The organism is Rossellomorea oryzaecorticis, from assembly GCF_045897515.1.
GTDB classification, from domain to species: Bacteria; Bacillota; Bacilli; order Bacillales; family Bacillaceae_B; genus Rossellomorea; species Rossellomorea enclensis.
Genome location: NZ_JBJOSA010000005.1, coordinates 171686 through 228969, shown reverse-complemented (window position 1 = coordinate 228969; position 57284 = coordinate 171686). Strand labels below are relative to the sequence as shown.

General features: G+C 40.9%; 66 protein-coding genes (2 of these 66 running past the window's edge). 43 read left to right on the top strand and 23 right to left on the bottom strand.

All coding sequences use genetic code 11. The annotated features are described in order from the left end of the window. Positions 1–1015, top strand: partial view of a methionine synthase gene (gene metH, locus ACKA06_RS08715; protein ID WP_411159436.1) — the 3' portion only. It extends 2432 nt beyond the left edge of the window; 1015 of the gene's 3447 nt are visible here — the last part of the coding sequence; the start codon falls outside the window, past its left edge; its stop codon occupies positions 1013–1015. Here the strand turns inward: metH and ACKA06_RS08710 are convergent. After that, positions 1002–1205 (bottom strand): hypothetical protein, encoded by a 204-nt coding sequence (locus tag ACKA06_RS08710; protein WP_411159452.1) that lies wholly within the window; start codon positions 1203–1205, stop codon positions 1002–1004. The two genes, metH and ACKA06_RS08710, sit on opposite strands and share 14 nt — an antisense overlap. A gap of 285 nt (positions 1206–1490) precedes the next feature. Next, positions 1491–1700: a hypothetical protein gene (locus ACKA06_RS08705; RefSeq protein ID WP_141687703.1), complete on the bottom strand. Its 210-nt coding sequence runs from the start codon at positions 1698–1700 to the stop codon at positions 1491–1493. A gap of 411 nt (positions 1701–2111) precedes the next feature. Between ACKA06_RS08705 and ACKA06_RS08700 the strand changes: the two genes are divergently transcribed. The 3 genes from ACKA06_RS08700 to ACKA06_RS08690 all read left to right on the top strand — a co-directional run bounded on the left by ACKA06_RS08700 (position 2112) and on the right by ACKA06_RS08690 (position 4710). Next, positions 2112–2957 carry an STAS domain-containing protein gene (locus ACKA06_RS08700; RefSeq protein ID WP_032088667.1) on the top strand — a complete coding sequence of 282 codons (846 nt, stop codon included), beginning with the start codon at positions 2112–2114 and terminating at the stop codon, positions 2955–2957. A gap of 141 nt (positions 2958–3098) precedes the next feature. After that, positions 3099–4079, top strand: a complete 981-nt coding sequence (locus ACKA06_RS08695) for a ring-cleaving dioxygenase (RefSeq protein WP_064565764.1) — start codon at positions 3099–3101, stop codon at positions 4077–4079. A 16-nt stretch (positions 4080–4095) separates the two neighbouring features. Next, a complete protein-coding gene (locus ACKA06_RS08690) occupies positions 4096–4710 on the top strand; it encodes an alpha/beta hydrolase (RefSeq protein ID WP_214874077.1) in 615 nt (204 codons plus the stop codon). 36 nt (positions 4711–4746) lie between these two features. Here the strand turns inward: ACKA06_RS08690 and ACKA06_RS08685 are convergent, their stop codons facing one another. After that, positions 4747–5664, bottom strand: a complete 918-nt coding sequence (locus ACKA06_RS08685) for a hypothetical protein (RefSeq protein WP_411159435.1) — start codon at positions 5662–5664, stop codon at positions 4747–4749. 201 nt (positions 5665–5865) lie between these two features. Here ACKA06_RS08685 and ACKA06_RS08680 point away from each other — a divergent pair, with 201 nt between their 5' ends. After that, complete coding sequence (locus ACKA06_RS08680; protein ID WP_198257676.1) at positions 5866–6495, top strand: YitT family protein; 630 nt, start codon at positions 5866–5868, stop codon at positions 6493–6495. 18 nt (positions 6496–6513) lie between these two features. Here the strand turns inward: ACKA06_RS08680 and ACKA06_RS08675 are convergent, their stop codons facing one another. Both ACKA06_RS08675 and ACKA06_RS08670 read right to left on the bottom strand, forming a co-directional pair. Next, positions 6514–7287, bottom strand: coding sequence for an MBL fold metallo-hydrolase (locus tag ACKA06_RS08675; RefSeq protein WP_411159434.1), 774 nt, complete (start codon positions 7285–7287; stop codon positions 6514–6516). 132 nt (positions 7288–7419) lie between these two features. Next, positions 7420–8493, bottom strand: a complete 1074-nt coding sequence (locus ACKA06_RS08670) for a TDT family transporter (protein WP_411159433.1) — start codon at positions 8491–8493, stop codon at positions 7420–7422. Between the two features lie 171 nt (positions 8494–8664). Between ACKA06_RS08670 and ACKA06_RS08665 the strand changes: the two genes are divergently transcribed. The 6 genes from ACKA06_RS08665 (at position 8665) to ACKA06_RS08640 (ending at position 15467) form a co-directional block, all read left to right on the top strand. Beyond that, positions 8665–8958, top strand: a complete 294-nt coding sequence (locus ACKA06_RS08665) for a TIGR04104 family putative zinc finger protein (RefSeq protein ID WP_058298499.1) — start codon at positions 8665–8667, stop codon at positions 8956–8958. 400 nt (positions 8959–9358) lie between these two features. Beyond that, positions 9359–10156 (top strand): alpha/beta fold hydrolase, encoded by a 798-nt coding sequence (locus ACKA06_RS08660; RefSeq protein WP_032088662.1) that lies wholly within the window; start codon positions 9359–9361, stop codon positions 10154–10156. Positions 10157–10560: 404 nt separating this feature from the next. Then, positions 10561–11277, top strand: a complete 717-nt coding sequence (locus ACKA06_RS08655; protein WP_058298501.1) for a YwaF family protein — start codon at positions 10561–10563, stop codon at positions 11275–11277. Between the two features lie 104 nt (positions 11278–11381). Beyond that, positions 11382–11939, top strand: a complete 558-nt coding sequence (locus ACKA06_RS08650; protein WP_052011621.1) for a glycerol-3-phosphate acyltransferase — start codon at positions 11382–11384, stop codon at positions 11937–11939. A gap of 63 nt (positions 11940–12002) precedes the next feature. Beyond that, on the top strand, positions 12003–13616 hold the full coding sequence (locus ACKA06_RS08645; protein WP_032088661.1) for an aminotransferase class V-fold PLP-dependent enzyme: 1614 nt from the start codon (positions 12003–12005) through the stop codon (positions 13614–13616). Then, on the top strand, positions 13617–15467 hold the full coding sequence (locus ACKA06_RS08640) for an LTA synthase family protein (protein ID WP_232353650.1): 1851 nt from the start codon (positions 13617–13619) through the stop codon (positions 15465–15467). A 580-nt stretch (positions 15468–16047) separates the two neighbouring features. Here ACKA06_RS08640 and ACKA06_RS08635 read toward each other — a convergent pair. From ACKA06_RS08635 to ACKA06_RS08610, 6 genes are all read right to left on the bottom strand, one after another. Continuing rightward, positions 16048–17307, bottom strand: a complete 1260-nt coding sequence (locus tag ACKA06_RS08635) for an ATP-binding protein (protein ID WP_032088660.1) — start codon at positions 17305–17307, stop codon at positions 16048–16050. Between the two features lie 138 nt (positions 17308–17445). Further along, positions 17446–18453, bottom strand: coding sequence for a DMT family transporter (locus tag ACKA06_RS08630; RefSeq protein ID WP_058298504.1), 1008 nt, complete (start codon positions 18451–18453; stop codon positions 17446–17448). A gap of 151 nt (positions 18454–18604) precedes the next feature. Continuing rightward, complete coding sequence (locus tag ACKA06_RS08625; protein WP_214874079.1) at positions 18605–19252, bottom strand: YdcF family protein; 648 nt, start codon at positions 19250–19252, stop codon at positions 18605–18607. After that, positions 19249–19578 carry an NIPSNAP family protein gene (locus ACKA06_RS08620; RefSeq protein WP_052011620.1) on the bottom strand — a complete coding sequence of 110 codons (330 nt, stop codon included), beginning with the start codon at positions 19576–19578 and terminating at the stop codon, positions 19249–19251. Before ACKA06_RS08620 ends, ACKA06_RS08625 begins: the two co-directional genes overlap by 4 nt. Before the next feature lie 154 nt (positions 19579–19732). Next, entirely contained in the window at positions 19733–19957 is a 225-nt protein-coding gene (locus tag ACKA06_RS08615) for a hypothetical protein (protein WP_032088658.1), read from the bottom strand. A 110-nt stretch (positions 19958–20067) separates the two neighbouring features. After that, positions 20068–20541 carry a DUF2062 domain-containing protein gene (locus ACKA06_RS08610; RefSeq protein WP_032088657.1) on the bottom strand — a complete coding sequence of 158 codons (474 nt, stop codon included), beginning with the start codon at positions 20539–20541 and terminating at the stop codon, positions 20068–20070. A gap of 194 nt (positions 20542–20735) precedes the next feature. Here ACKA06_RS08610 and pssA point away from each other — a divergent pair, with 194 nt between their 5' ends. Beyond that, the gene (gene pssA, locus ACKA06_RS08605) at positions 20736–21422 is read left to right on the top strand and encodes a CDP-diacylglycerol--serine O-phosphatidyltransferase (protein ID WP_032088656.1); all 687 of its coding nucleotides are present in this window, start codon (positions 20736–20738) and stop codon (positions 21420–21422) included. A gap of 27 nt (positions 21423–21449) precedes the next feature. Here the strand turns inward: pssA and ACKA06_RS08600 are convergent, their stop codons facing one another. Continuing rightward, positions 21450–21917 (bottom strand): hypothetical protein, encoded by a 468-nt coding sequence (locus ACKA06_RS08600; RefSeq protein ID WP_214874080.1) that lies wholly within the window; start codon positions 21915–21917, stop codon positions 21450–21452. A 209-nt stretch (positions 21918–22126) separates the two neighbouring features. Between ACKA06_RS08600 and ACKA06_RS08595 the strand changes: the two genes are divergently transcribed. The 3 genes from ACKA06_RS08595 (at position 22127) to ACKA06_RS08585 (ending at position 25724) form a co-directional block, all read left to right on the top strand. Continuing rightward, positions 22127–23626 (top strand): esterase/lipase family protein, encoded by a 1500-nt coding sequence (locus ACKA06_RS08595; RefSeq protein WP_411159432.1) that lies wholly within the window; start codon positions 22127–22129, stop codon positions 23624–23626. A gap of 301 nt (positions 23627–23927) precedes the next feature. Then, a complete protein-coding gene (locus tag ACKA06_RS08590; protein ID WP_058298508.1) occupies positions 23928–24977 on the top strand; it encodes a M14 family metallopeptidase in 1050 nt (349 codons plus the stop codon). 279 nt (positions 24978–25256) lie between these two features. Then, on the top strand, positions 25257–25724 hold the full coding sequence (locus ACKA06_RS08585; protein ID WP_318293684.1) for an alpha/beta hydrolase: 468 nt from the start codon (positions 25257–25259) through the stop codon (positions 25722–25724). Positions 25725–25899: 175 nt separating this feature from the next. On the opposite strand, the gene ACKA06_RS08580 is transcribed toward ACKA06_RS08585, so the two are convergent. Next, positions 25900–26316, bottom strand: coding sequence for a universal stress protein (locus tag ACKA06_RS08580; RefSeq protein WP_214874082.1), 417 nt, complete (start codon positions 26314–26316; stop codon positions 25900–25902). 263 nt (positions 26317–26579) lie between these two features. Between ACKA06_RS08580 and ACKA06_RS08575 the strand changes: the two genes are divergently transcribed. Beyond that, entirely contained in the window at positions 26580–28061 is a 1482-nt protein-coding gene (locus ACKA06_RS08575; protein WP_214874083.1) for a SulP family inorganic anion transporter, read from the top strand. A gap of 46 nt (positions 28062–28107) precedes the next feature. On the opposite strand, the gene ACKA06_RS08570 is transcribed toward ACKA06_RS08575, so the two are convergent. Beyond that, complete coding sequence (locus ACKA06_RS08570) at positions 28108–29730, bottom strand: M4 family metallopeptidase (RefSeq protein ID WP_032088650.1); 1623 nt, start codon at positions 29728–29730, stop codon at positions 28108–28110. Between the two features lie 69 nt (positions 29731–29799). After that, positions 29800–31014, bottom strand: a complete 1215-nt coding sequence (locus ACKA06_RS08565) for a S8 family peptidase (protein WP_032088649.1) — start codon at positions 31012–31014, stop codon at positions 29800–29802. A gap of 425 nt (positions 31015–31439) precedes the next feature. On the opposite strand from ACKA06_RS08565, the gene ACKA06_RS08560 reads away from it, so the two are divergent. From ACKA06_RS08560 to ACKA06_RS08545, 4 genes are read left to right on the top strand one after another with little or no spacing between them, the layout of a single operon-like run. Beyond that, a complete protein-coding gene (locus tag ACKA06_RS08560; protein WP_052011619.1) occupies positions 31440–32123 on the top strand; it encodes a Type 1 glutamine amidotransferase-like domain-containing protein in 684 nt (227 codons plus the stop codon). A gap of 43 nt (positions 32124–32166) precedes the next feature. Beyond that, positions 32167–32511: a hypothetical protein gene (locus ACKA06_RS08555; protein WP_032088648.1), complete on the top strand. Its 345-nt coding sequence runs from the start codon at positions 32167–32169 to the stop codon at positions 32509–32511. Between the two features lie 31 nt (positions 32512–32542). Continuing rightward, a complete protein-coding gene (locus ACKA06_RS08550; RefSeq protein ID WP_032088647.1) occupies positions 32543–32797 on the top strand; it encodes a hypothetical protein in 255 nt (84 codons plus the stop codon). Positions 32798–32813: 16 nt separating this feature from the next. Further along, the gene (locus ACKA06_RS08545) at positions 32814–33383 is read left to right on the top strand and encodes a GNAT family N-acetyltransferase (RefSeq protein ID WP_411159431.1); all 570 of its coding nucleotides are present in this window, start codon (positions 32814–32816) and stop codon (positions 33381–33383) included. A 113-nt stretch (positions 33384–33496) separates the two neighbouring features. Here the strand turns inward: ACKA06_RS08545 and ACKA06_RS08540 are convergent, their stop codons facing one another. Continuing rightward, positions 33497–34054 carry a GNAT family N-acetyltransferase gene (locus ACKA06_RS08540; RefSeq protein ID WP_032088646.1) on the bottom strand — a complete coding sequence of 186 codons (558 nt, stop codon included), beginning with the start codon at positions 34052–34054 and terminating at the stop codon, positions 33497–33499. 288 nt (positions 34055–34342) lie between these two features. Between ACKA06_RS08540 and ACKA06_RS08535 the strand changes: the two genes are divergently transcribed. The 10 genes from ACKA06_RS08535 to ACKA06_RS08490 all read left to right on the top strand — a co-directional run bounded on the left by ACKA06_RS08535 (position 34343) and on the right by ACKA06_RS08490 (position 40876). Then, entirely contained in the window at positions 34343–34606 is a 264-nt protein-coding gene (locus ACKA06_RS08535) for a CD3324 family protein (RefSeq protein ID WP_032088645.1), read from the top strand. 164 nt (positions 34607–34770) lie between these two features. Continuing rightward, complete coding sequence (locus ACKA06_RS08530) at positions 34771–35409, top strand: FusB/FusC family EF-G-binding protein (protein WP_411159430.1); 639 nt, start codon at positions 34771–34773, stop codon at positions 35407–35409. Positions 35410–35586: 177 nt separating this feature from the next. Beyond that, positions 35587–36663 carry a 23S rRNA (adenine(2503)-C(2))-methyltransferase RlmN gene (gene rlmN, locus ACKA06_RS08525; RefSeq protein ID WP_032088643.1) on the top strand — a complete coding sequence of 359 codons (1077 nt, stop codon included), beginning with the start codon at positions 35587–35589 and terminating at the stop codon, positions 36661–36663. Between the two features lie 165 nt (positions 36664–36828). Further along, a complete protein-coding gene (locus ACKA06_RS08520; RefSeq protein ID WP_318293685.1) occupies positions 36829–36963 on the top strand; it encodes a hypothetical protein in 135 nt (44 codons plus the stop codon). After that, positions 36936–37304, top strand: coding sequence for a DUF2975 domain-containing protein (locus ACKA06_RS08515; protein WP_214874085.1), 369 nt, complete (start codon positions 36936–36938; stop codon positions 37302–37304). Before ACKA06_RS08520 ends, ACKA06_RS08515 begins: the two co-directional genes overlap by 28 nt. Before the next feature lie 9 nt (positions 37305–37313). Next, the gene (locus ACKA06_RS08510) at positions 37314–37994 is read left to right on the top strand and encodes an HAD hydrolase-like protein (protein ID WP_411159429.1); all 681 of its coding nucleotides are present in this window, start codon (positions 37314–37316) and stop codon (positions 37992–37994) included. Between the two features lie 19 nt (positions 37995–38013). Next, complete coding sequence (locus tag ACKA06_RS08505; protein WP_198257663.1) at positions 38014–38508, top strand: hypothetical protein; 495 nt, start codon at positions 38014–38016, stop codon at positions 38506–38508. 130 nt (positions 38509–38638) lie between these two features. After that, a complete protein-coding gene (locus ACKA06_RS08500) occupies positions 38639–39994 on the top strand; it encodes an NAD(FAD)-utilizing dehydrogenase (RefSeq protein ID WP_411159451.1) in 1356 nt (451 codons plus the stop codon). Between the two features lie 25 nt (positions 39995–40019). After that, positions 40020–40604, top strand: coding sequence for a kinase (locus ACKA06_RS08495; RefSeq protein ID WP_214874204.1), 585 nt, complete (start codon positions 40020–40022; stop codon positions 40602–40604). A 20-nt stretch (positions 40605–40624) separates the two neighbouring features. Continuing rightward, positions 40625–40876 (top strand): hypothetical protein, encoded by a 252-nt coding sequence (locus ACKA06_RS08490; RefSeq protein WP_064565737.1) that lies wholly within the window; start codon positions 40625–40627, stop codon positions 40874–40876. Between the two features lie 61 nt (positions 40877–40937). Here the strand turns inward: ACKA06_RS08490 and ACKA06_RS08485 are convergent, their stop codons facing one another. Next, a complete protein-coding gene (locus ACKA06_RS08485) occupies positions 40938–41366 on the bottom strand; it encodes a GNAT family N-acetyltransferase (RefSeq protein ID WP_064565735.1) in 429 nt (142 codons plus the stop codon). A gap of 39 nt (positions 41367–41405) precedes the next feature. Next, positions 41406–41822 carry a VOC family protein gene (locus tag ACKA06_RS08480; protein ID WP_214874088.1) on the bottom strand — a complete coding sequence of 139 codons (417 nt, stop codon included), beginning with the start codon at positions 41820–41822 and terminating at the stop codon, positions 41406–41408. A 91-nt stretch (positions 41823–41913) separates the two neighbouring features. Between ACKA06_RS08480 and ACKA06_RS08475 the strand changes: the two genes are divergently transcribed. The 5 genes from ACKA06_RS08475 (at position 41914) to ACKA06_RS08455 (ending at position 46034) form a co-directional block, all read left to right on the top strand. Beyond that, entirely contained in the window at positions 41914–42564 is a 651-nt protein-coding gene (locus ACKA06_RS08475; RefSeq protein WP_214874089.1) for an RNA polymerase sigma factor, read from the top strand. 145 nt (positions 42565–42709) lie between these two features. Next, on the top strand, positions 42710–43363 hold the full coding sequence (locus ACKA06_RS08470; RefSeq protein ID WP_269751500.1) for an ABC transporter permease: 654 nt from the start codon (positions 42710–42712) through the stop codon (positions 43361–43363). A 58-nt stretch (positions 43364–43421) separates the two neighbouring features. Continuing rightward, positions 43422–44366, top strand: coding sequence for an ABC transporter ATP-binding protein (locus tag ACKA06_RS08465; protein WP_411159428.1), 945 nt, complete (start codon positions 43422–43424; stop codon positions 44364–44366). A gap of 4 nt (positions 44367–44370) precedes the next feature. Further along, positions 44371–45108, top strand: a complete 738-nt coding sequence (locus ACKA06_RS08460) for an ABC transporter permease (RefSeq protein WP_411159427.1) — start codon at positions 44371–44373, stop codon at positions 45106–45108. A gap of 20 nt (positions 45109–45128) precedes the next feature. After that, a complete protein-coding gene (locus ACKA06_RS08455; RefSeq protein WP_032088633.1) occupies positions 45129–46034 on the top strand; it encodes a glycine betaine ABC transporter substrate-binding protein in 906 nt (301 codons plus the stop codon). A 62-nt stretch (positions 46035–46096) separates the two neighbouring features. Here ACKA06_RS08455 and ACKA06_RS08450 read toward each other — a convergent pair whose 3' ends face one another. Further along, complete coding sequence (locus tag ACKA06_RS08450; RefSeq protein ID WP_032088632.1) at positions 46097–46360, bottom strand: hypothetical protein; 264 nt, start codon at positions 46358–46360, stop codon at positions 46097–46099. A 164-nt stretch (positions 46361–46524) separates the two neighbouring features. Here ACKA06_RS08450 and ACKA06_RS08445 point away from each other — a divergent pair, with 164 nt between their 5' ends. From ACKA06_RS08445 to ACKA06_RS08435, 3 genes are all read left to right on the top strand, one after another. Then, complete coding sequence (locus ACKA06_RS08445; RefSeq protein WP_214874091.1) at positions 46525–47406, top strand: diacylglycerol/lipid kinase family protein; 882 nt, start codon at positions 46525–46527, stop codon at positions 47404–47406. 115 nt (positions 47407–47521) lie between these two features. Beyond that, positions 47522–47710, top strand: coding sequence for a hypothetical protein (locus ACKA06_RS08440; RefSeq protein ID WP_214874092.1), 189 nt, complete (start codon positions 47522–47524; stop codon positions 47708–47710). 62 nt (positions 47711–47772) lie between these two features. Further along, on the top strand, positions 47773–48345 hold the full coding sequence (locus ACKA06_RS08435) for a sugar O-acetyltransferase (RefSeq protein ID WP_214874093.1): 573 nt from the start codon (positions 47773–47775) through the stop codon (positions 48343–48345). 242 nt (positions 48346–48587) lie between these two features. Here ACKA06_RS08435 and ACKA06_RS08430 read toward each other — a convergent pair whose 3' ends face one another. Beyond that, positions 48588–49220 carry a glycosyltransferase gene (locus ACKA06_RS08430; protein ID WP_214874094.1) on the bottom strand — a complete coding sequence of 211 codons (633 nt, stop codon included), beginning with the start codon at positions 49218–49220 and terminating at the stop codon, positions 48588–48590. A 512-nt stretch (positions 49221–49732) separates the two neighbouring features. Here ACKA06_RS08430 and mgtE point away from each other — a divergent pair. Further along, positions 49733–51091 carry a magnesium transporter gene (gene mgtE, locus ACKA06_RS08425; protein ID WP_214874095.1) on the top strand — a complete coding sequence of 453 codons (1359 nt, stop codon included), beginning with the start codon at positions 49733–49735 and terminating at the stop codon, positions 51089–51091. Between the two features lie 42 nt (positions 51092–51133). On the opposite strand, the gene ACKA06_RS08420 is transcribed toward mgtE, so the two are convergent. Beyond that, positions 51134–51379, bottom strand: coding sequence for a hypothetical protein (locus ACKA06_RS08420; protein WP_411159426.1), 246 nt, complete (start codon positions 51377–51379; stop codon positions 51134–51136). Between the two features lie 247 nt (positions 51380–51626). Here ACKA06_RS08420 and spoIIP point away from each other — a divergent pair, with 247 nt between their 5' ends. The 4 genes from spoIIP to ACKA06_RS08400 all read left to right on the top strand — a co-directional run bounded on the left by spoIIP (position 51627) and on the right by ACKA06_RS08400 (position 55757). Further along, a complete protein-coding gene (gene spoIIP, locus ACKA06_RS08415; RefSeq protein ID WP_032088626.1) occupies positions 51627–52787 on the top strand; it encodes a stage II sporulation protein P in 1161 nt (386 codons plus the stop codon). A 454-nt stretch (positions 52788–53241) separates the two neighbouring features. Then, entirely contained in the window at positions 53242–53568 is a 327-nt protein-coding gene (locus ACKA06_RS08410; protein ID WP_032088625.1) for a four-helix bundle copper-binding protein, read from the top strand. A 196-nt stretch (positions 53569–53764) separates the two neighbouring features. Beyond that, positions 53765–55156 carry a protoporphyrinogen oxidase gene (locus tag ACKA06_RS08405; protein WP_411159425.1) on the top strand — a complete coding sequence of 464 codons (1392 nt, stop codon included), beginning with the start codon at positions 53765–53767 and terminating at the stop codon, positions 55154–55156. Positions 55157–55286: 130 nt separating this feature from the next. Beyond that, positions 55287–55757 (top strand): YndM family protein, encoded by a 471-nt coding sequence (locus ACKA06_RS08400; protein ID WP_198257653.1) that lies wholly within the window; start codon positions 55287–55289, stop codon positions 55755–55757. Between the two features lie 83 nt (positions 55758–55840). Here the strand turns inward: ACKA06_RS08400 and ACKA06_RS08395 are convergent, their stop codons facing one another. Together ACKA06_RS08395 and ACKA06_RS08390 are read right to left on the bottom strand one after the other, a co-directional pair. Continuing rightward, positions 55841–56680, bottom strand: a complete 840-nt coding sequence (locus tag ACKA06_RS08395; protein WP_032088622.1) for a dimethylarginine dimethylaminohydrolase family protein — start codon at positions 56678–56680, stop codon at positions 55841–55843. 86 nt (positions 56681–56766) lie between these two features. Beyond that, on the bottom strand, positions 56767–57284 hold the 3' end of the coding sequence (locus tag ACKA06_RS08390) for an amino acid permease (RefSeq protein WP_411159424.1). Its footprint extends 847 nt past the window's final position; 518 of the gene's 1365 nt are visible here — the last part of the coding sequence; the start codon falls outside the window, past its right edge; it ends in the stop codon at positions 56767–56769.

The window sequence follows — 57284 nt, the reverse complement described above, 5'->3', positions numbered from 1 at the left end:
AATAGCGAAGGAATATGGCGGGCTGGTAGTATATGCAAAAGACGCAATGGATGGATTAAGTATCATCAATGGAATGCAGGATAGAGGGACGAGAAAGAAGTGGGAAGAAGAAAGCCGGCAGAAGTTAATGGAATTAGAAAGCAGACCTGCACCTGAACCACGTAGTGATTCACCTGTTGCTGTAAAGGTGCGTTCAGAAGTAGCCAGGGATGTCCAGGTTTATACTCCGCCGGATCTGGAACCGCATATCATCAAGGATTTTTCCCTTAATCAGATCCAGCCATATATCAATCAGCAGATGCTCCTTGGACACCATCTGGGAATCAAGGGGAAAGTATCCCGGCTATTGGTAGAAAAAGATGAAAGGACAATCAGAATAAAACAATTGACGGATGGATTATTCAAAAGGGCAGCAAAAGAAGATATTATTCATGCATCCGCACTCTATCAATTTTTCCCGGCTCAGTCAGAAGGGGACGATGTCATCATTTACGATCCGAATGATTCATCAAAAGAAATTGAGCGGTTTCATTTTCCGCGTCAGAATCAAAACGACCATCTTTGTTTAGCCGATTATCTTCGGCCGGCAGGAAGCGGTGAGATGGATTATGTCGGTTTCTTTGCAGTCACGGCCGGCCGGCAAATCAGAGAATGGGCTGCATTATTAAAGGGTGAGGGGAAATTCCTTGAAAGTCATGCTATTCAGGCGTTGGCACTGGAGACGGCTGAAGGACTTGCTGAAAGGGTGCATGAAATGATGCGAAGCAGATGGGGATTTCCTGATCCGGTCGACTTCACGATGCAGGAGCGTTTCCGGACGAAGTATCAGGGTCAGCGATATTCCTTTGGATATCCTGCATGTCCTGACCTTGAGGATCAGAAAAAACTTTTCAATCTCCTCAAACCCGAGAGAATAGGCATTGAATTGACAGATGGTTGTATGATGGAACCGGAAGCATCTGTAACAGCGATGGTGTTTGCACATCCTGAAGCCAGATATTTCAATGTACTTTAGAAATAATAAAAAAATGGGGGTAGGACAAAACATAAATTTTCATGTTTAAAACGAACATTTCAGAGTGGACTATAAACAACGCTAATGATTTCCGTGCAAGACTACGCTTTCCGCGGGTAGCCCGTGAGCCTCCTCGGCAAGCCTGCGGGGTCTCACTTGTCCAGCTGCAGGGCTTAGAGGCACAGGTCATAAGCCAAACCGGCCAAGAAGGCAAAGAACGCCTTCTAGGCCAATTCGTCTTATGCCCCCCGCCTCTGTTCAAAGCCCTTCTGCTTTTCTTATAAGCTACTCTTCCCGCAGGAGTCTTCGTCTTGCACTCCAATCAAAACGCTGAATGTGCTAAATCCTAAATGTACAATGAACAATAAAAAACCCGAGCTATTTTGCCTCACCTCATGCAAAATAGTTCGGGTTTTACTTATACTATATCACTTGTGTCCCAGCCTCATATTTATTTTAGTGAATCATCAATAAATCACTCCCGGGTGGAAGCCGTATATGCCATCAATTCATCTCTGCAAACTTGGAAGTCAATGTCGATTCTTTCCAAGATCTTTTCTTCAGAAAAGCCTGTAATCATTGATATATTCGTAATACTGGGTGTCAATCCCATGTTTCGGCAGAATTCACAAGCACTTCTTATCGAAAGGACTTCAACTGATAATCTAGAAAGTTTTCGTTTCACCTTCATCAACTCCCCAATTAATTGGCCGGTGGCAGGAAAAAGTTATCAAAAACCTTTTGGATCAATTTGTGAGTCCCGGAAGTGTAGTTCATTCTGCATATTTCAATCATAATCGACATAATATTCAGATATCTTTCTCTTATTATATACCCTAACATGTGTGGATGCGAGACAAAAGTGACATTCACAAGGATTTTTTTATTAATATTCATTTTATTGAATGTTTTTACATAAATACAAAATAATTGGAATGCCGGATTGCTGCTTCTGCGTGATTTGGCTCATTAATATTGGTGTCAGGGTGATTACTATATTATAATAGAAAGGAAAACATCACTTTACAGTAATAACAGATAAAGTCACAGGCATTGGTATACAATTTAAATAAACAATGGGGGGAACACATCCTATATGCATCGCAGCAAACATTTACATACATATCTTCTAAGCAAAGCACGTCAATTAACGGACTCCTGGTATGAATCTATCGATAAGAGCAAAGTTAGTGGAGTATACTCCTCTAATGACCCTGAAACAGTAGAAAATTTAAAAAAACAAAATTTTGAGTTCCATCAATTATTTTGTGAAGTTTTCACAATAGAAAAAGAAACCTTTTATAAGCGTCTGGATGATTGGGTACTTTCCATTGCAGAAGATAAACACCATCTGGAAACACCTACCCATCATATCATTCAGGAGTTCATGCGGGTCCGAAATCAATATCTTGACTTTGTGAATGAATTCGCACAGAAAAGTGAGGATCCCAAGGGCTCGGATCTGCTTAGGATTTGGGAGGATACCGTCATTGAATCATTTGACAGGGTGATTCTCAGGTTCATGGAACTGCAGAACGAGGTTGTAGAAAGACAGCTGAAGTCTCAGGAACAGATTATCCATGAACTCAGTACACCACTCATCTCCTTGAATGAAGATACTGCGCTTGTGCCTCTCATTGGGAATATTGACCCTGAACGAGCTAAGTTGATCCTGGAAAATACATTAGAGCAATGTGTCCAAAAAGAAATATCCTATCTGTTCATCGATCTTTCCGGTGTTGTGATGATTGATACGATGGTTGCACATCAGTTATTCCAGCTGGTAGATGCTCTTGAGCTTATCGGTGTGAAGCCAATCCTTTCGGGTCTGCGCCCTGAAATTGCACAGACTGCTGTTCAACTCGGATTGAAATTTGACAGACTGACGATTACGTCTACCCTAGCCCAGGCTATCACAGTTAAAAGTAATGAACATATTTAAACAAACGATCCCGCCTGGCTGTAGGCGGTTTTTTTCTGCACATAAATTTTGAATTAAAATATCTTGAATTAAAGATAAATATATTGTAAGCTATTAGCAGAAGATAATTAAATACCATTATCAACAGGGAGTGAGTAAGGAATGAATTTAAAACCATTAAAAGGGCAGCACCACGTGTCTTCCATAACAGCCAACGCTAAGAAGAACTATGAGTTTTACACGAAAACACTTGGTCTTCGTCTTGTGAAGAAGTCCATCAACCAGGACGATACTTCTGTTTATCATCTTTTTTATGCCGATGAAAGGGGAAACCCGGGAACAGATCTCACTTTTTTTGAGATTCCTCATGCAGGAAATACGTATAAGGGAACAAACAGTATCTCATTGACTTCCCTGAGAGTGAAAAGTGATGAAGCCCTGACGTATTGGAAGAAGCGCTTTGAAGAATCAGGTGTTGAGCACGATGAGATATCTCATCGTACAGGAAGGGCTGCACTGGGTTTCCGGGATTTTGAAGGGCAGCGGTTGATGCTCGTATCGGATGAAAACAATACAGGAGTAGCGGGTGGAAAACCTTGGGACAAGAGTCCTGTTCCAGTCGAGTATGGGGTCGTAGGACTCGGTCCGGTTAACCTTACAGTAGCAAGGGGAGAGCTGACCGCAAAAGTATTGACTGAAGTGTTGGGCTACCGCGAAAAGGGTACGTTTCCTGCATATGAAAAAGGACAGCCTGATATCCGTGTGTTTGAAACAGGAGAGGGAGGTACAGGGGCTGAGCTTCATCTTGAAGAACGGAACGATCTGCCGCAGGAAAGACCTGGACGGGGAAGTGTTCACCATGTGGCTTTCAGGGTTGAAGATGAAGAGGAGCTGCGCAAGTGGGTGGATTGGATTACCCAGACGCGTCTGCCCAATTCCGGATTTGTAGAACGTTATTATTTCCGTTCACTTTATTTCCGGGAACCCAACGGCATTCTTTTTGAGTTGGCTACGGACGGTCCCGGTTTTGAAACAGATGAAGACTTCGACAGCTTAGGTGAAAATCTGTCCTTACCGCCATATTTTGAAGCTCAGAGAGAATCCATTGAATCCAGGTTAAAACCTTTGGATACGAAAGAATGAACAGGGAGGAATGAAATTGAAGCATATCTTCAACAAAGGGACGAATAAGCGATTGCCTGTCTTATTACTGCTGCATGGGACCGGTGGTGATGAACGGGACTTGCTGCCGCTTGCTGAAATGATTGCGCCTGAAGCATCTGTATTAAGTGTTAAAGGAAGTGTGAATGAGAACGGGATGGCGAGATTCTTTGCACGTCTTAGAGAAGGGGTCTTTGACGAGGAAGACTTAATCTTCCGTACCAAAGAATTAAATACTTTTCTTGATGATAGCGCTAAGGAATATGGTTTTGATCGATCAAATATAGTAGCACTGGGCTATTCTAACGGTGCTAATATTGCTGCAAGTCTTATGTATCATCATGAACATGCACTTAAAGGCGGGATCCTTTTTCATGCAATGGTGCCCCGCCGGGGAGTATCAATTCCGGATTTACATGATTCGCCCGTTTTCATCGGCGCAGGAAATAAAGATCCGTTGATTCCAGCTGACGAAACCGAAGAATTGATCAGGAACCTCAAAGAGGCGAAGTCCACTGTAACCGAGTACTGGACGGATGGCGGTCATGAATTGAGAAGAGAAGAGGTCGACGCAGCAGCGGAATGGTTCAAGAGTAATTTCGTTGAAAAATAATCAAACGGACCCGGGTAGAACCCCGGGTTTATTTTTTTATTCAATTTTTTCGTAAGCAGCAAGTGAACGGAGCGTGGAGAGGGTATTAATGCCCCGCCATTCAATTTCAGCTTTTTTCCAGGTCTCTTCGTAATGCCCAAACCAAGACCAGGCAGGCTGCCAATATCCATTTACATGCTGGCTCTTTATTTCATAATCTAATTGAAGAGTGATGTCTTTCTTAAGATGTTCGTAAAAAGGGGAAGAGGGATCAGGAGCTGCATCCAGGGGTTTGGCAACATATTCATTCCATCTTGAGGGGTCTTTGCAGACCGTCTCATGCACCGCCTGTGACAATGCTGAATAGATATACTGTTTCGTCTCTGAATATTTCGAAAGATTGTGAAGCAGCCTGGAGTAGCAAAGGAAATCATGTTTACCTAAGGGCCGGGGCAGCTTCGAAAGTTCTTCGCCGGCCATCTTTGTCCATTTTCCCAATAAGGGTTCTTCCTGCTTGAATAAATGAAAATAACCTATTATCTCCGCATTTGGATTCGCCCATGTCGTCTGTACTCCGCAAAACCCTTTTTCATGATCAAAGTGCCACCACGGGGCATGTGGAACCTCATTGATTTCAGGAGGTACAGCATCCCAAATTATTTTCTGGTCATCATAAACAGATTCGAGGTAACTCAATGCTTTCATAATGACCGGATGATTCTTTCCCAATTGAAGGTCCGCGGCAATCTGCAGTCCCACAGTCGTAGCCATAGGGGACGAAATCTCCAGACGGAAATCCGGTTCCAGACAGTTACCAAAGCCGCCGTCATTATTTTGAAACGAGATCAGCTCGTTTACTACATCTTCTTTGCTCCCATTTTCAAAATGATAATTGAAAAGCTTTTGTTCCAGGGGACGGGCTTGCGAGAATATAAAAGACTTCGCAGCGTCCCAATTGTCCTGGGTGAGCTTCATCTTACATTACCCCCATTTTTTTATGTGCTCTCTACTAATTAGCTTTTTCAATTCAAATCTCCTGCTTAATATGAACATTGCCCTTGGAAGGCTGGAGGATTTTGTCCGCAGTCATAAGCCATGAGCATATTTTCACATTGCACCGTTCCGAAAAGACTACTAAACTAGGATATAGATTGTTAATGAGCAGGAGTTTTAAGAATGAATCATTTGCTGAAGTCAGTCATACTTTTCATTGCATCAGGAATTCAAGGTACTGCAATGGCAGTCTTCCTGTTTCCTCATTTCATCCCTTCAGGGGGCGCAGCGAGCGTCAGTGTTCTGCTGAATTATCTGCTTCACGTACCTTTTTCAATTACTCTCTGGGTATTGAATGCCGGTCTGTTGATTGCTGCCGTCAAATGGCTCGGGAAGTCTAATGCATTATGGACTCTATACTGTGTAACCGTTACATCCATTACTGTTAATTTAATCAGCCCTCATATGAAAGCCCCCTTATCGAATGTGATACCGGATATGGGCATCGGAGCAGTTCTATTCGGGATTGGAATCGGGATCCTCTTCAGAATGGGCGCATCATCGGGCGGAATGGATATACTTGCCCTCATCATTTCAAAACTGAGGGATAGTTCACCCGGCCGCCCGCTCTTCTTCATAAATGGAAGCTTGTTATTATTGACAGGAATCGTCGTGGATCTGAAAGTCATAGTATATGCCCTCATTTGTCAATTCATAGGTACGAAAATACTTGATATCATCTATAAACTTGAATTCAGGCATAGGGTTCCTATGCTGGATTCGCAAAATGAAGGCCCGTCTTCAATGCTGTAAACATTGAGGGACGGGCCTTTAAGAGTTTTCAATGATTGAATGAATCGTGTGCATGGGGGAATTTTCAAATGCCGAGAGATACTGAAAAGCTCTATTTTTGGGCAGCAGCATTTTCCTGATTTCTAATGGTGTCAACCCTTTTTGATAGTGGGTCAGGACTTTCCCCTGAAGGTCCAGCAGATAATCCCGTTTTCTTTCCATTAACCTCCGCCCATTTGGGAGATACCCGCCGTGTGAACAGTAAATTTCCTGAAAGTTATAATTCAATGCTTTATTCAGGGAGTGTATCAATTCAGGGACGGATTCAAATGCAAAATGAGAGGTGGGTGAGTGGTATAAGTATAAGTCCCCCGAGAGGCAGATGCCTTTCTCCTCATCAATGAAAATGACATGATCAACGGAATGACCGGGAGTATGAACAATCTTAAACGTATGCTCCTTTGTATGAAATTCGCTGCTTTCAAATTCCCTTGGTTTAAAGGATTTTCGATTATACCAAAAAGCAGAACGATAAAGAGGAAGTTTGGTATTATTCATGCATTTCAGCACACCTGCTCGATGAATCCATTGCGGAACCTTTATATGCTTTTCAATCCAAGCGCTGTTTCCTGTATGATCCTCATGATGATGGGTATGGATGACATTCCGGATCGGGTGTTCCTTCACGATTTCCCTTACTTGTTTATGTAAACTATATGGACCCGTATCCACCAGTGTATGATCGACGATAGTGATATAAACGTGCATTTTCTGTCCTGGGATTTTCCTAACCAACTTGAATGTGTTTATCAATACGTCATTTCCTTTCTATTACTGACTGCATGGAAAAGGGTTTGATTCCCTCTTTCAGTTGTCTTAAAGGCAAGGCTCTGTGTGCTTTTTTCCTCAACAGAGCCTGCAAAGAGAAGAATGTTCATGTGGTTTTTAAGCAATTCTGGACTTTCTTTTTTGTTCATGCGCTTTTGAGATATAACGGAATGATGTGAACCAAATTGCAGTCTGAATGAACGTTACGGAAATGACCACCCAAATGCCTGCAGCTTCCGCAAAGTTTCGTGCAGATTCTATAAATGGGCCCTGCGGTTCCATCAGCAGTGTAAAAGTGAAGTACATGGCAAAGGTGAAAATTCTGCTCCATTGGGTGACGTGGTATGTCCACATACCTTCACGAAATCCAAACAAACTCACTCGTTTTACTAAACGGGCAATTTCAATCGATTCTACAAGAATGAATATCAGCGTTGCAGCCGTCCACAAAGCTTGTACAAGTATAGAAGGCATAATTCCAGTTGAAACGGACGCAACCCCGGTAATGGAAAGAGCCCCGTGTAAAATGCAGTTTGTATTCTTCCAGTCGTGTACAATTGACCATTTATTAAATATATACCGTTTTAAGATAAACAGCAGGCATATGAAGTAAAAAAGGATGCCTGCCGTAATGAACCAAAAGTAAAAGATGGTGTCTGCTCCTTGATAAACTGAATGAACAAGAAGAACGAGAGACTGTGTACTTACGGTGGATAACAGGATGATACCGTTGACTTCTTGATCTTTATTTTTTATAAAGTATGGGATTATGATTCCAATATAGAACATCCACACAATACTATCAATAGCCAAGATCACTACAGGAACGGTTATCTGGCTGAATTGTTCGTGAATGATGATCCCGCATAACGAGCTGCTCGCAATCCAAGTGCCAATGCCAAATCGATTAAGAGGATTCAGTAAATGCAGCTCTCTGAACTTCCTATTACGGATTGAAGCCAGGATAGATATAATAAAGGACATCCATAGAGAAAGTACAATTCCACTTAGCAGCTTTCCAGTGAACCCTGTAAAGTAATCCATTCCCAGGTAATAATGGAAGACACCTTGCGTAAAAATCCCCAAAGCCATAACAATGGCCAGTGAAGAAGTCTGGATATAAATTCTTTTTTTATAAAAATAAAAAGTAAGGCCTCCTGTTAACAGGAGGATAAAATAAATTTCCGACACAATGACCACCAACATATCAATTTAGAATATAATACAATTTTATCATATACCTCCGTCTGCTGTTTTTACGATTTATGGTAAATGAACAGGTCTCATTGTTTTAGAAGATGGCTCCCGAATTTTTGTGATATGATAGTAATCAGAGAGATGTGATTCATAGGGGGAACTGTTTTGCAAAAATGTAAAGTTTGTAAAAGGAAGTTCGGCTGGAAAGAGCTGCTGATTTCTATTTGGAGTTCATATAAGCCTATTGATTGCGGGGAGTGTGGAAAGAAGCATACGATCAGTTTTGCTTCAAAGTTTTTAGTTTCTTTTTTAATCATTGTACCCGCAGTCTTTTTTGGCCTGCTCATAGCTCCGGATATGGGACTGTCCAAACCCGTAACATTCGGGATGATCGTAATGATGGCTTTCTTCATTTCACTTATACTTCCTTTCTTCGTGAAATATGAAGTGAAATCTTAATTTTAAAATATGTAAGAGGGACTGGGGAAAAAGTGTTTTAGTTAAGTAAAACCCGAACTTATTTGCACAAGACGATGCAAATAAGTTCGGGTTTTTAATTTGATCAAAGTACATTTAGATTTTAGTTGTTTTTAGCGGTTGATTGGAGTGCAAGACGAAACCTCCATTCAATCAGATAAATCATCTATAAGGCTGCCTATTCGGCGGCTTTTCTAATGGATATTTAAAAAATACTGCAATTTTATGACACTCACAGAATAGTCGAATTTACTGCATTTATAGTATATCAATGCAATGGGGATTAAGATACAATAGTACTCATGTTGAATGAAAGATGTATTCTTTCAGTCGTTAACTGTTTTTGTAAACAAGAAATTTACAGGTTTTAAGGAGCGAATTCATGCTGGAATATAAAGTACATCAAGAAGAATTTGAGGAATATGTTATATTCCTTCATGGCATCGGAGGCAATTCGACTGTTTTTGGAAAGCAGCTCAATGAATTTAAAAAACAGTATAATGTCATAACCGTACACCTCCCTGGTCATGGCAAGTCCCCGAGTGTAAAAAGCTATGATGAAAGATTCTCAATTGAATTGAATCTCCGGGAAGTTTTAAAAGTCATGGATCACTTGAATATAGACCGTGCTCATTTTGTTGGTGTATCACTGGGATCCATCTTTATTCATGCCCTGATGCAGCGATATCCCCACCGGGTGAAAAGCGCTGTTTTAGCCGGATGCATCACACGGTTTACACCTTTTGCATCCATACTTTTAAAGTTGGGAGACGGAATAAAATCGCTTATGCCATTTTTATGGCTGTATAGAATATTTGCCTATATTATGATGCCGAAGAATAATCATGCTGTTTCACGTAAGCTTTTCATACGGGAAGCAAAAAAAATGAACAGGGAATGTTTCTTAAGTTGGTACAGATTGACCCCTTTTGTTAAATCTACTTATCAACTTGTCCAGACAAAGGCCCCGCATATTCCGAAGCTGTATATTTCGGGGAGGGAGGATCACTTATTTGTAAAAGCCCTTGAAGAAGATATTCAGGGGGATCCTTCAGCAGAGACAGTCTTTTTGGATGACTGTGGACACGTCTGCAATGTTGAAAAGCCTGCTGATTTTAATAAACATGCATTGGAATTTCTTTCGCGCCAATCTGGATGTCAGCTGAAAAGAGTCCAATAAACCAAAGAGAGGCTGGGACAAAAGTGTCTTAACCTAAGTAAAACCCGAACTAATTTCTGTTATAAACGACAAATTAGTTCGGGTTTTTAATTTGAACAAATGGACATTTAGATTTAGCTCTATCTAGCGGTTGATTGGAGTGCAAGACGAAGACTCCTGCGGGAAGAGTAGCTTATGTGAGACCCCGCAGGCTTGCCGAGGAGGCTCACGGGCTACCCGCGGAAAGCGAAGTCTTGCACGGAAATCATTAGCGGTATTAAGAGACTACACTCAAATTGTTCGTCTTTATGTGGTAGTTTTTTAGTTTTGTCCCAGCCTCTTTCTATTTGTTCCAATGATAGAGTTGATGACTAAAAAAGGAAAATGAGGTTTGTAGAAAGAATATAGAAGAGAGGAGGATTAGAATGAAGGATCTGTTTAATTTCCGCTATAAAGAATTTCCATTTCAAATTTATTCTGCTTCACATATTATTGCCGTCCTTCTGATGATCATTTTCATTGTCCTATTATACAAATATAGAAACAATTTAAGCATGAACGGCAAGAAAGCGATAAGATTGATACTCATAGCAACACTTGCAGCAGGAGAATTATTTTTTCAATTTTGGTATGCGTTGAATGGGTTATGGTCTCCTGCCGTGAATCTGCCGTTTCAATTATGCTCCTTATCAATATATTTGTGTATCATCATGCTGATAACGAGAAATAAATTGATTTTTGAAGTTGCTTTTTTTGCTAGTCTCACAGGTGCATTCATTGCCATGATCACGCCAGAACTATTTTTTGGATATCCGCACATCAGATTTTTTCAGTTTTTTATCGTGCATGCAGCCATCATCCTTTCTTGTTTTTATATGAGGTGGGTTGAAGGTTTCTCGTTGACGGTTCTATCCCCGATAAAGTCATTTCTTGGGTTGAACCTGTTCGCAGCTGCAGCATATGTTCTGAATATGGCCTTTGGAGGGAATTATATGTTCCTTGCTCATAAGCCATACAATCCTAGTCCAATTGACTATTTAGGCGATTACCCTTGGTACTTGTTGTCATTGGAAGCAATCTCCCTGATCCTGTTCTATCTGATGTATCTACCTATCCATCTCAATAAAAATGTAAAAAAATGAAACTTTTTCAAATTATAATCGTCTATTAATTAGGCTCTTTCTGTTTAAAGGCAGAATGGTCTATCGGTTCTGTACTATTTATTAGAAAAGTCAGGTGCAATGCGTTGGAGAATTCAATAATTGGATTTCTAGTGATCTCGGTGGTTTCCTATCTGGCCGGATCCATAACAGGGGCATTCTATATCATTAAATGGCAGACAGGCCAGGATATTAGAAAAATAGGAAGCAAAAACGTAGGTGCAACAAATGCAGGACGCATACTTGGCAAAAAAGGGTTTCTCCTAACCTTGCTCATTGATGCTGCCAAGGTGTTTATTACTTTGTTCCTGGTGAAGGAAGGACTTGCAGGGAGTGATTTTGCACTAATACTCAGTGCGGTATTCCTTTGTATCGGTCATTTATTTCCGATACAGCTCAGGTTTCACGGCGGCAAAGGGGTGGTCGTTTACCTTGCTTCTGCATTATTTTTAGTGCCTTTGACAATCGGAGCTGCCGCGGCAGTCATGGGGGCAGCTTACTTGCTGCTTCATCGTTATAAAACGGCGGGGTTTCTTGCTATGACATCAATCCCCGTAGCGGCTTTTTTGATTGAAGATTCATTCATCCTGCCCAGTGGTCTTCTCTTCTTGTTCATCACAGTGATTCTGTCCCACAATAAATAGATGATTATCCCCTGAATGTTGAAAGAACAAGATTTTTTACATCACCTAAGAGGAGGTACATATATGGGTCATCAATCCTTGCTATATAAAATTGCAGACGATCCAAAAGAACTTCAACAAATCAATCAATTGAATTATCAAACCTTTGTGAATGAAATACCGCAGCATGAGGAGAATGAAGAAAAGCTGCTTGTGGATAAATTTCATGATGAAAATACATACATTATCGCGAAAAACCATGAAGAAATCGTTGGTATGATTGCGGTTCGTGCCAAGCGTCCGTTTTCTCTGGATAATAAGATCCCTAACCTGAATCAATTCATTCCTTCCGGCAGTGAACCTTGTGAAGTTCGTCTTCTTTCGGTAAAGGATGAGTATAGGAGCACAAGAGTATTTTACGGATTATGTAAAAGGCTTGTTCAACTGTGCCTTGAAGAAGGGTATGATCTTGCTTTTATCTCTGGTACAGTCCGTCAGCTTAAATTGTATAAGAGAATCGGCTTTATTCCTTTTGCTTCCCTGGTTGGGGAGGAAGATGCGCGTTTTCAGCCAATGTACATAACAAAGGCGAGTTTTGAGAAATCTACAAAGGCATTTCAAAAACTGATGGAAAACGTTACCCTCAATAATGAAAGGAGTGGAGCCCACTCTTTCCTTCCAGGCCCGGTCCCTCTTCACCCTGCGGTGAAAAGGGCATTGGGGAAGACTCCCATTTCCCACCGAAGTGAAGCTTTTTTGAAAGAAATAGAAGAAATTAAATTTAATTTATGCCGGCTGACCCAAGCCAATCATGCTGAAGTTGTGGTAGGCACCGGTACCCTCACCAATGACATGGCAGCTCAGCAGCTGAAGCGGTTTAAAGGTGATGGTTTGATACTCGCCAACGGGGAGTTTGGCTTCAGGCTGATTGATCACGCAAAAAGAAGCGGATTGTCTTTCAGAACTTTGGAAAAGCAATGGGGAGAGGATGTATCACTTAAAGAAATCGAATCCGCTATGAAAGCCTTCTCGCCTGACTGGATATGGACGGTACATTGCGAAACGTCCACCGGTTATTTATATGATTTGAAGGGGATATTGGCATTATCAAAAAAATTTCATGCAGAATTGTGTGTGGACGCTTGCAGCTCTGTAGGAGTTGTACCGGTAGATTTTAAAGAATGCTATCTTGCGACTTCAGTAAGCGGAAAGGGTTTGGGTTCTTTACCGGGACTTGGTATTATATTTCACAGGGATGCGTTAACGTCCCATCCTTCTATACCGCGATACTTGGATATCGGCTTGTATGCAGAAAATGGGAGCATCCCGTTCACTCATTCCTCCAATCTTATATCTTCGTTAAAAGAAGCAATAAGAAATATCGATTACGTTGCTAATCTCCGTTTAGCCCGTGCTGTCAGAGAAGCAATGGAAAAATGGGATGTACGCATAATGGGGAATCAGGACTATTCACCGGGGGTCATCACCATTGAATTGCCGTATGGGGTATCAAGCAGGGTGGTCGGAGACAAATGTAAGGAAAGAGGAGTACTGCTCAGCTATGAAAGTGGCTATCTCCTAAATATGAATTGGGTACAGCTCGCATTGATGGGATATCAGAATGAGGAAGAAGTAATGAAAGCAATCAATTCAATAAAGGAAATAATTGCTCCTGTAAAGGAAATAGGGTATATATAAATGTCAAAAATGAAACAAATGTATCTTAACCTAAAAAAATTCAAACTGATCGGAATCGTATTAATCCTTCTATGGATAAAAACATTGATTGTCATGCTCGCAGGCTTTAATATTACCCCGCATTCTTTAATGGATATATGCTTGCTTCTCATCAATTCAATAGGTTCTTTAATGATCGTGCTCGGCGTCAGCTTTTATTTCAGAAAAAAAATCCACGCTTTTACATTGTTTCTGATGATGGTGATTATAACAGGGATTTTATATGCAGATTTACTATATTTCCGATTTTATTCTGATTATGTAACCCTGCCGATATTGTTTCAATTTAAAAATGTCGGTGGAATCGGCCCCAGCACATTTGAATTGATGAGTCCATGGGATGTATTGCTTTTTATTGATATTCTTTGGGCTGGATGGTATCTGAAGAAAAAGAGGCGTATGCCTTCCATCAAACCAAGAGAAAAGGCGACTTATTTGTTGGCCGGCACAGCTGTTGTCATGTTGACTATATTACTTGGTTTGATTAAGAGTCCATACCTGTTCGAGGAGGTATATGACCGGGAACAAATGGTCACGGCTATCGGTCCTTTTAATTATCATCTATACGACACAGGGTACGCTTTGGGTGTGAATCTCAATCCGTTAACCGCCTCCAGGAACGACACGAGCTCTCCCCTGAAATATACAAAGTCCAAGGAAAATGAACAGACTGATTTATTTGGTATTGCAAAAGGGAAAAATGTCATTTTGATCAGTATGGAGTCGACCCAGAATTTTGTCATTAATAAGAAAATCGAAGGAGAAGAAATCACTCCCTTTCTTAATTCACTAGTGGATGAGAGCTTCTATTTCAATCAGATATATGATCAAACCGCCCAAGGGAAGACCTCTGATTCGGAGTTCATGATTGATACAGGTCTTTACCCGCTCGCAAGCGGATCTGTGTTTGTGCGTAATCCGGATAATGTATTTAAGGGGATGCCTCACATCCTGAAGGAAAGCGGGGGATATTATTCAGCCGTTTTCCACGGGAATGATGCCACCTTTTGGAATCGGAACAGAATGTATGATTCTCTTGGATACGACCGTTTCTTCTCAAAGAAAGACTATGAGGTGACGGAAGAAAACTCAGTGAATTATGGGATAAAAGATATTCCGTTTTTCGATCAGTCCGTTTCTTACCTTCAGGATCTTCCGAGACCGTTCTATTCACGTTTTATAACTCTGACAAATCACTTCCCGTTTTTATTGGAAGAGAAGGATCAATTTATATCCGAAGCATCAACGAAAGTGGATGTAGTCAATCGATATGTGACGACTGTGCGGTATGAAGATGAAGCGATCAAAGAATTTTTTGGGAAATTGAAGGAAGAGGGCATTTATGAGGATTCAATCTTCGTACTTTATGGTGATCATTATGGCATTTCCGAAAAATATGAGCCTGGTGTCATGGAGCTGCTTGGTATGGAAGATACTACTCTTAATCACGTGCAGCTTCAGCAGGTTCCGCTTATTATTCATATACCCGGTACTGAAGGAAAGACCATCACATCCATAGGCGGGGAAGTTGATATCCGTCCTACCATCCTTCACTTACTGGGAATTGAATCCAGGGAAAATCTTTCATTCGGTCACAACTTGTTTACAAGGGTCAAGAACCATCCCGTCATTTTCAGGGACGGGGGATTCGTTACAGAAAAGTATATATTCAAGGACAATATGTGTTACAGAAGAAAGAACGGGGAAGCAGTTATGGATAATCAGTGTGATTCTTATAAAGAGATCGCCAGAAAAGAATTGGGGATGTCTGACGATATCATTTACGGAGATCTGCTCAGGTTTCTCGAGTAATGTCACTTAGCAAATAGTACACCCGGAAAATGTAATATTTAGTCTAAGTAAAACCCGAACAAATTTGCAGGAAATGAGGCAAATTTGTTCGGGTTTAATTCGTTCATTGTACATCTATGGGTTAGCTTATTCAGCGGTTGATTGGAGTGCAAGACGAAGACTCCTGCGGGAAAAGTAGCTTATAAGAAAAGCGGAAGGGCTTCGTTAAGAGGCGGTTGGCATAAGGCGAATCGGCCACGAAGGCGCTCTTTGCCTTCTTGGTCGGTTTGACTTATGACATGTGCCTCTAAGCCCTGCAGCTGGACAGCTAGAAAAGCGGAGGCGGCTCGTTCAGAGATGACAAGCATAAGACAGGGCATCCGGAAAGGCGGGTTTTGCCTTTTTGGATGGCATGGCTTATGTCTCGAGTCTCTAGCCGCCGGAGCTGGACAAGTGAGACCCCGGAGGCGAAGCCGAGGAGGCTTACGGGCTACCCGCGGAAAGCGAAGTCTTGCACGGAAATCATTAGCGTTGTTTAGAGCCTACTCTGAAATGTTCGACTTTAGAGGTGGGATCTTAAGAATTGTCCCATCCTCTTCTTCTATTTACTTTTTTGATTTGCCAATGGCAGGGAGATATTTACTTTTGTCCCTCTGCCGGGTTCACTTTCGTATTCAATCATACCGTGCATCTCACGGATGATTTTATTTGTGACCATGCTGCCGAGTCCGGTACCTTTGGTCTTGGTTGTATAAAAGGGGAGCCCAATTTTATTTAGTTCCTCGTGACTCATTCCTTTTCCGTCATCCGTTATCGTCACTACGATTTTATTGGATGCAGGGATTTCCTTTGTTTCAATCATTACTTCTCCTTGACCATCTATCGCTTCAATCCCATTCTTTATGACGTTCATGATTGCCTGTTTTAAATACTGTTCATCTCCTTTGATGAAATGTTGTCCTGATGTACTGTAGAAAATCGAAACATTCGAATAAGAGGCAAAAGGTCTTAATAGTTCGACACAATCATGAAGGACTTTATCTGCATTCAGTAAGGAAAGTTCGAATTTTCCAGGTCTTGATACGTTTAGATAATCTGTGATGATCTTATTGGTACGATCCAGTTCATCAAGAATCAAAGGTGAATATTTCTTGAACTGTTTGTCATTCGTATCCTCGGCCAGGTGTTGAATGAAACCTCTTACGGTCGCCAGCGGATTTCTAATTTCGTGAGCAATGGATGCAGCCATCTGACCTGCCATATTTAACTTATCGAGGTACATCATTTCTTCAATTTGTTTATTCGTACGGATTAAATATTCAATAATAAAGACGATTGAAATAAATGTAAGATAAAAAACACCAAAGTAAATGAAATAAAATCCGGTATGTAAAAAAGGAACGAAAATGAAAATATTAATAAAATAAACAATCATATAGATGAAAAAAATGACGGTGCTCGTAAAGAATGTTGAACCTGATGATAGAAACAGTTTCCGGAAAGCGAGCGCGACCAAATATGCCAGAATGGAAACAACCAAACCAGTAGACACAAAAGGACCGCCGATTATAGATCTGAAGATCAGCACGAGCAAAAGAACCAAAGAACCAGAAATCCATCCAGCGTATAGAGTTACTACCAAAATAGCAATCATTCTTAAGTCAAAATGGGTTTTACCCAGTGTCTCGATGGGATAGAGCATACATAGAAACGCTCCGAATGCACCGATGAGTCCGTATGTTATTTTATGCTTTAAAAACAGCATCTGCTTTACCTTGAAAGGAAAAAATATATTAGCGTTGTATGTCAATGATAACAGAATTGTGATATTGACTAATAATGTCTTAATAAGTGTGATCAAATGTAAGCCTCCGTAAGGTAGTAACCATAATGTTATCGTAAACCTACATAAGATACCAAATCTTGTACAATATTACAAGTAAAAAAGTACCTTTATCGCAGTCTGGAAATCAATAGGCAAGGTACTAAGGACACGAAATCACTTTTGGAAAGGCAGACTCTGACGCGTATCATCACTTCCTGCAGCTTCATTCATGCTCCTGAGTTTACCCATACCTGCCTGGTTCAAGCTGTGAAGGACCATCCCGATGACTATGACTCCAATTCCGAAGAGTGCAGAGGCTGCAGGGAGGGGGGCTGAGAAAATCAAAATCTCCCCGGCCATGACGAATAAAACCTGCGTCGATTGAGTGGCTTCGACGGAAGCAAGCTTACCATGATGATTCCGGACCATGTCGGTTGCAATGAAGAATAAAATGGTGGCAACGATACCTGAACTGATTGCTACGATAAGGGATTGGAGGACTTGGCTGGAAGATGGGAGTCCTGCATCGATAAATCCTGCAGACGCTATAAGCAGCCAGATGGGTACAGTGGCAATCGTCATGCCGAATACACGTTGAAAAGTATCCAATCTCCCATCCACTACTTCCATCATTTTTCTGTTACCAAGAGGATAACAGAATGCCGCTATAACAACTGGAATGATGCCGCTCATTATCATATTTACAGACATTCCTTCTGCATTCGGAATTTGGATGAGAATCACCCCGCACAAGATGAATAGGGAAATGAAAAGTGAACGGAATGGTATTTTTTGACGCACTTTTACTGCTCCCGAATTAGTTATGACCTCTTTCATGAATAACGGGCCAAGCAGAGTCCCGGCGACAATGGTAAGCTGCCACGTTCCTGCTACAAGCCATCCAGGGCCATAAGCTGCCGCATAAGTAATCGGTGCATAGAATAACACGAATCCGACAAAGCTCCATAGTAACCAAGGGAGGGGATTCTTCCACATTTCCGAAAGCACTTGCTTCATGTTTCTTCTTACCATTACGATCAGGACAAGAAAGGGTACCATGAACAAAAATCTCAGCGATGAGCTCCAAAGCCAGCTTCCGCCTGAAAGTTCCATAGACCTGTTTAATATAAACGTTACAGCGAAGAACATAGAAGCCATTATTCCCAACATCATTTCTTTCAACCTGATCACCCATTTCATACAGTTATTGTCTAATATATTAAACATTAACAATAAAATAGTATACTATTTTCTGAAAATGATGATAAATTCTCATTGGCTAAATAAGGGAATAAAAATAGTCCGGTTTGTCTGCCGGACTGTGATCTTTCATTTACAATTTTTCAGTTGGAGGGATGAGGTGGCCAAGTTGACCGTAGTGGACGATCCTTTGATATTCGCCCCAGACTCTTTTCTTTCCCAGATCTGAGTTCATCCAATTGTGGCGGCTCACTGTAGTATTTTTATAGATTGTATCGAATGAAAAGGGGATGTATTCCATCGTCTCCGGAAAGTGCTTCTGCAGCGTCCTGATCTGCCGCCCGGCCGCGTGACTTTTGCATATTACCAGCAGGGAAGTGATTTTTTTAAAATCAATAAGGTCTTTCGCATATAATACATTTTCTAATGAATTCGAAGATTGGTCTTCAAAGATAATATTCTCTTCAGGAATCCCCGCTTTTACCAAATAAGAGATAATGATGGAAGCCTCTGTTTCTGCTGAAGCCGATCGGCCAGACCAGTCAGGGTGAGACTCTCCCGTGAGACTTCTGCCGCCCGTCACTATGACCTTTGGTGCAAGGTTCAGGTTGTACGCCTCGATTGCTTTCTCCCAATGGCCTGGATGTGTTCCCGCAAATACAAAAATTGCATCACAGGATTTAATCTTTTCAATCTTTCCGAAAGTAAGTTCTGTTATGTAATCAATTTGTTCTGGACTGAGCTGAGGCATATCAATTTCTTTCTGAATGATCGGTTTCATTGTCTTCCTCCTAAAAAATGATAGTTTCCGGTCATATACCAGAATTCCTGGGAAGTGGATAGATATAATGAGCCAAGTTCCGATTTTCTGTTTTGTGCTTGTTTATGCAATTTTGTTTTTTTGATCTTTTTTTCGATATTGATGTATTGAAGCTTATCTTTATATTCCCATATTGCCGTAATTTGCGTTTTGTCTTCATTGATCCATCTTCCAATGAGTTTTGCGCCGAAACGAAGTTGATTGGGAAGCAAAAATTCGTAGAAAAATGAATTGAATGTTTCTAAAACATCAGGTTTGATGCAATATGTTCGTACTCGATATACCATAATATTCCTCCTTTTCTTTATTGTACGTGTTTGTTCACGTTTGTTCAAGTATTATTTCTTTTTTTTCTCCTGTTTTTGCGTTGTATCTATAGATGAAATTGATTTAAATCAAAAAAATAAACCCGCTGATTTCAGCAGGTTTATTAATACTAGCTTATAATACTTTACTATCCTTCTCAGGTTCGTTAAGTGTCATTTGCTTGAGTTCCAGTTTCATTTTTTCGGTTTCAATTACAAAATTTTCATGCTTCAATTGCTCCAGTTTTAATTGATCTTCAATCATCTTTTGTTTAGTCCTTGACTGTTTTTGAATATGGTCTGTGAAAATTGCAATGATAGGTATGGAGAAAATCATGATAACTGCTATCGTCCCAGTCATTTTTTTGCCTCCTTGTTACATTGGAATCTCGTTCATAAATCATACTTAATAGTAAAATTATAACAAAAACAGGGGGACTAGTACAGACTGCAGCAAAATTAAAGTATGGATCAAACATTCCATTTTTTATGGACAAATGTCAATAGACTGTGCCGGTGTCTGGAGATAAGTGCATGTACAACTTTATAAACGATCACTCCAAAAAAAATGACATTGACCACCATGCCAATAATAAATGCCTTACCAATTTCAACTGCAGAATGATGGACTGAATATACGGCATTAGTAACTGTATTTGCATGGGTGACTTCCACAGGGATTAACAGGTTCCCGACAAGATAATTAATATAAAAGCACAAGGGGAATGCCCAGATCAGAAAAACACCCCCGACTAATCCTGCGTACGCGTTTCCTTTGAATATTTTAGCGATTAATGTTGATAATACGGGACCGATTCCAAACGAAGGCACAAAATTGACCATTAATCCCAAGGTGAAGCCAAGGGATATTTTATGTGAGTTATCTTTTATTCTTAATAGCTTCAGAGTCAGACACTTTAAAGTTCTGGCATATTTTTTAAACATGTTTCACCAACTATATACATAATCTACTGAGAATCTTATTATGAATGAGTGTAAATGTAAACGTTTTTTTATAGGATGTACTTTATCATATGAAAAAGTACGTACATTTGGGAACGAATTTTATATATATTCCTTCATCATCGTCAAAAAAATGGTATTCTATAAGTATGTTTAGCACAGACTGGAGAAGACAAATGAAATTGACAAAGAAAATACCTAATGCCTTGACACTTGGAAACTTATACTGCGGATTCTTATCAATCGGCTTTGCTGCAAATGGGCAATTCAAGAATGCTGCAGTACTGATCATTATTGGAATGATGCTGGACAGTATGGATGGCAGATTAGCCAGGATGCTCGATGCTGACAGCACCCTTGGAAAGGAACTGGACTCACTCGCGGATATCGTTACTTTCGGTGTAGCGCCGTCTTTCCTTGTTTACTATACTTCGTTTTACCAATTCGGCCTGCTGGGATTTTTTGTTGCAGGTCTGCTGCCCTTGTTCGGAGCTTATCGTTTGGCGCGCTTCAATACCAGTCCGCCCAAGTCATCCCTGCATTATTTTATCGGGGTGCCGATTACAGCAGCTGGCGGAATTTTGGCCATTCTGACCTTATTCGGAGACCGTATCCCTAATATAGTGACATCTGTCATTTTTACGGCGATGTGTTTTCTGATGGTAAGCAGGATCCGAATCCCAAGTTTCAAAGAAATACCGCTTCCGAAATACGGGACAATCGTTACAGTATTCATTGGCGCACTATTGTATGTCATATATAAAGGTACATATGAACAATTCCCTTACTTGATTTATATTGCTGCTCCACTTTATTTCGCTTACTTGGCGTGGCGTTTCATTAAAAGGGGGAAAAACGAGTGAAAAACGTTGGACATTCCAACGTTTTTTTTATTGCCCTTCATCAACAAATATTTTTTCCTGCCAATTATGGTAGAAATAAATGATGAATGAAATACCGAAAATCACCAGGAGATACTGCCATGGTGTTATGTTTTTATAGTTTGCTATCCCCATGAGGTCCAGCAGGGGAAGAGCTGCGTAACACATGAATGCATCCATGATGAAATTGGTCGCTATAAATTTTGGGAAACTGTGATATGTGAATCGGAAGATCCAAAACGTCCCTACTGCAAATACGCCATAGGCAAAGCTCACATCAATCATATACCCCCATGGAACGATGTATTCATGAATCACCCACCAATCATAGGTATAGGCGATTTGAAAGACAATGGTCATTAGTAAACAAGTAAAAATGGTGACAGGCATAAATCTCCTGATCGTATCAGGTTTGGCAAAGAAAAGGGTCAACCAGGGTAAAAGAAACCCGATAAAAAGAATGATCCTCATTGTCATAAAAAAACTCCCATTCCATTTGATACTATTTATTCTTGCGTTTGAAGTGAAGAGTATACATGAAAAATGTTACACAAATACGTATAGCGAAAAACAGATGAACGAATGGGACATAGTTCATTTCTATCAAGTTAAGATGCCCCGTAATATGAAAAGCTGTCCGCCGATATAATTTACAGGTTTCATAATTATGGAAATGGGGAGATGTTATGGTAAAGAAACTGGGATTTCTTATTGTTGCTCTTGTATTTATGTTTCCAACTTTAAGAATGGCCGGGGATTTCGGAAAAGATGATCCCTCAGGTGTTCCCGGTCAGTGGTATGTGGGTACGACTCCTTCATACTCTTCACCGTCTAAGTATCCGGTATTATTCGTTCACGGGCTGAATTCTTCCTCCAATACATGGTGGGATGAAAATGATATGTATAATACTGCCTATCAGAATGGTTATGAAACAGCCTTTATCGATCTTTATCCAACTAAAACAATGTGGGACAATGGAGCACTTCTGGCGGGGAAAATACGCGATATCTATCAATATTTCGGAGAAAAAGTTGTCATTGTGGCACATAGTAAAGGCGGTGTAGATACGCAATCTGCCCTTGTTCATTACGGTGCTTATCCATATGTTGCACGTGTAATCACACTATCTTCACCGCATAATGGCTCAGAGCTCGCCGACCTCGCATACAGCAGCTGGGCTGGGTGGCTTGCAGGGATCCTCGGAAGTAAAAATGATGCAACATACTCTCTCCAAACAGGGTATATGAACTACTTCCGGGAACTAACGGATACCCATACTAATGTTGGCAGGGTACCTTTTTATACTGTCGCAGGCACTAAGTGGGGGAGTTTTGGCAGTTCACTTTACTGGGGAGGACTGTACCTCAGCTCATATGGAAGTAATGATGGTGCGGTGACCGTGAACAGTTCACGTCTGCCTTATGCATCCCATCTGGGAACCGGTTCATGGAACCATTCACAAATAAAAGAAGGTTCCGCTACATTCAATTTATTTAATGGCTACTTAAATGAAAGCATACCTTCAGGTGCTGATTTAGACGCAGTACAAAAATTGAAAGTTACTGAAAAGGAGACGGCATCTTCATACATCAGGGGAGGAGAATATACTGGATCTAAACAAGAACCCATAACAGTAGAAGACGGTACAAATTCAATAACGATCGACTGGATCAGCAATCACAAAGATTCGATCCTGACTCTGGAAGACCCTGATGGGGATGACACATATTTTTCAAAATCAACATCAACATCAGAAGCAGATGGTGTTTTTGAAGGAGGTTATCACCACAGTCTAACGATTCCATTTCCTAAAGCAGGCGAGTGGAAAGTACATGCCCGATCCCCCAAAAAAGAGGCTTATTTAATGAACGTCATATACGATAGTGAATTTAATGACTCAGTGGATGTCCAAATAAGCTCAAATTCAATAAAATTGAAAGGAAAAAACAGTAAAGTCAAGTTCAAAACCGAAATTTCAATTGAATACTATAAAAATGGGAAACTGAAAAAAAGTAAACTAAAAATGAAAGATCAAACTTTCAAACTTCCTGAGCTTGGAGAAGGGGTATACAATCTAACAGTAGATGTAAATGGCAACAAAAATAATGAGAAATTTAAGAGGACAATTCTAACATCAATATATGTTGATGAAAAAGGGCAAATGTATTCTCAATACCAATACTAATTAACCCGAATCAATTTGAATCACGAGATTCAAATTGATTCGGGTTTTACTTTTAACCTGAAACAGTTCACCCCCAGTTCAACAAGATCCCCACGTTAAAAAACGGCCCGCTTATCAAGTCCATTGGTTTCTGGCACAACGAATCAGTTTGAGGTAATTTTCTACATCATTTTTAGTCAATATTCACCATTCGGACTTACGTAACCAGGTTCATTTGTTTCATCTTTCCGGATAGTAAAGGGTTTCATACTCTATGAATCAAATATGTTAAAAGATCGATAAAATAAAAAGGGGGAAAACAATGAATAAGAAATGGATTAAATGTACAGTATCTGGTTTATTGATCGCTTCCGGAATCTCAATGACAGTACCTACTTCTCCTGTTTCGGCAGATGGACCCTTCTATAATGGTAATGAAACCATCAAGAATGAACGTCTGCACAGTTATGAAGAAATGGTAAAGCTGCTTGAACGTCTTGATGCTAAGTCAGAAGCCCTTTCACTGGAAGTTTACGGTCAATCCGTAAAAGGCAGGGACTTATATCTGGCGAAGTTCGGAAATAACGAGAGTAACCCCACGGTATTATACTTGACCCAGCAGCATGGCAATGAAACTTTAACAACCGAAGGTGCCCTTAAATTCATTCAACACCTCACTTCCAATTCCAAGGAAGTAAAAGAAATGTTGGAGAATGTAAACATCCTGGTTGCTCCCCGTTTAAATGTGGATGGGGCCGAGGGTGACGTTAACTTTTCTTTAGACGATTATGTCTCAGGTACGCATACTCGATATAATGCAAATGAAGTGGACCTGAACCGTGATCACGTAGCTCGCCAACAGCCTGAGACACGCGCGCTGCATGAAAATGTCCTGCAAAAATATTCACCAGATTATATGATTGACCTCCATCACCAAGGAGCAGAGACTACTTTAGGGGATACTGATGAACTGGTATCCGGATCTATTTTATACCCAACAAATGAAGAAGTAGACCCTGAAGTCGTTAGAAAATCCAAGCAGCTCGGGGCAGTATTATATGATACTGTCGAAAGCAGAGGTTTTGGCACGCTATCTAAATATATTGGCGGTTCTGCCCAGACCATTTCAAGAAATGGTCTGGCAGTCGAGTACGGAATTGCAACGCTGCTTTTTGAAATGAGGGGAATGGCAGATCATTACAGGGATGATTACGTACTTGGTCAGAAGAGTAATGGATATTTGATCAAACAAGCAGTCATCGGAATGGAGGCCACAGCTAAAGCCATTGCAGATGGTTCCATTAATGAAGCAGATACTTCTTTCTGGGATACTTTGCCTGAAAGTTCCTATAATCACAGTGAACATGAATAAAAGAAAAAAGAGCGGCACCGTGGGGCCGCTCTTTTTTCTTTTATCAGTTACATATTATCAAAAATGTTTAGATCGTACATGGTAAACTATTCGTATGTTCAGTAGAAGGAGGTTAAAGAATGTACGAGAATTTTGAAGTGGAAATCACACCTCTTAAGAGAAAAAGACAGATACGTATATACCTGCCCAATACATACGGGGAAGACGTGACAAGACGCTATCCGGTGTTATATGCATGACGGACAGAACCTATATAAGGATTCAGATGCGGGGTATGGTATGTCCTGGAGAATAGGGGATTATCTTGACCAAAGTGATTTAGATGTGATTGTAGTTGGAATCGACTGTAATGAAGGATTAAAGAGGTTAGATGAGTATGGACCATGGAAAAGTAATGAAATGAGCGATGTGTTCTCTGCAGAGCGGCAGTCAATCGGGGGAGAAGGAAAGGAGTATGTCGAATTTATCGTTCATGAATTAAAGTCTATGATCGATGAAATGTATCGTACTTTGCCGGGAGAAACTAGTATGGCAGGCAGTTCGATGGGCGGACTTATTTCTACATATGCAGCTTGCGTGCACCCCCATGCTTTTAAAAGGGTGGCTTCCATCTCATCTGCATATTGGTTCAATCAGAAGGAGATTGAAGAACTGATAAAAGAGAGTGACTTATCCAATATTGAACGGTTTTATATGGATATCGGAACAAAAGAAAATACTGAGAGCATGACGATCTTACATACATAAATTCAAGCAGAGATATTTATAATTTACTTCATGATAAAGTGCAGGATTGTCGATTTGATATTGTAGAATGTGCTGCTCATAACGAGGTGGCATGGAGAGAACGGGTTCCGGTGATATTTGATTATTTATACAAAGGATGAAAAAAGCTTGAGGGAGGACCCCCTCAAGCTTTTTTCTATTTCACAATCATGACGGGACATTTTGCCCGTTTTGCCACTTTATGGCTGACACTCCCGAGCACCATTTCCTGCAGGGTGTTGAGGCCGCGGCTTCCAATTATCAGCGCATCATACACATTCCTGTTTGCGAATTCAACGATCGCAGGCCCTGGTTCTCCGTGCAAAATTATTGTTTCGTACTTCACTTCCGCATGTTTCGCTTTTTGTTCAATCATTTGAAGTTTGTATTTTCTTTTGTCTGAGACGTCCCTGCCCCAGTGCTGAAGTACATCATCTTTTGATTGTTTGGCATCTATCACATAAACGATATGAAGTTCTGCACCGCTTTCTAATGAAGCAAGTGAAACTGCTTTATCAGCTGCCCTGATGGAATGCTCGGAACCGTCGGTAGCAAGCAATATTTTTTTGAACATAGAACCCCCCCTTAATAGACGAATTTCTGAATATATTCTATTTTACACCTATTTTCACAGTATAATTGTATCTTTTTTTATATAATTTTAAAACATATAGAAAATGAAAGAGAAACGTAAAAAATGAAAGATAATCATTTATGATTCCGCTTACATCAGAAGTTCACAAATGGATATATCCGTTATATAATGTGCCTTGTGTAAAACGGCCCCGACTTTCATGAGAGTTGAAAGTCACGACAAAAAAACATAAGAGGTGCATTATGAATTTATCTTCAAAAATTAAATATGAATGGTTTGGAAACATCCGCGGAGACATCCTGGCAGGTATGGTCGTAGCGATGGCATTGATCCCTGAAGCAATAGCATTTTCGATCATCGCCGGTGTCGATCCAATGGTCGGGCTGTACGCCTCATTCTGTATTGCAGTTGTCATTGCGTTTGTAGGTGGACGTCCAGGAATGATTTCTGCTGCGACAGGAGCGACCGCATTATTGATGACAACTTTGGTAGCTGAGCATGGGTTGAAATATTTGCTTGCTGCTACAATCCTGACAGGGGTGATTCAAATTCTCATGGGGGTCCTTAAATTAGGGCGTTTAATGAAATTTGTTCCACGTTCAGTCATGATTGGCTTCGTCAACGCACTGGCCATCCTGATTTTCACTGCGCAATTACCGCATTTTGCAGGAGAAGAATGGATTATGTACGCTATGGTGGCTGCTGCTCTTGCCATTATTTATATATTGCCGCATTTTACGAAAGCAGTTCCTTCACCGCTTGTAGCAATCATCGCTGTTACAATATTTTCTGTCCTGGCTGGCACCGGGGTTAGAACAGTCGGAGATATGGGTGAATTGACTCAAACATTGCCAGTATTCTTAATCCCTGATATTCCATTTACCTTTGAGACGCTGCAAATAATTTTTCCTTATTCTTTATCGATTGCGATTGTGGGATTGGTCGAGTCATTACTGACTGCTTCGATTGTCGATGACATGACCGACACTTCTAGTGATAAGAATAAAGAAGCGAAGGGACAGGGTATGGCCAATATCGTTTCAGGTTTTTTCGGCGGAATGGCAGGCTGTGCAATGATCGGACAATCAGTCATCAATGTTAAATCCGGCGGAAGGGGCAGACTATCTGCTTTTGTTGCAGGGACATTTTTGATGATCCTAATCCTGCTTTTGAATGATTTCCTTGTTCAGATTCCAATGGCTGCACTTGTAGGTGTCATGATCATGGTATCGATCGGGACGTTCGACTGGGGATCAGTCATGAACCTGCATAAAACACCGATTACCGATACAATTGTTATGCTGGCTACTGTCATTACAGTACTGTTAACGCATGATTTATCAAAGGGAGTACTGGTAGGAATCATTTTAAGTGCTATATTCTTTGCTTCTAAGATTTCAAAAGTGGAGATTACAACTATGGCATCTGAACAAACCCATAAGAAAGTATACCGGGTGTCTGGACAACTATTCTTTGCATCCGTGACAGATTTCGTTGAAAGCTTCGATTTTACTGAAGATGTAAAGGAAGTGACTTTGGATCTGACAAATGCACATCTTTGGGATGATTCAGCGGTAGGTGCAATTGATAAAATCGTGTTAAAATACCACCAGAATGGTGTTAGGGTCAATTTGACAGGGCTTAACTCAGAAAGTAATAAATTAATGGATAAACTGGCAGTTCATAATAAGCCGGGTGGTCTTGATAAGGTTGTAAATCATTAATAACAGAAAACCAGCAGAGAAGAATCTCTGCTGGTATTTTTTATGTTTAATAGATTCCGACTGCATCAAAGGAAAGGTTCACTGCATTCACCTCTGCCGAACCGCTTCCATAGAGGTCCGATGCCGCCTGTACAGCTGCCGCTCTTGCCTGAGTGAAAGTAGAGGAAGAAGTGAGGTATACAGTATTCATGCGGTAATAGATGTCACCAAGCTTCTCTCGTCCGATGCCCGGTACGGTTATACCGTAGAACGTACCGCCTTCGCTTAATAGATAAGCTTGCTTGTTGATGATCCCAGAGTTGATGTGAACGCCGCCGTTATCCTGAGTTCCAGTGTAACGGACGGAGTAATGGTCAGGGTCACCGTATTTGCTCGGATCGCTCATGGATCTGAGGGCATCACCGCTTGAATCTGGAGTGTAAATATCTTCACCGATTTCGTAATCAGGATCTTCACCTTTTTCAAATTCCACAAGGGTTCCAAAGATATCCGAAATCGCTTCGTTTAAAGCACCAGACTCGTTTTGATAGACCAAGTCGGAAGAATAATCTGTAACGGCATGAGTCAACTCATGGGCGACGACGTCGATCCCGCCTGAAAGCGGTGCGAAAGTGCTGCCGTCCCCGTCCCCGTAAACCATTTGAGAACCATTCCAGAATGCATTATTGTAGCCACTGCTGTAATGCACGGAAGATACCAGTTGAGCTCCATTATCATCGTAGGAATCACGATTGTAATTTTCTTTATAATAATCGTAAGTTTGCCCGGCGAAAAAATGTGCATCAACCGCTGCTGCATCATAAGAGTCGTTGTATACATTATCACTGTCACTCCATAATGAACCAGGGAGGAAGAATTGAGGGAAGAAAGTCATATTATCCATATCGTATGTGTATATTCCGCCGCCGCGGGTGTTGTCCTGAAGATAATAAGTGCTTCCGGCCAGCGTAGTATTAAGATTCCTTGTGTTTCCAAGTACGCCTGTACCGGTCCCTGTTGCATTCGTACCGCTCACTTCGTGCATATCATTATATTTGTTGAGGATTTCCCCTGTATAGGCATCAATGAAATAGTTCCAGTTCCCCGGCTCTGGCTGGAGGAAATTCAAGTTAATGAAGTATGCGAACTTGGCAGAATCATCTTCTGTATAAACAACCAGTTCAGGAGTTGCTTCTTTTTCAAGTTTGGGTTCGATGTTCAAATCCTTTTTAGCGATTTTCAGGGCTTTAGTGGAGTTTATTTTTTTTGCTGCCTTCAAGTTCTTCTTATCCAGGTTGGCTGCCACAGCCCCCGAGAATGCTTTGATGACTCCTCTTTCATCTACAAGAGCCGATTGGGTTGAGCCCCAAACGGGTACACCTTTGAACATCTGTTGAAAGCGGACGACAGTATTGCCGAGCCCGTCCTTTTTAACAGATAATACTTTGAATTGTTCTTTCGCACCTTTATCAGTCAACTTGAACGTTTGTTTGTTATTATTCAGGTAAGAAAGTACGATGGCTTCCGCCTTTCCCTTGGACGGAGCGTTCAGTGAACCTGATACAAACTCGGGTGTCCCTGACTCAGCATTCCATTGCACCGATGCCTGCGGAGCGGCAGAAGCACTCCCTGCAGCGAATAACCCCGTCAATAAACCTACTGATAAACCAACACCTGCTAATTTCCTCATTTGTTCTCCTCCTGTTTTTAAAACAAGCTCCCTCCGGGCCGGAGAGGCACGGGGGAGCTTGTTGATAGATTAATATCTTACAGCATCATATGAGTTGATGCGCCCATGTTCAAAATAAGATCCTGTGCCGCTGATCGGATCGGCAGTCTGCTCGATTGCCTGACGGATCTGTACGTTGCTGCGTCCTTGTGAAGCAAGCAATCCGGCAAGTCCTGCTACGTGCGGGGAAGCCATTGATGTACCAGACATATATGCGTAACCATTATTAGGTACGGTTGAAGCAATGTCTACACCCGGTGCAGTGACGTCCACCCATGTCCCATAATTAGAGAAAGATGCTTTTCGGTCATAGCTGTCAACTGCACCAACGGCGATGACATTAGCATAGGATGCCGGCTCAAATGTAGTCGAAACTCCATCGTTCCCTGCAGCCGCTACTATGACACTTCCTTTATTCCATGCATAATTGACTGCGCTTTCCAAAGTCGGAGTTGAACAATCGCAGCCTAATGACATGTTGATTACTTCTGCGCCCTGGTCTGCAGCGTAACGGATACCATCGGCGATGTCCGCTAAAGAACCACTTCCATTTGCATCGAGTACTCGGACTGCCAGGATTTTAGTATTTGGCGACATTCCTGCGACACCAGTTCCGTTATTTGTTTCTGCAGCAGCAGTACCTGCTACGTGAGTACCATGTCCATTTAAGTCCATCGGGTAATAATCGTTATCAACAAAATCATATCCGCGTATCGTTTTGCCATCGAGGTCAGGGTGATTGTAATCAACACCAGTATCTAGTACTGCAATTTCCTGACCGCTGCTTCCGCGGGTATAATCCCATGCATAATTGGTGTAAGTATTTTGAGGTCCGTATTGATAGCCTTGGTAATAGGTGTCATTTGGTGTCCATGTTGCAGACAATTTGTAGTTAGGTTCGGCATATTCCACGTTCGGATTATTATTCAGAGCTTTGACAACTGCTTCTACATTGCCGACTTTAAGGACTTTAAAAGGTGATTCAACTGCATCTTTGTCCTCAACCTCAGAGGCTTTCATACTTTTAAGTACATTGCCTTTGGCCGATTTCGATGCAGAATCTTTAAATTTAACAATTACTTCACCCTTCACATATTCACTTTTATCAAGGCTTTTATTTACGGTGTTATTTTTTGAAGCGAGATCCAAAGAGGTAGAATCCTTCGCAAATGCACTTCCTCCGAAACTAGGGAAGATGGCGAGGGATGCAGCTAATGATAATGCAGCGATCTTTTTGAATTTCATGCACGTATTCCTCCATTTTCTTTTTTTAGAGTAAGACAGTTCCATAACGACAAATTGATTTAATCGTAATTCCTTACCGTTTCCCCCTTTCAATCAATCTGGAGATGCTTGTTAAGACAGTCTTGTATGTATTGCATCCCGCTAAATAGGATTCTAGCAAACTATCTGAAAATACAGAATACCATCTGGGTGGAAGTGGATGGAAATAAATAGAAAATAATATATTAAAATGTAATTTCATGCTGGTTTTTAAGAAAAGTTTCCTGAAACACCTTATCATCAGCCCATTATTCGTAGGAATTCGGTCCCATTTTTTCTCAACCTTATATATGGAAAATTTACAAATTAAAGTATCTTTCGAAGGATTACATGGAGATTCTTTACAGGTGAATGGTAGAATGAAGATGTAGGAAGGGGGGGTGAAATTGCAGAAATTGATACTATCAGGCGGTGGGGACGAAATACAGACAAGAATAATAGATGAGTATTTTGCTTCGATGCTGAATATCGATCAGCGTCTTTTATATATCCCGGTCGCTATGGAGGCGAATGTCGAAGCTTATAATGAGTGTTATGAGTGGCTCACTGGGGTATTTCGTCCGCTGGGTGTAACATGTTTTGAGATGTGGACTGATTTAGATGATAAGAGATTAGAGGATTTACGGTGTTTCTCGGCTGTATATATCGGAGGGGGCAACACCTTTCACCTATTGAAAAAGTTGAAGGATACGAAATTTTCTGAGCTGCTGAGTCAATATATTTCGGAGGGCGGCATCGTATATGGGGGAAGTGCAGGGGGAATCATCCTTGGCAGCCATATTGAAACCTGCGCACTCAATGATGATAACACTACAGGTATGATGGATTATTCGGGGCTGGGCTGCATTGGTAGTTATGCGATTCATTGTCATTATGAAAGAGGTCAAGAAGGTTTCATCCATTCTTTAACGTCCAAGTGGAATAAGCCAGTTATTGCTTTATCTGAGGAGACGGGGATTGCTGTACAAGGTAATCAAATTAAGGTAATTGGGAAACAGCCAGCTCATGTTTTTGACGGGAAGAATACTTTTGAGATTGGTGTCGGCAAGGTAATTGAATGGAAAGAATGAGCTGATTCAACGTTCATGCTGTTAAGGGAGGAAAGGAAAGAGAGTGAATTTGAAATTATTAATATTCCCGGGGGCAGGTATTATCATCATGATTGGTATTTTCCTTTGGAATGATGCACGGACTCTACCTATCGAACAATCTGAGTTACCGGTAAACAGGACGCTTGCTGCCGAGATATCGCAAAGGTACTTGGCAGGGTGGTGGAAGCCCCCTTCAAAGCTTGAATCTACACCTTATAAAATAAAAGACATTCAAATAACGCGAAAGGAAGTCAGCGTTGAGTTGCTCGACGAAAGAGATAATTCCAAGTGTGAGGGCTATGAAGTCGTCATTAACCGAAACAACGGCATTGTTCAGGGCAAAGAAGAAATTGATTTTTGCAGGTAAAATTTGAAGAGAATGAAAGGGTGAGCGACAGATGAAAAATATTCTATTTTTCTTTGCTTGTCTTTGTGCCTTTTTGGGTGTTTCAGTTTTGTTTATTACAGGCATTCTCAATATCATGATGCCCATGGTCGGAAAGGCAGCTTACCAGGCGGCAATGGCAGGGAGTTATTCAACTGAAGATTACGTGATGGATTTTACATTTATGAATTCATCTGCGGTTCTGATGATTGTAGGCGGGAGTTATTTTGCATACATACTTTACAAACATGAAAAAGGGAATAAATAGATAGCGGAGAAGAGAGATGATGAATGTGGATTACATATTAAAGGAAGTACCAGGCAGCATCGAGACGGAGAGACTGATAATACGGATGCCGATGCCGGGTGACGGGAAGGAGGTAAATGGAGCGATCAAAGCCTCGTATGCAGAACTAAAGCCGTGGCTTGGATTCGCGCAAATCCTGCCTGAAGTTGATGAGACAGAAGCTAACACCAGGGAAGCGCATGCGAAATTCATAACACGTAAAGCTCTCAGGTACCTGATATTTTGCAAAGAAACCCACCGATTCATCGGATCGACAGGATTTCATAATATCGATTGGGATGTGCCTAAGTTTGAAATAGGTTATTGGATCGATGCAAGAATGAGCGGTAAAGGATATATGCGGGAAGCAGTAGGAAGACTGACAGAGCTTGCATTAAATGAACTTGGTGGAAGAAGGGTCGAGATCCGCTGTGAAAGTGGGAATATCAGAAGCAGAAAGATTCCAGAACACCTGGGGTATGAGTTAGAAGGCATCTTGAAGAATGAAGATTTGTCTGTCGATGGGAAGCGTGTGACGGACACTTGTATATATGGACTAGTTAGATAAAGTATATCAATCTGCTATCAATTGATAGCAGATTGATAACGTTATGGTATACGCTGCTATAACAAGGTTATTGAAGAATACTGTATGCAGCAATCTGACTAAGTAAGATTTGGTTAAGAATCAGTTCCTATCTGAGTCCAATCTGCAGCAAGCATGCTGTATGTAACAATGTCCTCATAATGATCATGCAGCCATTGTCCGTCCCGCTTAACTCCTTCTTTTTGAAATCCAAGGCGCTCAGGGATTCTAATGCTTTTGGAATTTGTAACAGCACACTGAATTTCAACACGGTTCAGCTCTAATTCAGTAAAAACGTAGTTTAATAATGCTATTATTGTGCTCGTGACGATTCCCTTTCCTTGAGCTTGTTCTGATAAAAAGTAACCGATGCTCGTAGATTTCGTCTTCCAATCAATATAATGAAGACCGATCATCCCCACTAATTTTCCCTGAAAACGAATGCCCGCATCAAATCCGTTATTATCGGCATAATTGCGGATCCAGATTGGAATGATCGGTATCAAATCATCAGGAGATTGACGCTTGTCCACCCACTGAAGCCTCGCGCGCAAATGTGCCCTGTTGCTGTCAATCAATTCATACAATTCCTCTTTATGATGCTGCTGAAATAATTCCAATGAAATATCCTCATTTACTTTAAATGAAAACAATCTTTCCACCCCTTTGTGAAATTTAGAAAATTATACCACACAGGACAAAACACCGGGTAACAGTTTTTTTGAAATTCATTTATAATAAGAATCAGAAATGATGCAGGAGGTGGTAACATGGTAATGATATTACCAGAGTCCGGAGCGTCTCATGCAAAGCCTGTTACTGGAATGGCGATACTTTGCATGGGGTGGAAGAGAATTTAATCGCCCGTACATTTTTCGTATATTTCCAATGATGGGCTTTGTTCCTTATTTACTTTCATTAAAAATAAGGGGATGAGCTCGTTGAAATATGTGAACGCAGACGATTTACTGCCGGAAAAACTATTAAAGGAAATTCAACATTATGTCCAGGGGGAGACAATTTATATCCCTAAACCTAGAAATGCCTATAAGAAATGGGGAAGTCAATCAGGATCTAGGGCGTTTATTGATAAGCGGAATGCGGGTATTAAGCAGGCATTCAAGAACGGAAAGACGATTGATCAACTGGGATTGGAGTATCATTTATCTTGTGAAACGATCAAGAAAATCGTTTATCGAAAATAACCAGCATTCACCGGGAAGCTTCATGCTCCCGGTTTTTTCAATCATCATGCAGACTGTATGTATGGTTTATTTCTGAATCATTTATTACATTTATTTTTAACCCGTGATGTATTATTGTGGAATGGAAGTAAATGTTTATAACAGTCAATATAGGAGCGATCAAGATGGATGCATTTATTCGAAATGACCAATTTAATTTCATAAGCTATCAGACCCAGGTGCTAATCAATGGCCATGCTGCCGTGAATGATCTCGGGGTGCTGCAAGCTTTAAGAGCACTGGTAAGAGATAAAGTCATGGATCTGTTCGAAGAGCCGGGATCTCAAGAGACGAATCTGATTGAGAAAATAACAGATATCAAAGATTCCAATCACGCAGAAGAATACCTGGAAGAACTGAAAGAGTATGTAATACCTTTTTACAGTGTAAATGAAAAGGCTTTGAAAAAGATGTTCCCCAAGGTGAAGAAGCTTAGGGTTCCCGACTTGAAAGGAATGGATTACAAAGCCTTATCTTACCTTGGATGGAATGACTTCGGGCAGGAAAGTAAATACATCGTAGCTAATGTAGATGGAAAGCTCAAAGGGATCAAGGGGACATTTAAAAACAGCAGTAAAAAAGGACTTTGTACCATTTGCCATACCTTTTCAGAAGTTGGCCTGTTCGTATCCCAATCCAAGAAAACTTCTCAAGGAACATTTGTTAAAAAAGGGAATTATATCTGCCAGGATAGTATGGAATGCAATGGTAAGCTTAAGGGTTTAGATAAGCTTGATGATTTTATTGAGAGAGTGAACCACTAAACCGACCGGGAATGAGGCCGGTCTTTTTTTACGTTTAACAAGCATCCGTTTCGGTATCGTTCATCGGATTACGGAATTCCAATATTGTGTAAACTGGATAATTCCCTTGAAACATGGCTGCACTTTAAGTAGTATAGATAAGTAGAAAATTTGTTTAGTTTGAAATGAGGGTTTTAAATGGAGAAAACATCCATATATGGATTAACACTAGATCAACTTACCTCATGGCTGGTAGAGCATGGTCAGAAGAAATTCCGTGCTGCCCAGGTGTGGGATTGGTTATATAAAAAAAGAGTGACTGATTTTTCCGAGATGAAAAATGTAAATGGTGATTGTATAAAGTTATTGGATGAACATTTTCATATACAGACGCTGGATCAGGAAATCAAACAGGAATCAAAGGACGGAACGATCAAGTTTTTGTTCAAACTTCAGGATGGCAACCTGATCGAGACTGTCTTGATGCGTTTTAATTATGGCTTGAGTGTCTGTGTAACGACCCAGGTAGGCTGTAATATCGGCTGTACGTTCTGTGCAAGCGGATTGTTGAAGAAGAACCGCGATCTTTCCAGTGGTGAAATTGTTGAACAGATCATGAATGTTCAGCACCATCTGGATGAACAAGGCAAGGACGAGCGTGTAAGTCATATTGTCGTGATGGGGATAGGTGAACCTTTTGATAACTATGATAATATGATGGATTTCTTCAGGGTGGTGAACGATCAGAAAGGTCTTTCCATTGGGGCCCGCCACATCACGGTGTCGACAAGCGGCTTGGCGGATAAGATCTATAAATTTGCTGACGAGAACATTCAGATCAACCTGGCTGTCTCATTGCATGCACCGAATAATGAACTTCGTACGAAGATCATGAAAATCAATCGTGCGTATCCGCTCGAAAAATTGATGCCTGCTATCGATTATTATCTGGAGAAAACGAATAGAAGGATCACGTTCGAATATATCCTTCTTCACGATGTCAATGACCATAAAGAAGAGGCCCTGCAGCTTGCAAAGTTATTAAAAGACAAGCGTCATTTATCTTACGTCAACCTGATTCCTTACAACCCTGTTGATGAACATAATCAATATCAGCGAAGTACGAAAGATGCGATTGTAGGATTCTACGGCACTCTTCTCGATCACGGCATCAATTGCGGTGTCCGAGTCGAACAAGGGACGGATATCGATGCAGCGTGCGGTCAATTGAGAAGTAAGCAAATTAAAAAAGATAAAGAAAAGGCTAAATCCTGATTATGATGAATGAAAACACGGATTCCTATTTGGAATTCGTGTTTTTTTGCATTGGTTACGTTGACTTTACCAATTTGTATTGAATAAATCATGAAATATAATAATTATTTATTGAAAAACAATAAATGACCTCTTATAATGAAAAATATGGAAGGGGAGGGCGTAATGAAACAAACTTCAACTTTTTTCTTGAAATCAGCCATTATCTTAATCGGATTGACTGTTACAGGACTGAGTATTTTTGGACTGCCCGGGCAGCAGCATTTTCAGCTGTGGAAAATCCTGAATTTGCGTATTTGAAGCTGCCGGTGCTCCTTGGCCTGTATGCGACTGAGATTCCATTTTTTCTTGCACTTTATCAGGCTTATCGATTGATTCAGTCCATTGAGTCTGGCAAAGCGTTTACACTAGAGGCGGCAAATACGTTAAGAATGATTAAGATATGTGCATGGGTCATTACTGGGATTTATTCCGCAGGTGCTTTATTTTTACTCCTGCAAGGTGCACTGCACCCCGGTATTGCAGCAGCAGGATTGGTGATTGTATTGGCATCTATGACCATTTCTATATTTTCTGCATTATTGCATGAAATGCTGAGTCATGCACTCGAAATGAATTCGGATAATGAATTAACCATATGAGGTGAGGAAATGAAGATCGATGCTGTCATTTTTGATATGGACGGAACACTATTTCAAACAGATCGAATTTTAGAATTATCCCTTAAAGACACTTTCACCCGCTTAGAGAGTGAAGGATTATGGGAAGGGGCACCCCCGATTGAGAAATACCGGGACATCATGGGTGTTCCCCTGCCGAAAGTATGGGAAACGTTAATACCCCTTCATTCAGAAGAAGTAAGGGAGAGGGTGGATGAACACTTCCTTGAAGTGCTGGTTGATAACATTCAAGGCGGGAAAGGTGAGCTGTATCCTCATGTAAAAGAAACTCTGGCTGGATTAAAGTGGCATGGATTGAAATTATTCATCGCCAGTAACGGGCTTCCTGCTTATTTGGAAGCAATCGTGAAGTACTATAAGCTGGACCGCTGGCTGGATGCAACATATAGTATTGAGCATGTGGATTCACTGTTTAAATCAGACTTGGTGCATATGATTTGCAGGAAACATGGTATTAAGAGTGGTGCGGTGGTCGGAGACCGGCTATCGGATATCACCGCTGCAAAAGATAATGGACTGCTGGCAATAGGGTGCCGCTTTGAATTTTCTCAAGAGCATGAGTTGAAGCTGGCTGATACAATTATCGAGGATTTAAACGAATTAAATCAAATTATTCTGACCGTTAATGGACTAAATGAAATCAAGTCTTAACATAATGGGGGCAAGCCGGGTGAAGAAGAGCCAGTTGATAATAGGTATGGTAGTTATAGTTTCGTTGATACTGCTGACAGGGTATGGGCAGGATCTGAATGATCGAGAGAGTTTTTATAAAACCATTGAGCATACAGATCTTTCTCTTGAGAACGTAAAGGGAGTTTCTTTGGATACTGAGGAAGAAACTGTTTTATCGTACTTGAAAGCCCCTTATGAAGTGAATGAAATACCTGAAACACAAACTAAATACCTTGTCTATGAAGATGTTGAATTCGGTATAAAAGATAAGAAAGTTTTCCGTTACGTTTTCAGGGGCGATTACAATACTGCCAAAGGGATTCGTGCAGGGGATGAAGTCGAAAAAGTAATAGATGCATATGGTCCGCATTACTATGAAAGAACGGACACAGGGACAGCTGTCATTGGATACTTTGATAAAATGCACAACATTAATATGGAGTTCAGTTTCGTTGATAAAAAGCTGATTGGAACAATCATACAAAAACATTGATTTCAAGGCCCGTCTCTCGCTGGCAGGGACGGGCCTTTGGCATGGAGAATAGTATGTTAAGATAAGAATAGAATGATTGGATTGTAAATCTATAGAAATTCATTGCAGGTAAAGAGGTGTTATTTTGGAATTGAATCATCATGATATCACCATCATCGGTGCAGGGGTAAGCAGTATTTTCTTCGCGTATACGCTGATTAATGAGAATCCGGATATCAGTATCCATATGATAGATGTTGGCAAAGAACTGGAAAACAGGCACTGCGGGATTGATGAAGGAAAAGAATGTACGTGCGGAGATTCTTGCAGCAAGTATACGGGTTTTTCAGGACTTGGGAAATCTGAAGGAAAATTCAACTATACAAATGATTTTGGAGGAGAACTTCATAGGAAGATAGGAAATGAACGTGCGCTGCGACTTATGGAGGAAGTGGATGCGATTCTCTGTAAATTCGGTGGCAGTGTCAGGGAGAAATACAGCACTAAGAACGAAGCTCTTTCCGAAAAAGCAAAGCGGCATGACCTTCATGCACTTTCAACTGAAGTACGTCACCTGGGAACCGGTCTGTCGCAGGAGATCTTTCAAGATATGTATGTGTTCATGCAGGACAGAATGACTTTTTCGTTTGAAACTAAAGTTGAAGCTATTCACAAGAATGATAAGGGATTTGAACTCCATACCAATCAGGGAAAAGTCCACTCAGATACCATAGTGGTTGGGACGGGAATGAGCGGAAGCATCTGGTTGAGGAAGATGATGGAGTCTTTCGGTGTCTATCCGGGAGAAACGCGGCTTGATATGGGATGTCGGGTGGAAATGAAAGAAGATCAGCTAAAGTCGATCCTTAAAGACACTTTTGAGACAAAATTAAAAATACAAGGCCTGGATTATGAAGCAACGACATACTGCATGAATCCCAGGGGACGAATCATTAGGAAACATCAACACGGGTTAGTTATGCCTGATGGACAAAACGTTTATGAAAAAGAAACTCCAAGCACCAATTTGAATTTCACGCTATTCGTGCCGCGGTATTATTCTTCCTATGATGATGCAATGAACCGGGCAGAAGAGATCATTGGCAGTATCAACAGGGAAAAGGACAGGGTTGTTGTCCAGAAACTTTCAGACTTTAAGAATGGAATGCCAACTGAAGCCCTTGCCGGCAATGGAGTGGTACCCTCCCTGAATGCGGATATCGGGAATGTCAGGAAAGAAATACCTCAACTGTATAGTCAAGCCCTGCTCGACTTTCTTTTTGCACTGGAAAATCTGCTTGGTGAAGAGATTCATGGAGATACACTTGTTTACGGACTGGATGCCAAATTCTATGAACCCAAGTTATTTACTGACGAATTCCTTCAAAGTGAAGTGAAAGGGATATATTTGATCGGTGACTGCTCAGGAGTCACTCATTCTCTTTCCCAGGCTGCAGCAAGCGGGATATACTTAGGAAAACACCTCGCAGACATTTTAGGTGCATAGAAAATAATTTTAGGGGATACCAATGATGGACTTTAGTGTGTTTGAAAAGATTATGTATAACAATGAAAGTAAGCTCATCGTAATTGGTGTTGATGGATTGAGCCGATCGGGGAAAACAACGTGTGTGAATATGGTCGAAAAATTCTTGGTGGATAATCATATCGATCATGTTTGTCTGCATTTGGATGACTTTATCGAGACATGTTCTAAAAGATATAATACCGGATTTGAAGAATGGGAAGAGTATTATTTTCTTCAGTGGAATGTGGAAAAGTTGAGAAAAGACATGTTTGAACAGCTTAGGAACTCAACCTTCTTGAAACTTCAATTTTATGATGGGGAAAAGGATGTTCAAATTCCGAAAGATATAAATATCCCATCAACCGGATGTATCCTGATTGAAGGGGTATTTCTTCAACGGAAAGAATGGAAGGACTATCTTGATTATGTCATCTATTTAAACTGTGACAGGGAGACACGATTCAGAAGGGAAAGTGAACTAACGCAGTCCCGCTTGGAAAAGTTCAAGAAACGGTATTGGAAAGCTGAGGACTACTACTTAATGAATGTAAATCCTGAAGAAAGTGCCGATTATATAATCAACACATAGAAATGAAGGAGGTCCTGACCATGTGGGGAGTAATACTTATCATCGTGCATGCGATAAGCATGACATTGGCTTTGGCTGTATTTTTATCTATATACCGGAATAATCCAGTTAAAGGTAAGTTGTTTCTTGCAGCGATCATGTTATGGGGATTATTCAGTTTATATAAACTATTCATATTCTCAACTGCGGCCGGTGTTTTATCAATCTTCATGTACGCAGCATTCTCAACCATTACTTTCCGCGAACTTAAAAGAAACGGGCCTGCTGCATGACCGGCATGCGCAGGCTCTTTTAAAAGGTCAAACCATCTTTAAACCTTTCATCGTATGCCCTTTATAAGTCCTTCAAGAAAACAAAGCTTTTTTTCTGATACTCCATTTTTTCTTCATAAAATCGATGTGCATCAATCCGCTGAAGTCCCGATGAAAGAGAGATGCGCTCATAACCATGATTCTTTGCCCACTTCTCGACATACAAAAGTAATTCACGCCCGTGACCTTGCGAGCGCTCATTAGGATCAGTGACTAAATCGCATACCCAAATGAATCTTCCATTATAAAGTGTGATCATGGGCATAAACCCGGTGACAGCCACAATCTTTTCGTTATAGTACAAAGCCGCCAGTTGATATCCGTCTGAAGCAGCCGAATCTTTTACTAATTCAAGATATTGGTCCCGGTCCAGATGAGTCCTTAGCTGCTTCATCAAGGGGTATGCCTCAAGCCAGTCTGTCTCGCTCTTCAATTCCTTAATGACTGTCATATCCCCCGCTCCTTGTTTCGTTATTATGTTAATCAAGTTTTATTTATTTTCCTGCATTCTCTTTACTTCTTCCCTGTGAAAAGGAGAACCTTCCACTTCGTTGACGACACTGAAAGGATTACCGTCAGGATCAATAAAATCAAAAAATTTCATCCCATCCCACTCATCTATTTCTGAAGTTCTGACACCATTTCTGTTAAAATGGGAATAAGCCTCATCAATATCCGCAACGAGAAAGTTATAATAAGAATTTTTCTTGTTTTTATCTATTGAAAACTCTGACGGCTGAGGTTTCTCTACTTGCACCAAGCCCATCTGAGTCGGGCAGGCAGGGAAATAAAACCCGGCGCCGCCGTCCCATTCATCAATTAATTTGACACCTAGTAGATCTTGATACCACTTCTTGGATTTCTTTAAATCTGTCACTGGTATGAATACGCTTCCTACTTTGAACATAAGCCCACTCCTAACATATTTAAAATCATTCTGCTAACGAATGAAAAGAACGAAAAGTTACACACTTTTTCAAAAAAATTGGAGGATTGCCGTGATATTCGATAATATAGACAAAACCATGTCCCGCCTCTACCGTTTTTGTTTAAAGCAGACAGGTTCACCTTGGGCAGCTGAAGATTTGGTTCAAGAGACGTTGACTAAGGTATACTCGCTAAAAAAGAGTGATCCTGAAAGAGAGTTCACTATTAGTTTTCTGTGCAAAGTGGCAAAAAACCTTTTTATCGACGAATTAAGAAAGAAAAAAGCCGTCACCGGTTTCAGGGAAGAGCTTTACCAGTTTGAAGAAGACTTTGTTACCTGCGAAGGTTTGGTTGAGGAGCTGATGATGAAATTGCCAATCCGTCAGGCAGTTCTCATTACCTTGAAAGATGTTTTCAATTACCGTTCTCAAGAAATCGCAGAGATGCTCAGAATTTCGGATGAATCAGTAAAAACGGCATTATCACGTTCAAGGTCGAGATTAAAGGAAATGAGGGACTACACACCTCAGGTCCAACGTTTGCCCCGAGATCATGAGTTGATTTCCGAACTGACAAGGGCGATCAAGCACAGCCGCCCCGCCTCGCTTTTTACCCTTTGCCGGCTGCTGGAGTCAAGACATTTTAAGATAGGAAGAGACTCAGGTACCAGGCGTATACATTTATGTGACCCTGATGGGAACATCCTCGAAATTGTTAATTAATGAAAATCCATCACGGGGAAAAGCGTAGTTTTAGACAGTTTGTCAAAAGAATGTTAAGCTTCTGTAAGGGTATACTAACAATCGACTGGGCTATTGGCCTGATCGATTTTTTTTTGCCCAAAACTTATTAAAAGGAGGGTTTCGATTGGATAAATGGATGAAGTTCCTTGAAGTCAATGCTCCGAGAATCCTGGATATGACGATTGAACACGCAGTACTTGTCGGGTTGGCGATCTTCGTTGCACTTTTGATCGGTATCCCGCTTGGGATTTATTTGACTACGAATGATTATCTGGCGGAGACTGTTTTGCAGATTGCATCGGTAATGCTCACAATTCCAAGCATAGCATTATTCGGAGTCATGATCCCCATTTTCTCGATCATCAATCAGGGAATCGGTTTTGTCCCCGCATTTGTAGCACTGGTACTTTATTCCCAGTTGCCCATCATCCGGAATACATATACAGCAATTAAGAATGTCAGTCCTGAAATGAGAGATGCAGCAAAGGGGCTCGGAATGAAAACACACCAACGATTGTTCCGTGTAGAAATTCCGAATGCTTTTCCGCTGATCATGGCCGGTATCCGAACAGCGGTGGTGCTTAACATTGGAATTGGGGTCATTGCAGCTTATATAGGAGCTGGAGGACTGGGCGTCCTTATCACCCAGGGAATCTCCAGGGGGGATAATTATTTAATTATCAGTGGATCTGTTGCCGTTGCAATCCTTGCGATCATTGCGGATGGCATTCTTATGTGGATACAAAAACGCTTCACACCCAAAAGAATATCTATCTAAAGAGGTGAAAAGATGATAGATAACGTTCAATCAAACAACAAAAACGTATGAAGGCGGAGTGACAGCCGTCAACAAAGTTGATTTCACCGTGGAAAAGGGTAACATAGTTGTCCTTCTCGGCCCCTCAGGCTGTGGAAAGACAACATTGCTTCGCATGGTGAACAGGCTTGAATCCATTTCCGAAGGCAAGATCATCATCGATGGTCAGGATTCCATGCAACTGAATGAAATAGAGTTAAGAAGAAAAGTCGGATATGTCATTCAAAGCAACGGATTATTTCCCAATATGACAATCGAACAAAATGTAATGATTGTCCCTGATATGCTGGGATGGGATAAAAAACAGAAAAGAGAACGATTTGATTCATTGATGGGTATGATCGGCTTGAGTCCCGACAAATATAGAAAACGCTATCCGCATGAATTATCAGGCGGTCAACAACAGCGGATCGGCGTAATCCGGGCACTTGCAGCAGATCCACCCGTCATGTTAATGGACGAACCGTTCGGTGCTCTCGATCCGATCATCCGGGAAAAAATACAGGATGAATTTTTGCAGATTCAAAAAGAAGTGACCATTCTGTTTGTCAGTCACGATATCGATGAAGCAATCAAGATGGCAGATAAAATCGTTTTACTGCGAGGCGGGGAAATCATGCAATATGATTCACCCTCCGAAATGCTCGTGCGGCCAAAAAATGACTTTGTGTATGAATTTTTCGGGAAAGACAGGGCGATAAAGAGTTTAAGTCTGCATACCATTTCTGATTTAAAAGAAATTATCGGACTTGTTGATATTGATGAAACCATAGAGGATACAAAAACGATAAGCGTGCATCATGATTTGAGGAATACACTTTCCATGCTATTAAACCAGGAAGCAGAGCAGGTCATTGTTTTGGATCATGCCGGGGATAGACTTGGTGCGATTACGATTGACCGTGTCCAGAAATATCTTCATTATGAAATCAAGGGCAAAACCTCTCAGGCTGTGAAAGGATGATTTCATGAATAAGAAAAAACTGATCAGCCTGCTTGTTCGTTATTTGGTGTATGCACTGGTCATTATCTTTATGGTTTGGGCGGTAAAGAATCAATATTTCAGTTATATCTTCAGTGAAACCAACACGTTTCTATTATTATTAAAACAACACTTTCAGCTGGTCCTGGTATCATCCCTCTTAGCTATAGCAGTTGCAGTGCCAGCAGGGATCCTGATTACACGCAAGTCGTCCAGGAGGGCTGAGTGGGCTGTTTCGAATACTGTAAACTTTGGTCAGACCATACCGAGTCTTGCTGTTCTCGCTCTTATGATCAGTATACTTGGAATTGGCTTTAAAACGGCTGTGTTTGCACTGTTTATTTATTCCCTGCTCCCGATATACAGAAATACAGTAGCCGGTATCGATTCCCTTGATGAAAATTTAAAAGATGCAGCAAGGGGGATGGGGATGACTCCATCTCAAATCCTTTTTAAAATCGAACTCCCAAATGCGGCTTATTCCATTTTAGCGGGGATCAGGACAGCTGTCGTATTGAATATCGGGACTGCAGCACTTGCCTATGTAGTCGGAGGCGGAGGACTAGGTGTCTGGATTTTTACAGGTATTCAATTATTTGATAACGGTTATTTAATTTCAGGGGCAATCCCGGTCACACTGCTGGCGATATCAGTGGATTTCTTACTCAGACTGCTGGAACGGGCAGTCGTTTCTGAAGGGATTAAGCGAACCGGTGGAATGTAACAAGAAACGGAGGTGATTGTATGCTGAATAAACAACTGACTCTCGTACTTGCAGTGGCTCTTACACTTTTCCTTTCTTCCTGTTCAAGTGTAGGAGGAGGGAAGCAAGTTTCAGTCGGAGGAAAGAATTTTACGGAACAGTACCTGCTTTCTGAGATGACGGCATTTTTGCTCAAAGAGGAAGGTTTCAAAGTCAAGGAGATGAACAACCTGGGCAGTACGGTCGTAAGAAAGGCTCTGGAAAATGAACAGGTGGATCTTATGTGGGAATATACCGGTACTGCTCTCATTACATACATGGGGAAAGAGCCGATATCAGATCCGGAGGAAACTTTCCAAAAAGTAAAAGCGATTGATGCCAAGAACGGAATTCTTTGGATGAATATGTCGGAGGTCAATAATACATATGCACTTGCGATGACTAAGGAAAAGTCGGAGGAGCTGGGTATTAAGTCGATCAGTGATCTTGCATCATATGTTAATGATAACCCAGGAAAACTGACGATGGCTTCCGATGCGGAATTTGCAAACCGTCCGGATGGACTTCCCGGAGTCGAAAAAAAATATGGCTTCGGCTTCGGTGCAGAAAATATCAAACAAATGGACATAGGACTGACACAGCGTGCCCTGGATAACAATCAGGTTGATGTATCTGTTGCTTTTGAAACAGATGCCACGATCAGGGATTACGGACTTGTCACTTTAGAAGACGATAAGCATTTCTTTCCACCATATCGTGCTGCAGTTAGCATCAATGAAGAAGCATATGAAAAATATCCGGAAATAAAAGAAATCACTGCCCGTTTGGCTGATAAACTGAACAGTGATATCATGCGTGAACTGAATTATAAAGTAGATATCGAAGGAAACAGTGTTTCCGTAGTTGCCCACGATTGGCTCGTGGAAAATGGATTATTGGAAGATTAATCAGTGGACAAATGATCAGGAAGAGAGTGTGTGCCATTAAAGGTACACACTCTTTTTTGAATTCAGGAAGAAGAATTATCATCCATGGATTTCAATCTGTCCAAAGAGGAGCTTTTTTTATAGTAGTCCTCCATGATTTCCAATATCTTTTCCTCTGACAGACCGGAAAAATCAACCAGCATTGAAATGGTTGGCTTGATTGAAAGTGACTCACACGTCTGGAGGGTGGATAAGATCAGGTTATGGTAGTCCTGGTCACGGGATTTTGTGCTCTTCCGCTCTGGTTTGCTTTGTTCATTTATCTGATGTTGATCACATGGTTTCATAAGGTTGAACCTCCTAGTCCTAAAAAAGGAATTGTATAGGGTTTATCCTTAAAATAGAGGAGATAAACATATATTCCATCTTAACGATAAAATCCCCTGCTGGTTTTTTGTGATCCAGTTTGAGGTATATATACGTATATCTGGGACAACTGGGAGGAAAGAAGATGAATAAAGCAATGATGATCGTGAATCCTTCTTCGGGAAAGGAAGAAGCAGTCGATTATGTTGAAGAAATAGAGCAGATATTAAGTCAGCAAGGTTATGAGGTGAAAATCAGTCAAACAGAGAAAGAGCTCGATGCAACAAAATTTTGTCAAAATGCATGTAAAGATGAATATGATCTTATCATTTCAATAGGGGGAGACGGTACTTTACATGAGACGATCAATGGCCTTATAGATGAACATCATAGGCCGAAGCTCGGAATCATCCCGATGGGTACCGTGAACGATTTTGCAAGAGCACTGAATATTCCCTTGGACCCCAAGGAAGCAATTGAGCTAATTCGGCATCACAAGATCCGAAAAGTTGATATTGGGAAAATCAATGAAGACTATTTTGTCAACATTGTTGCTGCAGGGGCGATTGCAGAAGCGGTGTATGAGGTTTCCCCAGAGGAAAAGACGAAGATGGGACCCCTTGCGTACGTCCTTGAAGGGGTAAAAACATTGGCATCAAACCCTACCTACCCACTGGCAATAGAATATGACGGTCAGTATTGGGAGGGCAATTCATTATTATTCCTTGCTGCACTGACCAATTCGATTGGAGGATTTGAAAAGATTGCTCCAGATGCTGAGGTAGATGACGGGATGATCCATTGCTATATTATAGACGATATTAATGTACTGAAACTGCCTGCCGTCATGTCTTCCATCATGACCGGAAAGTTGAAAAAGAATAAAGATGTGACTTATTTCAAGGCAAAATCTATCAAACTGTCTTCTCCGGACGAGCTTATCACGAATGTGGATGGAGAGGAGGGACAGAAGCTGCCTATAGAACTGGGGGTAATCTCAAATCACATTGAGGTAATGGTTCCTTAAAGAGACATTCAGCACAAGAAAGGTCGAACAGAAATGTTCGATCTTTTTAAATGTCTTATGGAATTTTATGTTAATATATGAGTATTATACGTCATGGGCTTTGGGAGGTAATGAGATGAACAAGAAGGTGTTAACAGACATAAAGTCTGTAATGGGATTTATAACGGCTTTATCATTAAGTATTGCATCCATCATATTTGCTGTGAGAGAAAATCAATTATGGGTGGTCGCCATTGTATTCTCCTTGGTTATATTAGCACTCAGTGTCAGAAGGGCGGAAAGATTGTATAGAGAAGTACAGTAAACTCCCTTTATTAATACCGGTCTCTTATTGAATAGAAATCTGTGTAAAAAAGGAGTGAAAATATGAAAACAGAAAAACAAAAAATGATGGATGGGGAGTTATACAAGCCCTGGGATGAATTACTGGTGAAAGAACGGGAACACGCAAGGAGACTTGTCAGACATTTCAATGCAACAAAGGAAACCGAATATGACGAGCGCGTGGGCCTGATCAAGCAGTTGTTTGGCTCAACCGGTGAAAAGGTTTATATGGAGCCGAACTTCAGATGTGACTACGGCTATAATATCCACACGGGTGACAACTTCTTTGCGAACTTTGATTGTGTGATCCTTGATGTATGTGAAGTCCGATTCGGTGATCATTGCATGCTTGCACCTGGAGTACATATCTATACCGCCACCCATCCTGTCAATCCATATGAGCGGATCAAGGGGATGGAATACGGCGAACCGGTCGTTATCGGTAATAACGCATGGATTGGCGGCGGGGCCATCATCAATCCAGGGGTAACAATCGGAGATAATGTGGTGGTTGCTTCCGGTGCAGTTGTAACGAGGGATATACCTTCAAATGTAGTGGTTGGCGGAAACCCTGCAAGAATCATAAAAGAAATCGACTTAACCAATCCAATGTGATAGCCAGTTACGATGAATGCATAAAAAAACGCTGAACAAGTCATTCAGCGTTTTAATTTATTCAAGGCTGTTTTCTAAAAGATTGTTGCTTTTCGTAAATAGAGTTGTAACCTGAAAGGAACTTGTGTACGTGCTCTTTCCGAACTCAAGTTTAAACTAGAGACGGACGGACAACCCGAAAATACCCAAGTTCCGGTATTTTCTTGTCTGTATAGCAACAAAGTATGCGAAAAGAGCCCTATTCAAAAAGTCTTTGGAAACTGTTTTACGATCCCTGCAGACAAAGCATCAGACAAGTGAAAAATATGCGCCCGGCCTTTATCGAAGGTTTGGATATTCTTCACCCAATCTTTCTGAATACGGGCTACTGCTTCTTTCGTGACAAAATCAAGATGCATATATAGAAGTTCCTTCAACTCTTTTTCACTCCATGCCGGGTTAACAGATGTCAACAACAAGGTGATATCGTCAGCGTTCCGATACCATTCTTTATTTAGTTGTTCCACTTCTTTTTGTTTTCCTGCTTTTGCAGCTTCAACAATCTTCCCTGCAAGGACAATGTGTCCTGTCAACAAATCAGCAAGCCTGTTTCCAGATTTCTCCCCATAGAAAGGTTTAAATGCATTTCCAATGTCTTTTTGATTTTGAAGAAGTCTTTCAAGCACCTTATCTTGCTCTTCCAAACCGTCAACGGCACTGACAATATAGTTATGTGTCCAAATGACATGATCGTTCCAGAGGAGGCGCATGTCCTCCTTTAACTTTTGGGCAGCGGGATTAAGACACTCATTATTGACAGCCTGGGTTTTTGAGAGATTGGGTGACAGCGTTAAAGTCATAAGAATAGCCATTGATACAATGAGGTATTTTTTCACTTTTATCCACTCCTAGTTTATTGTCAATTCTATTCTTTACCAAAAAAGCGGGTTCATCCTAAAAAGATGAAGAAGATTTTGCATCAAGATGCAGAAAATTGCCTCAAGGTGCAAAAAATTGCCCCCAGGTGAAAAAAATTGCATCTTGATGGGGAAATGACCATTTTCAGAAAAAGAATATGCTTGTCTGCACACCCCTTAAGGGTTGTACATATAGTGAAGTAGAGAAACAAACAAATCGGTAAAAAAGAATTCGGCTCTTCGAAAAGCGGCTTTTTTAAAATCCTTTAGTCACCGTAAAAGAAAAGCCTCATTCGTTTTACCCATAAAAAGTTTTCTCGTCTATATACTTCCGCCGTATAGACAAGAGTACCTCCTTATTTGTTCGTTAGGCAAAAGAGCTTCTGCGCCGTCAGGAGCTCTTTTGCCATTTTTGTTTTGACCATATTTGTTCAACATTGACCATTATGGGTATTATAACAATACAATGCAGGCATAGAGAGGTGAGATGGATGCAGATGCGGCCTTCTGAAAACGAATTGATGCATGAAATCATTCAGAGCTTGAAAGACGGAAAAAGAAGGGTTTTTCTGGATATCATAGACGAGCTGCAGCCATATGATGTGGCTCAGCAGTATCAGCATTTACCAGCAAAGCATCGAAATAAATTCCTTTTATACTTAACGCTGGCACAACTTAAAGAGCTGATGGAGGAATTGTCGAAAGAAGATCAGCTCGAAGTCCTTCAGAAATTGGGGATTGAGAAGTCGACAAAAGTCCTTGATCTGATGGAAAATGATGACTTGACCACACTCTTAGCCGACCTTGAACCGGAACAAATCGAAGAACTGATGTCCGAAATGAAAAAAGAAGAATCGGATATGGTTCAGTACATGATGAAATATCCGGCTGAATCAGCGGGGCGCCTGATGAATAACCGTTTCGTATGGATTTCTAAGCATTATACGGTCCGAGAAGCGGTTGATAAATTAAAAGACTTTGCAGAACTCGCAGAGTATTTGAACTACCTTTACGTTATCGATGAAGGTAAGAAGCTGGTAGGAGTTGTATCATACAAAGATCTGCTTCTTGGAGAAATGCAGGACAAAATAGAAGATATCATGTTTACAAGGGTGGTCAAGGTTGATGTCCTTACGGATCAGGAGGATGTGGCCAAATTGATCAGCCGCTATGATTTTGTATCGATTCCCGTGATTGAAGACAATGACAAATTGATGGGCGTCATTACCGTCGATGATATCCTCGACGTCGTGATCCAGGAGGCAAACGAGGATATTGAAAAACTCTCGGCTTCCGGTAAAGCGATTGATTTCAAGACAAAACCTCTCGTTGCTGCTTACAGAAGATTGCCGTGGCTCATTCTACTGCTTTTGATCGGGCTTGTCTCAGGGAGCATAATCGATGGCTTTTCAGAAACATTGCAATCAGCCGTTGCTCTTGCATTTTTTATGCCGATGATTGCCGGGATGACAGGGAATACAGGAACACAGTCGCTTGCGGTGGTGGTAAGGGGGTTGGTGGCTCAAGATTTGGATGTCAAACAAGTGGTGAAGCTGATATTCCGTGAATTATGGGTAGGCATCATCATAGGGCTTACTTGTGCCATTTTGATCTCTATCATTGCGTTTATTTGGCAGGGCAGCTTGATCCTTGGGATAGTCGTGGGCAGTTCATTATTAATCACCCTGATTATCGGTACACTTGCAGGAACAATCATCCCGCTTGTCCTGTACAAGTTCAATATAGATCCCGCGGTTGCTTCGGGCCCCCTCATTACAACGATAAATGATATCTTTTCCCTTCTTGTGTATTTTGGCATAGCAAGTATGTTTATTTCAAAGTTATCCTAACTGAAAACCGCCGCATTGCTGTTTGCAATGCGGCGGTTTTATTTATGATTTTACTTCCAATGGCTGTTTATTTAGATATCGTTCTATGATGCCTGCCAACTCATTTATATTTGTAAATTTCTCTGTTTGCTGTGTATCATTATAAGTCAGCAAGAACGTTTCGGTGTCAAAGTGGTAAATAACAGACAATATCGGTGTCTTGGTTGTGGAGTGGAACGTATGAACGATCTCACTCTCTTTGAAGTCCACTTGTGTTTTCAGCATTCGTACAATTGTATCGAATGACATAAAACGTCTCCCTTCTACATTATAGAGGGGTTGACTAAATACAGTCTCGTAGACCCAAAATAATTTATTCTTGATTAAGTATTCATTATATCATAAAATAGAACATTTATATACCCATTAAGCAATAACCACTATATTCACCAGATTAATCGGCTGTATTCAACATTGATTCCATTGTAAACATTCTATATTCACCTCAGTGCGCATATAGTGAACTAGTAAATCTTATAAGTATAGGAGTTCATTCATGGCGTACAAATCCAGAAAAGATGGCACCTTACCCTTACTAGTATTCGTGACTGTTAAATCACTGGCAAGAATGATCGTTCTTGGGATCATCCTCCTTTATGTTTCTGTCTGGCTTATTTCTGCCACGGCGATTAAATTGAAAGTGGACACGCTGTTTTACACCACAGTATCTGATATGGTTCCAAAAGAAACACTATTAAAACTTATTTCTGAAGAAATTACCCCGTTAAGAGTATTGAACGAAGAAGAATTGGAGTCTGATTTTGATTGGCTGGAAAGCGTAACAAATGTCTCGTTGTTTGACCCCCGGAGTCTATTTGGAAGGGAGATACCCGGGATTGAAAATTATCACACACAAATTGCGGTGGCGGGGAAAGGGACTGATATTACAAATCTCCCTGTAGAGTCGCCTGCACCGACCGATGAACAATTAAAGAATCAGGAAATCGATCAGCACCAGATTGACCGGGCGAACGGCGAAAGCGGCGACGAGTTCAAAGAGGTCGATAAAAAGTCTGTCTTTATCTATCATTCACACAGCTGGGAAGCCTTCAGTCCCCTGATTAAAAACAACCAATCAAAGGATCCCGCAAGTACAAATGAAAAAGTAAATGTATTAGCCATCGGCTCCAAGCTTCAGCAAGAACTCGCAAAAAGAGGGATAGGGGCTGTACAGGATAAAACAGATGCTACACAGGCATTAAAAGATAAAAATTGGACGTATTATGAATCGTATAAATTATCCAGGGAGCAGGTCCAGGAAGCACTGGCCGGAAACGATGACCTCAATTACCTGATTGATATACACAGGGATTCCCAGCCCCGTGACATTACGACCAAGACAATCAATGGAAAACAGTATGCGCGATTGTTTTTTATAGTCGGAAAAGAAAACAAAAATTTCGAAAAAAACCTGGCTATCGCGAAAGAACTGAATAGTGCCCTAGAAGAGAAGTATCCCGGGATCAGCAGGGGCGTATTTGTTAAAACAAAAGCTGAAGGGAATGGAGTTTACAATCAAGATCTGACAGAAAGAGCCATGCTCCTCGAATTCGGGGGAGTGGAAAACAACTTAGTAGAACTTTACAATTCCACAGAAGCATTTGCTGAAATCTTTGCGAAATATTATAAACAGGATGTTGTTGAAGTAAACGGATGATATGGACAAAAGCTTCCGTACCTAGATAACGGGTCCTGTTTTCGGTAACAAAATAAAATAAGATCACATTTTAAAAGAAGTGACAATTTAAATGGATTGTCACTTTTTTTGTTTTGACGGTATTTCTGGCTTAGCGGCGGGTTCGTCATTGGAATCTTCAGAAGAAGTTTGTGGAAATACTCTTTCATGAATTTCTGAGGAAGTGATAGTTAGGTGAAAAAATATACGACCTAGAAGATTTTGTCTGAAGGTGAAGCAATAGTGACTCGTTTATATTTAGTTAATATTAAATAATATAATGCAACTTGCATAATTTCTGCAATATATCAGGGAAACTATATTCTATCCGGATCAACAAGCAAGTAATTCAATTGAATTCTGGTAAATTTGTTTAGTTGAGGTAAAACACGGATAAAGAAGAATGAACGCAAAATATTAAAGGAGGAATTGTAAAATGTCACATGAAAAGTATCAATCGTTAGTACAAACATTACATGAATGTATGGAAGCTTGTAACCATTGTTACGACGCTTGCCTCGGAGAAGATGATGTTAAAATGATGGCTGATTGCATCCGATTGGACCGGGAATGTTCAGACATGTGCGGATTTTTGGAACAAGCTCTTGTAAGAGGAACCCCTTTTGCATCCGAACTTGCTTCAGTATGCGCAAGTATTTGTGAAGCTTGCGGAAACGAATGTAAAAAGCACGACCATGACCACTGTCAAAAATGCGCGGATGCCTGCCTCAAGTGTGCAGACGAGTGCAGGAAAATCGCATAATTGCTGTTGTAAAAAGTATATGCCCATCCTCCAGCATCTTCCCTTATGGCAGGATGGGCATTTATTTTCAAGCCGAATCCATTTAACAATACATAGACCTTCAATAAAATGACACAATAATTTACCTATTTGTTTATGATTTCACTATGAAAAATGATAGGCTATTGGTATAAACCTGCATTTGGAGTGAAGGAATATGAAAAAGGTTGTTATAGTTGGCGGGGGAGTTACCGGGCTGACAACACTATACCATTTAGATAAATTGAAAAGAGAACAAAATGTGGATATCGAGTTGACACTTGTTGAGCGAGATAAGGAGCTTGGCGGAAAAATAAAGACGGTGAAAGATCACCCCTTCATCATGGAGACCGGTGCTGATTCAATTGTTGCACGGAATGAAGGCGTTCTGCCTTTTATAGAGGAATTGGAACTTCAAGATGAACTTGTCTATAACAAAACAGGGACTTCCTATATCTATACATATGGAAAACTGCACAAAATTCCGGAAGATACGATTTTCGGCATACCCATGAGTGTAGAATCATTGATGGAGAGTACCCTCATATCTGAAGAAGGAAAGCGCAGGGCGATGAAGGAGCTGGAGACTCCCAATACACAGTTCACTAAAGACAGCTCTATAGGTCAATTTCTTGAAGCTTTTTTTGGCAGGGAGCTTGTCGAGAATCAAATCGCTCCTGTATTGTCGGGTGTTTATTCAGGAAAGCTGCATGAACTGACGATGGCCTCCACACTTCCTTATCTCCTGGAATATAAGAATCGGTATGGAAGTATTATAAAAGGTCTCGGCGAAAATAAACATAAATTCAAAAGTTCAAGTAAAGGAAAATTCATCTCTTTTAAAAACGGTTTATCTACCATGATAGAGCGGATGGAAGATATCATTAAGGAAGCTGACATCCTGAACGGTGCTGAACTTATTGAACTGAAAAAAAGTGGTGAAGAATATGAACTGACTATAGCAGAAGGAACAAAGATAAAGGCAGATTACGTCGTTTTTTCAACTACACATGATGTTACTCAAAAAATTATAAGGGATCCTCAATTGGATGTTCATTTCAATCAGTTGAAGAATTCATCCCTTACCAGCATCTATGTTGGTTTCAATGCAAAAGATGATCTTCTTCCTGCAGATGGGACCGGATTTATCACATCACATGGCAGCGATGTGCTGTGTGACGCGTGTACCTGGACCAGCCGAAAATGGGATCACACCTCGAAGGATCACGAGCTGCTGGTAAGGTTATTTTATAAAAGTTCAAACCCTCATTATAAAGAATTAAAGAACTTAACTGAAGAAGCTCTTACTGCGACTGCCCTCAAAGATATTTCGAAGAGCCTGGGGATCGATAGGACTCCCGTGTCTGTAGAAGTTACAAATTGGAGCGGACTTATGCCGAACTATCATTTGCAGCACAGCCAGGTGGTGGAAGCTCTGCAGCATTCTATACAGAGGAGATATCCTAATGTGCTGCTGGCGGGAGCATCTTATTTCGGTGTAGGGATCGGTGCCTGCATAAAAAATGGTAAACAGACTGCTGAATCGATCCTTAAAGAAGTGACTCAATAAATAGGAAAGGGGCTTGGATCCTTTAATGGGTTCAAGTCTTTTTGTTTATTTTCTACCTGCCGAAAATCCGAGCAATCATTAAGCATAATCTTACATAAAAAGAGAAACCTAAGGGCAGGAGGGATTACGCATGAAGCATGTAAAAGCATTTGCCATAAAATTTGTGGCAACGTTTGTCCTTTTATTTTTAGTCCTTGGAGGTGTTCAAGGCATCACATTCGGAGATATTTTCTCGATGTCTTTAGTATTGGGGGGGGCCGCTTATTTACTCGGAGATCTTTTTCTGCTTCCGAGAACCAGTAATACAGTAGCCTCACTAGCTGATCTGGGTCTGGCATTCATACTCATATACTTTATGAGTGGGGGCATGACTGATGGAGGTCCATACCTGACTAGATCGGTTCTTGCCGCACTTGCTGTTATGGTGTTTGAATTGTTTTATCATCAGTATGTCGTTCAGAACGTTTTGCCGAACCGGCGAAAAGCAAGGAGAGCCCCCAAAAATCTCCGATACCAGACCGAAGCTTCAGAACAGATCCATCCCGAATTCCCAACCAAACTTACGGATGAATTTCATCTTAAAAACAGGGACAAGGAATAAATAAAATGCACTGGACATCAACAGATACTCCAGTGCGTTTTATTTTATACAGGACAGAACGAGCCCTCAGCTGATTTGCAGGATCATCCACGCAGTAGTGGCAGCGTACAACATCTGAACGAGCCGCCTGATTTGATGATTTCATCGAACTCCACTTCGATTACTTCAAATCCGCGGTCGCGCAGTTCTTTATTGACCCCTTTATTAATCGGGAGACTGATGACTTTCTTATTACCTATCGAAAGTACATTCACCCCCATGGTAAATTGTTCTTCCCTGCAAACATCAATCAAGTCGAATTGCGACGACAGGCGGGTGATATCATCTCCCCGAAGTCCTTCACGGTAAATGAGTGCCTCATTGTCTGAAATAATATTGAAAATACAATCAAGATGTAAAATATCTTCATGTATCGGCAGCGGTATGACATTATAGTCGGGTAGATAAGATTGAATTCTTTCCACAGCTTCAAAAGTTGTCCTGTCACTCAGACCAATATATACCGTATTCCCGTGTACCAGAACGTCACCGCCCTCCGTTTCATCTTCAACCAAGTCTATGTACGACATTCCCCTGGCTGATAGCCAATTTCTCAGTTCAATTTCTTCACCCTGCCTGACGGGCATTTTCATATCAGAAATGAATAAAGTCCTGCCAACCGTGAACCCGATATCCCTTGTGAAGACTTGTTCGGGAAATGTGTTCTTTGGAGAGAGCAGATGGGTCGTTATGTTGTTTTCTCTTAAAATTTCATGAAACTTATTGTGCTGTTCGACGGCTCTATCTACATCAATGTTCTCCTTGTGGTAACGTCGTTGAGTTTCATTGATGATATCTTGTATTTTCATATAAGTCGGTTCACACAAAATTACTTCTTTAAGAGGAGAAAATTCATTAGGACAACTCAGTTGTATTTGTTTCATGGAAAACCCTCCTTTAAGGAATCATTAATCATCCTTCTTGTTCATTATCATACTCATATCCAGTCGTACCATACATCATTGGACTTTCACGCTAGCTCTTCCATTTTCCATCTCTTATTCATCAAGAAGGCAGCTATTGCAGTCATAAGGACGACTGCCAAAGATACGTAAAAACCGAATCTGATGCTCTTTTCTAAAATTGTCCCGGATACAGCCAGAAATAGAAAGCATAAACCAAGTATCCCCATTGCTTTCCCGAATACCTTTTGATTTAAAATCTTAAAGGCTGATAGGATAATGAATGCCCAATTATATATAAGCAGTATTCCGGCTGCCGTTGTTAAATATTCATATACCTTTCCCGGTAAGAGCATAGCTGCAACTACAGAAGCAATCATTCCGGCAGTTGCCAGCAACAAAGAGGGAAGGGGTAGATCCCTGGGTGTCTTAAGTTTCTTTTTAAAGATGATAGGAGCTTCCCCATCCTTGGCAAGCGATACCAACAGATTCGTCACAGCGAAAAGAGCAGCAGTAAGAGCTGAGAAGCCGGCAATGATGACTGCTCCGTTAAAAACATGCGGAAAAAAAGGAAGATCATACAGAC

Coding starts and splice junctions, on each gene's coding strand:
- ACKA06_RS08420 (WP_411159426.1), bottom strand. CDS start 51,379: ATGTCATTCGATACAATTGTACGAATGCTGAAAACACAAGTGGACTTC.
- ACKA06_RS08685 (WP_411159435.1), bottom strand. CDS start 5,664: ATGAAGCTCACCCAGGACAATTGGGACGCTGCGAAGTCTTTTATATTC.
- ACKA06_RS08680 (WP_198257676.1), top strand. CDS start 5,866: ATGAATCATTTGCTGAAGTCAGTCATACTTTTCATTGCATCAGGAATT.
- ACKA06_RS08595 (WP_411159432.1), top strand. CDS start 22,127: ATGGTAAAGAAACTGGGATTTCTTATTGTTGCTCTTGTATTTATGTTT.
- ACKA06_RS08640 (WP_232353650.1), top strand. CDS start 13,617: ATGTCAAAAATGAAACAAATGTATCTTAACCTAAAAAAATTCAAACTG.
- ACKA06_RS08490 (WP_064565737.1), top strand. CDS start 40,625: ATGTGGGGAGTAATACTTATCATCGTGCATGCGATAAGCATGACATTG.
- ACKA06_RS08600 (WP_214874080.1), bottom strand. CDS start 21,917: ATGACAATGAGGATCATTCTTTTTATCGGGTTTCTTTTACCCTGGTTG.
- ACKA06_RS08645 (WP_032088661.1), top strand. CDS start 12,003: ATGGGTCATCAATCCTTGCTATATAAAATTGCAGACGATCCAAAAGAA.
- ACKA06_RS08395 (WP_032088622.1), bottom strand. CDS start 56,680: ATGAAACAAATACAACTGAGTTGTCCTAATGAATTTTCTCCTCTTAAA.
- ACKA06_RS08445 (WP_214874091.1), top strand. CDS start 46,525: ATGAATAAAGCAATGATGATCGTGAATCCTTCTTCGGGAAAGGAAGAA.
- ACKA06_RS08590 (WP_058298508.1), top strand. CDS start 23,928: ATGAATAAGAAATGGATTAAATGTACAGTATCTGGTTTATTGATCGCT.
- ACKA06_RS08400 (WP_198257653.1), top strand. CDS start 55,287: ATGAAGCATGTAAAAGCATTTGCCATAAAATTTGTGGCAACGTTTGTC.
- ACKA06_RS08435 (WP_214874093.1), top strand. CDS start 47,773: ATGAAAACAGAAAAACAAAAAATGATGGATGGGGAGTTATACAAGCCC.
- ACKA06_RS08580 (WP_214874082.1), bottom strand. CDS start 26,316: ATGTTCAAAAAAATATTGCTTGCTACCGACGGTTCCGAGCATTCCATC.
- ACKA06_RS08575 (WP_214874083.1), top strand. CDS start 26,580: ATGAATTTATCTTCAAAAATTAAATATGAATGGTTTGGAAACATCCGC.
- ACKA06_RS08610 (WP_032088657.1), bottom strand. CDS start 20,541: ATGTTTAAAAAATATGCCAGAACTTTAAAGTGTCTGACTCTGAAGCTA.
- ACKA06_RS08410 (WP_032088625.1), top strand. CDS start 53,242: ATGTCACATGAAAAGTATCAATCGTTAGTACAAACATTACATGAATGT.
- ACKA06_RS08615 (WP_032088658.1), bottom strand. CDS start 19,957: ATGACTGGGACGATAGCAGTTATCATGATTTTCTCCATACCTATCATT.
- ACKA06_RS08695 (WP_064565764.1), top strand. CDS start 3,099: ATGAATTTAAAACCATTAAAAGGGCAGCACCACGTGTCTTCCATAACA.
- ACKA06_RS08585 (WP_318293684.1), top strand. CDS start 25,257: ATGTCCTGGAGAATAGGGGATTATCTTGACCAAAGTGATTTAGATGTG.
- ACKA06_RS08620 (WP_052011620.1), bottom strand. CDS start 19,578: ATGGTATATCGAGTACGAACATATTGCATCAAACCTGATGTTTTAGAA.
- spoIIP (WP_032088626.1), top strand. CDS start 51,627: ATGGCGTACAAATCCAGAAAAGATGGCACCTTACCCTTACTAGTATTC.
- mgtE (WP_214874095.1), top strand. CDS start 49,733: ATGCAGATGCGGCCTTCTGAAAACGAATTGATGCATGAAATCATTCAG.
- ACKA06_RS08660 (WP_032088662.1), top strand. CDS start 9,359: ATGCTGGAATATAAAGTACATCAAGAAGAATTTGAGGAATATGTTATA.
- ACKA06_RS08545 (WP_411159431.1), top strand. CDS start 32,814: ATGATGAATGTGGATTACATATTAAAGGAAGTACCAGGCAGCATCGAG.
- ACKA06_RS08625 (WP_214874079.1), bottom strand. CDS start 19,252: ATGAAACCGATCATTCAGAAAGAAATTGATATGCCTCAGCTCAGTCCA.
- ACKA06_RS08480 (WP_214874088.1), bottom strand. CDS start 41,822: ATGTTCAAAGTAGGAAGCGTATTCATACCAGTGACAGATTTAAAGAAA.
- ACKA06_RS08440 (WP_214874092.1), top strand. CDS start 47,522: ATGAACAAGAAGGTGTTAACAGACATAAAGTCTGTAATGGGATTTATA.
- ACKA06_RS08530 (WP_411159430.1), top strand. CDS start 34,771: ATGGATGCATTTATTCGAAATGACCAATTTAATTTCATAAGCTATCAG.
- rlmN (WP_032088643.1), top strand. CDS start 35,587: ATGGAGAAAACATCCATATATGGATTAACACTAGATCAACTTACCTCA.
- pssA (WP_032088656.1), top strand. CDS start 20,736: ATGAAATTGACAAAGAAAATACCTAATGCCTTGACACTTGGAAACTTA.
- ACKA06_RS08520 (WP_318293685.1), top strand. CDS start 36,829: ATGAAACAAACTTCAACTTTTTTCTTGAAATCAGCCATTATCTTAATC.
- ACKA06_RS08570 (WP_032088650.1), bottom strand. CDS start 29,730: ATGAGGAAATTAGCAGGTGTTGGTTTATCAGTAGGTTTATTGACGGGG.
- ACKA06_RS08495 (WP_214874204.1), top strand. CDS start 40,020: ATGGACTTTAGTGTGTTTGAAAAGATTATGTATAACAATGAAAGTAAG.
- ACKA06_RS08710 (WP_411159452.1), bottom strand. CDS start 1,205: ATGACCTGTGCCTCTAAGCCCTGCAGCTGGACAAGTGAGACCCCGCAG.
- ACKA06_RS08550 (WP_032088647.1), top strand. CDS start 32,543: ATGAAAAATATTCTATTTTTCTTTGCTTGTCTTTGTGCCTTTTTGGGT.
- ACKA06_RS08655 (WP_058298501.1), top strand. CDS start 10,561: ATGAAGGATCTGTTTAATTTCCGCTATAAAGAATTTCCATTTCAAATT.
- ACKA06_RS08565 (WP_032088649.1), bottom strand. CDS start 31,014: ATGAAATTCAAAAAGATCGCTGCATTATCATTAGCTGCATCCCTCGCC.
- ACKA06_RS08455 (WP_032088633.1), top strand. CDS start 45,129: ATGCTGAATAAACAACTGACTCTCGTACTTGCAGTGGCTCTTACACTT.
- ACKA06_RS08700 (WP_032088667.1), top strand. CDS start 2,112: ATGCATCGCAGCAAACATTTACATACATATCTTCTAAGCAAAGCACGT.
- ACKA06_RS08450 (WP_032088632.1), bottom strand. CDS start 46,360: ATGAAACCATGTGATCAACATCAGATAAATGAACAAAGCAAACCAGAG.
- ACKA06_RS08510 (WP_411159429.1), top strand. CDS start 37,314: ATGAAGATCGATGCTGTCATTTTTGATATGGACGGAACACTATTTCAA.
- ACKA06_RS08485 (WP_064565735.1), bottom strand. CDS start 41,366: ATGACAGTCATTAAGGAATTGAAGAGCGAGACAGACTGGCTTGAGGCA.
- ACKA06_RS08460 (WP_411159427.1), top strand. CDS start 44,371: ATGAATAAGAAAAAACTGATCAGCCTGCTTGTTCGTTATTTGGTGTAT.
- ACKA06_RS08405 (WP_411159425.1), top strand. CDS start 53,765: ATGAAAAAGGTTGTTATAGTTGGCGGGGGAGTTACCGGGCTGACAACA.